Origin of the sequence: Luteimicrobium sp. DT211, assembly GCF_049844995.1 — a bacterium.
Classification (GTDB): Bacteria; Actinomycetota; Actinomycetes; order Actinomycetales; family Cellulomonadaceae; genus Luteimicrobium.
Genome location: NZ_JBNCMC010000004.1, coordinates 225,317 through 282,987, shown reverse-complemented (window position 1 = coordinate 282,987; position 57,671 = coordinate 225,317). Strand labels below are relative to the sequence as shown.

At 72.2% G+C, this 57,671-nt stretch carries 43 protein-coding genes (2 of these 43 running past the window's edge); 6 read left to right on the top strand and 37 right to left on the bottom strand.

What is annotated here, in order from left to right:
• Positions 1-156 carry the start of an ABC transporter permease gene (locus ACLQ14_RS12225; RefSeq protein WP_425813331.1) on the bottom strand. The gene continues 930 nt to the left of window position 1, outside the view, so 156 of the gene's 1,086 nt are visible here — the first part of the coding sequence; the start codon lies at positions 154-156; its stop codon lies off the left edge, out of view.
• Complete coding sequence (locus ACLQ14_RS12220; RefSeq protein ID WP_425813329.1) at positions 153-1,673, bottom strand: sugar ABC transporter ATP-binding protein; 1,521 nt, start codon at positions 1,671-1,673, stop codon at positions 153-155. Before ACLQ14_RS12220 ends, ACLQ14_RS12225 begins: the two co-directional genes overlap by 4 nt.
• Before the next feature lie 144 nt (positions 1,674-1,817).
• On the opposite strand from ACLQ14_RS12220, the gene ACLQ14_RS12215 reads away from it, so the two are divergent.
• Positions 1,818-2,849, top strand: coding sequence for a LacI family DNA-binding transcriptional regulator (locus ACLQ14_RS12215; RefSeq protein WP_425813327.1), 1,032 nt, complete (start codon positions 1,818-1,820; stop codon positions 2,847-2,849).
• A gap of 21 nt (positions 2,850-2,870) precedes the next feature.
• Here the strand turns inward: ACLQ14_RS12215 and ACLQ14_RS12210 are convergent, their stop codons facing one another.
• The 9 genes from ACLQ14_RS12210 to ACLQ14_RS12170 form a co-directional block, all read right to left on the bottom strand.
• A complete protein-coding gene (locus ACLQ14_RS12210; RefSeq protein ID WP_425813325.1) occupies positions 2,871-4,088 on the bottom strand; it encodes an MFS transporter in 1,218 nt (405 codons plus the stop codon).
• A gap of 71 nt (positions 4,089-4,159) precedes the next feature.
• Positions 4,160-5,356 carry an acetyl-CoA C-acyltransferase gene (locus ACLQ14_RS12205; protein ID WP_425813323.1) on the bottom strand — a complete coding sequence of 399 codons (1,197 nt, stop codon included), beginning with the start codon at positions 5,354-5,356 and terminating at the stop codon, positions 4,160-4,162.
• On the bottom strand, positions 5,353-6,000 hold the full coding sequence (locus ACLQ14_RS12200; protein ID WP_425813321.1) for a 3-oxoacid CoA-transferase subunit B: 648 nt from the start codon (positions 5,998-6,000) through the stop codon (positions 5,353-5,355). The genes ACLQ14_RS12205 and ACLQ14_RS12200 overlap by 4 nt, the downstream gene beginning before the upstream one ends.
• A gap of 11 nt (positions 6,001-6,011) precedes the next feature.
• Positions 6,012-6,734, bottom strand: a complete 723-nt coding sequence (locus ACLQ14_RS12195) for a CoA transferase subunit A (protein ID WP_425813319.1) — start codon at positions 6,732-6,734, stop codon at positions 6,012-6,014.
• Positions 6,731-7,747 carry a fumarylacetoacetate hydrolase family protein gene (locus tag ACLQ14_RS12190; RefSeq protein WP_425813317.1) on the bottom strand — a complete coding sequence of 339 codons (1,017 nt, stop codon included), beginning with the start codon at positions 7,745-7,747 and terminating at the stop codon, positions 6,731-6,733. The genes ACLQ14_RS12195 and ACLQ14_RS12190 overlap by 4 nt, the downstream gene beginning before the upstream one ends.
• Positions 7,744-8,883 (bottom strand): FAD-dependent monooxygenase, encoded by a 1,140-nt coding sequence (locus tag ACLQ14_RS12185; protein ID WP_425813316.1) that lies wholly within the window; start codon positions 8,881-8,883, stop codon positions 7,744-7,746. The genes ACLQ14_RS12190 and ACLQ14_RS12185 overlap by 4 nt, the downstream gene beginning before the upstream one ends.
• A gap of 46 nt (positions 8,884-8,929) precedes the next feature.
• The gene (locus tag ACLQ14_RS12180) at positions 8,930-9,916 is read right to left on the bottom strand and encodes a cyclase family protein (RefSeq protein WP_425813314.1); all 987 of its coding nucleotides are present in this window, start codon (positions 9,914-9,916) and stop codon (positions 8,930-8,932) included.
• A complete protein-coding gene (locus ACLQ14_RS12175) occupies positions 9,913-11,085 on the bottom strand; it encodes an alpha/beta hydrolase family protein (protein WP_425813312.1) in 1,173 nt (390 codons plus the stop codon). The genes ACLQ14_RS12180 and ACLQ14_RS12175 overlap by 4 nt, the downstream gene beginning before the upstream one ends.
• A gap of 5 nt (positions 11,086-11,090) precedes the next feature.
• Positions 11,091-12,116 carry a VOC family protein gene (locus ACLQ14_RS12170; RefSeq protein ID WP_425813310.1) on the bottom strand — a complete coding sequence of 342 codons (1,026 nt, stop codon included), beginning with the start codon at positions 12,114-12,116 and terminating at the stop codon, positions 11,091-11,093.
• Between the two features lie 317 nt (positions 12,117-12,433).
• On the opposite strand from ACLQ14_RS12170, the gene ACLQ14_RS12165 reads away from it, so the two are divergent.
• On the top strand, positions 12,434-13,399 hold the full coding sequence (locus ACLQ14_RS12165; protein ID WP_425813308.1) for a LysR family transcriptional regulator: 966 nt from the start codon (positions 12,434-12,436) through the stop codon (positions 13,397-13,399).
• A gap of 96 nt (positions 13,400-13,495) precedes the next feature.
• Here the strand turns inward: ACLQ14_RS12165 and ACLQ14_RS12160 are convergent, their stop codons facing one another.
• From ACLQ14_RS12160 to ACLQ14_RS12140, 5 genes are all read right to left on the bottom strand, one after another.
• The gene (locus tag ACLQ14_RS12160) at positions 13,496-15,781 is read right to left on the bottom strand and encodes a beta-glucosidase (protein WP_425813306.1); all 2,286 of its coding nucleotides are present in this window, start codon (positions 15,779-15,781) and stop codon (positions 13,496-13,498) included.
• Positions 15,782-16,011: 230 nt separating this feature from the next.
• A complete protein-coding gene (locus ACLQ14_RS12155) occupies positions 16,012-18,594 on the bottom strand; it encodes a family 78 glycoside hydrolase catalytic domain (protein ID WP_425813304.1) in 2,583 nt (860 codons plus the stop codon).
• 4 nt (positions 18,595-18,598) lie between these two features.
• A complete protein-coding gene (locus ACLQ14_RS12150) occupies positions 18,599-19,498 on the bottom strand; it encodes a carbohydrate ABC transporter permease (protein ID WP_425813302.1) in 900 nt (299 codons plus the stop codon).
• Between the two features lie 3 nt (positions 19,499-19,501).
• Positions 19,502-20,386: a carbohydrate ABC transporter permease gene (locus tag ACLQ14_RS12145; RefSeq protein ID WP_425813300.1), complete on the bottom strand. Its 885-nt coding sequence runs from the start codon at positions 20,384-20,386 to the stop codon at positions 19,502-19,504.
• A gap of 138 nt (positions 20,387-20,524) precedes the next feature.
• Entirely contained in the window at positions 20,525-21,844 is a 1,320-nt protein-coding gene (locus ACLQ14_RS12140; RefSeq protein ID WP_425813965.1) for an ABC transporter substrate-binding protein, read from the bottom strand.
• A gap of 270 nt (positions 21,845-22,114) precedes the next feature.
• On the opposite strand from ACLQ14_RS12140, the gene ACLQ14_RS12135 reads away from it, so the two are divergent.
• Complete coding sequence (locus tag ACLQ14_RS12135) at positions 22,115-23,173, top strand: LacI family DNA-binding transcriptional regulator (RefSeq protein ID WP_425813298.1); 1,059 nt, start codon at positions 22,115-22,117, stop codon at positions 23,171-23,173.
• A gap of 58 nt (positions 23,174-23,231) precedes the next feature.
• On the opposite strand, the gene ACLQ14_RS12130 is transcribed toward ACLQ14_RS12135, so the two are convergent.
• The 11 genes from ACLQ14_RS12130 to ACLQ14_RS12080 form a co-directional block, all read right to left on the bottom strand.
• Positions 23,232-27,191 (bottom strand): LamG-like jellyroll fold domain-containing protein, encoded by a 3,960-nt coding sequence (locus ACLQ14_RS12130; protein WP_425813296.1) that lies wholly within the window; start codon positions 27,189-27,191, stop codon positions 23,232-23,234.
• Positions 27,192-27,315: 124 nt separating this feature from the next.
• Entirely contained in the window at positions 27,316-29,046 is a 1,731-nt protein-coding gene (locus tag ACLQ14_RS12125) for an amylo-alpha-1,6-glucosidase (protein ID WP_425813294.1), read from the bottom strand.
• A gap of 52 nt (positions 29,047-29,098) precedes the next feature.
• Positions 29,099-29,917: a carbohydrate ABC transporter permease gene (locus tag ACLQ14_RS12120; RefSeq protein WP_425813292.1), complete on the bottom strand. Its 819-nt coding sequence runs from the start codon at positions 29,915-29,917 to the stop codon at positions 29,099-29,101.
• Between the two features lie 2 nt (positions 29,918-29,919).
• Positions 29,920-30,900, bottom strand: coding sequence for a carbohydrate ABC transporter permease (locus tag ACLQ14_RS12115; protein WP_425813290.1), 981 nt, complete (start codon positions 30,898-30,900; stop codon positions 29,920-29,922).
• Positions 30,901-31,029: 129 nt separating this feature from the next.
• A complete protein-coding gene (locus ACLQ14_RS12110) occupies positions 31,030-32,301 on the bottom strand; it encodes a sugar ABC transporter substrate-binding protein (protein ID WP_425813288.1) in 1,272 nt (423 codons plus the stop codon).
• A gap of 87 nt (positions 32,302-32,388) precedes the next feature.
• Positions 32,389-33,423 (bottom strand): LacI family DNA-binding transcriptional regulator, encoded by a 1,035-nt coding sequence (locus ACLQ14_RS12105; protein WP_425813286.1) that lies wholly within the window; start codon positions 33,421-33,423, stop codon positions 32,389-32,391.
• A 420-nt stretch (positions 33,424-33,843) separates the two neighbouring features.
• The gene (locus ACLQ14_RS12100; protein WP_425813284.1) at positions 33,844-35,919 is read right to left on the bottom strand and encodes a beta-galactosidase; all 2,076 of its coding nucleotides are present in this window, start codon (positions 35,917-35,919) and stop codon (positions 33,844-33,846) included.
• 91 nt (positions 35,920-36,010) lie between these two features.
• The gene (locus ACLQ14_RS12095) at positions 36,011-37,363 is read right to left on the bottom strand and encodes an ABC transporter substrate-binding protein (RefSeq protein WP_425813282.1); all 1,353 of its coding nucleotides are present in this window, start codon (positions 37,361-37,363) and stop codon (positions 36,011-36,013) included.
• Between the two features lie 82 nt (positions 37,364-37,445).
• Entirely contained in the window at positions 37,446-38,360 is a 915-nt protein-coding gene (locus ACLQ14_RS12090) for a carbohydrate ABC transporter permease (protein WP_425813280.1), read from the bottom strand.
• Between the two features lie 3 nt (positions 38,361-38,363).
• Positions 38,364-39,299, bottom strand: a complete 936-nt coding sequence (locus ACLQ14_RS12085; protein ID WP_425813278.1) for a carbohydrate ABC transporter permease — start codon at positions 39,297-39,299, stop codon at positions 38,364-38,366.
• 186 nt (positions 39,300-39,485) lie between these two features.
• A complete protein-coding gene (locus ACLQ14_RS12080; RefSeq protein ID WP_425813276.1) occupies positions 39,486-40,544 on the bottom strand; it encodes a LacI family DNA-binding transcriptional regulator in 1,059 nt (352 codons plus the stop codon).
• 122 nt (positions 40,545-40,666) lie between these two features.
• Between ACLQ14_RS12080 and ACLQ14_RS12075 the strand changes: the two genes are divergently transcribed.
• Positions 40,667-41,500 (top strand): DeoR/GlpR family DNA-binding transcription regulator, encoded by an 834-nt coding sequence (locus ACLQ14_RS12075; RefSeq protein WP_425813274.1) that lies wholly within the window; start codon positions 40,667-40,669, stop codon positions 41,498-41,500.
• Between the two features lie 113 nt (positions 41,501-41,613).
• Here the strand turns inward: ACLQ14_RS12075 and ACLQ14_RS12070 are convergent, their stop codons facing one another.
• The 10 genes from ACLQ14_RS12070 to ACLQ14_RS12025 all read right to left on the bottom strand — a co-directional run bounded on the left by ACLQ14_RS12070 (position 41,614) and on the right by ACLQ14_RS12025 (position 55,546).
• A complete protein-coding gene (locus tag ACLQ14_RS12070; protein WP_425813272.1) occupies positions 41,614-45,681 on the bottom strand; it encodes a carbohydrate-binding protein in 4,068 nt (1,355 codons plus the stop codon).
• Positions 45,682-45,787: 106 nt separating this feature from the next.
• On the bottom strand, positions 45,788-46,552 hold the full coding sequence (kduD, locus tag ACLQ14_RS12065) for a 2-dehydro-3-deoxy-D-gluconate 5-dehydrogenase KduD (protein ID WP_425813270.1): 765 nt from the start codon (positions 46,550-46,552) through the stop codon (positions 45,788-45,790).
• Between the two features lie 10 nt (positions 46,553-46,562).
• The gene (iolB, locus tag ACLQ14_RS12060) at positions 46,563-47,387 is read right to left on the bottom strand and encodes a 5-deoxy-glucuronate isomerase (RefSeq protein WP_425813268.1); all 825 of its coding nucleotides are present in this window, start codon (positions 47,385-47,387) and stop codon (positions 46,563-46,565) included.
• Between the two features lie 23 nt (positions 47,388-47,410).
• The gene (locus tag ACLQ14_RS12055; protein ID WP_425813266.1) at positions 47,411-48,319 is read right to left on the bottom strand and encodes a fumarylacetoacetate hydrolase family protein; all 909 of its coding nucleotides are present in this window, start codon (positions 48,317-48,319) and stop codon (positions 47,411-47,413) included.
• Between the two features lie 6 nt (positions 48,320-48,325).
• On the bottom strand, positions 48,326-49,522 hold the full coding sequence (locus tag ACLQ14_RS12050) for a glycoside hydrolase family 88 protein (RefSeq protein WP_425813264.1): 1,197 nt from the start codon (positions 49,520-49,522) through the stop codon (positions 48,326-48,328).
• Positions 49,523-49,569: 47 nt separating this feature from the next.
• Positions 49,570-50,265: a ferredoxin-NADPH reductase gene (locus ACLQ14_RS12045; RefSeq protein WP_425813262.1), complete on the bottom strand. Its 696-nt coding sequence runs from the start codon at positions 50,263-50,265 to the stop codon at positions 49,570-49,572.
• Between the two features lie 4 nt (positions 50,266-50,269).
• Positions 50,270-51,163: a carbohydrate ABC transporter permease gene (locus ACLQ14_RS12040; protein WP_425813261.1), complete on the bottom strand. Its 894-nt coding sequence runs from the start codon at positions 51,161-51,163 to the stop codon at positions 50,270-50,272.
• Positions 51,163-52,077, bottom strand: a complete 915-nt coding sequence (locus ACLQ14_RS12035; RefSeq protein WP_425813259.1) for a carbohydrate ABC transporter permease — start codon at positions 52,075-52,077, stop codon at positions 51,163-51,165. The genes ACLQ14_RS12040 and ACLQ14_RS12035 overlap by 1 nt, the downstream gene beginning before the upstream one ends.
• A gap of 87 nt (positions 52,078-52,164) precedes the next feature.
• Complete coding sequence (locus ACLQ14_RS12030) at positions 52,165-53,469, bottom strand: extracellular solute-binding protein (protein WP_425813257.1); 1,305 nt, start codon at positions 53,467-53,469, stop codon at positions 52,165-52,167.
• A gap of 46 nt (positions 53,470-53,515) precedes the next feature.
• Positions 53,516-55,546, bottom strand: a complete 2,031-nt coding sequence (locus ACLQ14_RS12025) for a DUF2264 domain-containing protein (RefSeq protein ID WP_425813255.1) — start codon at positions 55,544-55,546, stop codon at positions 53,516-53,518.
• Between the two features lie 151 nt (positions 55,547-55,697).
• On the opposite strand from ACLQ14_RS12025, the gene ACLQ14_RS12020 reads away from it, so the two are divergent.
• The gene (locus ACLQ14_RS12020; protein ID WP_425813253.1) at positions 55,698-57,641 is read left to right on the top strand and encodes a heparinase II/III domain-containing protein; all 1,944 of its coding nucleotides are present in this window, start codon (positions 55,698-55,700) and stop codon (positions 57,639-57,641) included.
• Positions 57,638-57,671, top strand: partial view of a substrate-binding domain-containing protein gene (locus tag ACLQ14_RS12015; RefSeq protein ID WP_425813251.1) — the 5' portion only. It continues 1,085 nt past the right edge of the window; 34 of the gene's 1,119 nt are visible here — the first part of the coding sequence; it begins with the start codon at positions 57,638-57,640; the stop codon falls past the right edge of the window. The genes ACLQ14_RS12020 and ACLQ14_RS12015 overlap by 4 nt, the downstream gene beginning before the upstream one ends.

The window sequence follows — 57,671 nt, the reverse complement described above, 5'->3', positions numbered from 1 at the left end:
GACGAGCACCGCGAGGATCGACACCTCGCGCGAGCGCAGCACCGTCTGGACCAGGCGCTCGCGGCGCGGCAGCGAGCTCGGCTCGACGAGCAGCGTGGTGGCCTCGTCGTGGGGCTCGGCGCCGGCCTCGGGCCGGGTCTGCGTCTGGGGCGTCATGCGGCGGCCTCGTCGTCCTGGCTGCGGGTCGCGGCGCGCATCACACGCTCGGGGGTCGCCTCCGCGCGGGAGAGCTCGGCGGTCAGCCGGCCCTCGCAGACGACGAGCACCCGGTCGGCCATCCCGAGGACCTCGGGCAGCTCGGACGAGATCATGAGGATCGCCATGCCCTGCCCCGCGAGCTCGGACAGGAGGCGGTGCACCTCGGCCTTGGTGCCGACGTCGATCCCGCGGGTCGGCTCGTCGATGACGAGGAGGTCGGGCTCGGTGGCGAGCCACTTCGCGAGCACGACCTTCTGCTGGTTGCCGCCGCTCATGGTGCTGGCGGGGAGGTCGAGCGCCGCCGTCTTGACCTCGAGCCGGGACGCCCACGGCACGACGGCGCGGTTCTCGCGGCCGCGCGTGAGCAGCCCGCCGCGGGTCAGGTGGGTCCGGATCACGGCCGCCACGTTCTCGGCGACCGAGCCCTCGGTCACGAGCCCCTGGTGACGGCGGTCCTCGGGGACGAACGCCATGCCCGCCCGGATCGCCGCGCGGGGGTCGGACGCCGGCACCGGCTTGCCTCCCATGGTGACCGAGCCGGCGTCGTACCGGTCGACGCCGAACACGGCGCGCGCGATCTCGCTGCGGCCCGCGCCGACCAGGCCGGCGAGCCCGACGATCTCGCCGCGGCAGACCGTGAACGAGACGTCGCGGAAGACGCCCGTCGAGCTGAGGCCCTCGACCTCGAGGACGACCTCGCCGACCTCGGTCTCCTGCTTGGGGAACAGGTCGGACACCTCGCGGCCGACCATGAGTCCGACCACCTCCGCGACGTCGGTCTCGCCCGTGGGTCGCGTAGCGATGTAGGCGCCGTCGCGCATCACGGTGATCGTGTCGCACAGCGAGAAGACCTCGTCGAAGCGGTGCGAGATGAAGACGAGCGCGCGGCCCTCGTCGCGCAGCCGGCGGGCGACCGCGAACAGCCGCTCGACCTCGACGCCGGACAGCGCCGCGGTCGGCTCGTCCATGACGAGCACCTTCGCGTCGAGCGAGATCGCCTTGGCGATCTCGATGATCTGCTGGTCGGCGATGGACAGACCGAGCGCGGGGCGCCGCGGGTCGATCCGCACGCCCAGGCCCCGGAACAGGCGCTCCGCCTCCGCGTACATGGCGGGCCTGTCGATGCGCCGTCCGCGCTTGAGCAGCTGGCGCCCCATGAAGATGTTCTCCGTGACCGACAGGTCCGGGAACAGCGTGGGCTCCTGGTAGATGACGGCGACGCCCGCGGCCTTGGACTCCGCGGTGGACCCGAAGTCCACGTCGGCGCCGTCCAGGCGGAAGGTGCCGCCGTCGCGCCGGTAGACGCCGGCCGCGATCTTGACGAGCGTGGACTTGCCGGCGCCGTTCTCGCCGACGAGGGCGTGGATCGACCCGCGCGAGACGGCGAGCGTGCCCGAGCGCAGTGCCGCGACCGCGCCGAACGACTTGCTCACGTCGCGGAGCTCGAGAATCGGAGCGTCCGGTTCCTGGGCCATGGCCTCGCCTCCCTTCTTCGTTGAAAGGTTTCAGACGAGATGCAATCTACGAAGCCGGTATCGCGGTGTCAAGGCTCTCGCCCGGCGCTTTCTGCACTACGCTGCCGTTTGAGCGTTTCAGTTTGGTAACGAAGGGACCTCGTCGTGGCCGAAACCCCGACCGCCACCGGGCGGCGCGCGTCCGTCAAGGACGTCGCCGCAGCCGCCGGCGTCTCGCTCGGCACGGTCTCGAACGTCCTCAACCGCCCCGACCGCGTGAGCGCCTCCACGCGCGAACGCGTCGAGCGCGCCATGGCGCAGCTCGGCTTCGTCCGCAACGAGTCCGCGCGCACCCTGCGCGCCGGCCACAGCAGCACGCTCGCCTACGTCATGCTCGACGCCGGCAACCCCTTCTTCACCGACGTCGCCCAGGGGATCGAGCAGGTCGCCGAGGACGCCGACCTCTCGCTGTTCCTCTGCACCAGCGACAACCGCCCCGCGCGCGAGGCCGCACACCTCCACCACCTCCAGCAGCACCAGGCGCAGGGCGTGCTCGTCACCCCCGTCGACCCCGACTCCCCCGCTCTCGACGAGGTCGTCGGCCGTGGGACCCCGCTCGTCCTGATCGACCGTGCTCGCGCCGGCGACGACCTGTGCTCGGTGTCCGTCGACGACGTGCTCGGCGGGCGGCTCGCCGTCGAGCACCTCGTCGACCTCGGGCACACGCGCGTCGCGTTCGCCGGGGGCCCGACGACGATCGGCCAGGTCCGGGACCGCCACGCCGGCGCCGTCGCCGCCTGGCACGACGCCGGTCTGCCCCCCGAGGACCTCACCCTGATCCCCTGCGCGGCGCTCACCATCGCGGAGGGGCGCGCCGTCGGCGAGCAGCTCGCCGGGGTGCCCCGCAAGCGGCGACCCACCGCGGTCTTCTGCGCCAACGACCTCATCGCGCTCGGCCTGCTCCAGCAGGCGATCGGCCGCGGTTGGAAGGTGCCCGACGACCTCGCGATCGTCGGCTACGACGACATCGTCTTCGCGGGAGCTGCCGCCGTGCCGCTCACGTCCGTGCGCCAGCCGCGCGAGGAGCTCGGCCGGGCGGCCGCGCGGCTCGTGCTCGACGAGTCCTCCCCCGAGCACCGGCACGAGCAGGTCGTGTTCACGCCGGCCCTCGTCGCGCGCGCGTCGACGATCGGCTGACCGCCGACGCGCGCGCCGACGTCAGCGGACGCCGACGGTTCCTCTCGCCCGCCGCCCGAGCAGCAGCGCGACCACGAGGGCGGCGGCGCCGATGAGGCCCACGGCTCCCGCCAGCCCGCCGACCGCGGACGCGAGTCCGGCCGCGACGAGCGGGGCGAGGAACTGACCGCCGAAGAAGGCCGCGTTCCACAGCCCGGACACGCGCCCGCGCTCCGCGAACGGCCGGCTCGCCACGACCCACACGACCATCGTCGGCAGCAGGAGGCCCGAGCCGGCGGACGCGATCACGGCACCGACGACGACGACCGACAGGCCCGGCGCGAGCCACACGACGAGCATCCCCACGGCCTGCAGGCCGAACGCGACCGGGAGCAGCCGCTCCGGGGTGTGGCGGGCCACGCGGCGGAACGTGAGTCCGCCCACCGCGGTGGCGAGCGAGGCGACGGCCGCGACGGCGCCGATGGTGGCGGTGTCCTTCGAGTCGACGCCGGTGTCGACCACGACGTAGCTGATCTCCACGATGAGCACGTAGAACGTCGTGCCGCCGAACAGCGTCACGAGCAGCGGAAGAGCCAGCCGTCGCCACCCCACCCGCGGGAGTGGCGTCCCGCCCGTCGTCCGGGGCGAGAGCCCGGGCTCCGAGTCGGGCTCCCACGGGGAGACGAGCACGGGGAGCGCGATCAGGAGCCCGACCGCGTAGACCCAGAACGGCGTGTGCCAGTCGTCACGACCGAGCGCGCCGCCGACCGCGATGAAGGCCGTGGCCGCGATGGTCGTCGTGACGGCCTGGAGGCCGAGGTACCGGTTCCGGCGCTGCTCGTCCGGGAAGTAGTCGACGAGCAGCGCGGTCGCGACGGTCATGATCGCGGCCTCGCACACGCCGACCAGGGCGCGGCTGACGAGGATCGCCGTCAGGTCGTCGAGGAAGGCGGGCGCGACGCCGACGACGCCGTACACGCAGAGCGCGAGGAGCAGCAGGCTCTTGCGGGCGAACCGGTCGGCGACCTGCCCGGCGAAGGGCGCGAACAGGGCGATCATGAGCGCCGGCACGGCGATGATCATCGGCACGAGCACGGACGCGCCGGGCGTCCCCTCGAAGTGGTCCGAGATCTGGGGCAGCACGGGCGTGATCAGGACCGATCCGAGCACCGGCATGGTGCTCGCGGCGAGCAGCGGGAGCGCCTGGGCGGCGCCGGCCCGGCGGGCGGTCCGAGGTCGTGCGGGGGCGACGTTCGTCATGCGATCTCCTTTGATCCGTGGCGGTGCTGGCGCCTCGTCGGTGAGGCGGGTCGGGTGCGCGGGTGCGCGGCTCAGGGCTCGAGCAGGAGCGCGGCGCCCTGGCCGCCTCCGCCGCAGAGCGTCACGGCGGCTCGCCCGCCGCGGCGCGCGAGCGTGTGGGCGGCGTGGACGACCAGGCGGGCGCCGGACGCGCCGAGCGGGTGCCCGAGCGCGATGCCGCCGCCGTCGGCGTTGATGCGCGGGTCGAGCGGGTCGAGCCCGAGGGCCGCGGCGGACGCGGCGACCACGACGGCGAACGCCTCGTTGATCTCGATCGACGTCAGGTCGCGAGCGGTCCAGCCCTGTCGCGCGAGGGCGGCCGCGAGGGCGTCGGCGGGCCGGAGATGCAGCGCGTTGTCGGGGCCGGCGACCTCGGCGTGGGCCCGCAGCGTCGCGAGCACGCGCCAGCCCCGCGCCGCGGCGTGCGCGCGCGTGCTGAGGACGACGGCGGCCGCGCCGTCGGACAGGGGCGACGCGTTGCCCGCGGTGACGGTCCCGTCAGGGTGGAACGCAGGCCGCAGGCGCGCGAGGGCGTCGGGTCTCGCGTCGGGCCTGACGCCCTCGTCCTCGGTGACGACGACGTCGCCGCCCCGCTGCGCCACCGTCACGGAGACGATCTCGGCGTCGAGCGTGCCGTCGGACTGCGCCCGCGCTGCCCGCACGTGCGAGGCGACAGCCACCGCGTCCTGGAGCTCGCGCGACACGCCCTCGTCGCGCGTGGTCCGCTCGGTGAGCTCGCCCATCGGGACGTCGTCGAACGCGTCGGTGAGCCCGTCGTGCGCGGCATGGTCGACGAGCGCGACGTCGCCGTAGGCGAACCCGGCCCGAGAGCCGGGCAGCAGGTGAGGGGCGCGGGACATCGACTCCGTCCCGCCCGCGACGACGACCCTCGCCTCGCCGAGCCGGATCGAGCGGGCCGCCGCCAGCACCGCCGTCAGGCCGGACAGGCACACGGTGTTGACGGTGGCGGCGGGGGTGCCCCACCCGATCCCGGCGGCAACGGCCGCCTGCCGCGCGGGGTTCTGACCGGTCCCCGCCTGCAGCACCTGGCCCAGCACGACGAGGTCCACGTCGTCGACGGCGCCCTGGCCCGCCCCCGCGAGAGCGCCGCGGACCGCCGAAGCACCGAGCTCCGCCGCCGGCACGGACGCGAGCCGCCCGCGGAGCCGCCCCTGCGGCGTGCGGGCCGCGCCCACGACGACGACGTCGTCGTGCCCGGGCGCCGTCACGCGCGCACCTCCTGGCCGAGCGCGACGGCGGCGCCCGTGCGGGCGCGCACGTCGTCGACGCTCACCCCGGGGGCGAGCTCGCGCAGCACGAGGCCCTGCGGCCCGACGTCGAGCACCGCGAGGTCCGTGATGACGCGGTCGACGACGGAGACCCCGGTGAGCGGGAGGGTGCACCGCTCCACGAGCTTGGGCCCCCCGTCGGGGGTGCTGTGCTCCATCACGACGACGACGCGCGGCGTCCCCGCGACGAGGTCCATCGCGCCGCCCATGCCCTTGACCATCTTCCCGGGCACCTGCCAGTTGGCGAGGTCGCCGCCGGCCGAGACCTCGAGCGCCCCGAGGATCGCGACCGCGATGTGGCCGCCTCGGATCATCGCGAACGAGAGCGCCGAGTCGAAGCAGCTCGCGCCGGGGAGCGCCGTCACGGTCTGCTTGCCGGCGTTGACGAGGTCGGCGTCCTCGTCGCCGTCGAGCGGGTACGGGCCGATCCCCAGCAGGCCGTTCTCGCTCTGCAGGGTCACGCGCACGCCGTCCGGCAGGTGGTTCGCCACGAGGGTCGGGATGCCGATCCCGAGGTTCACGTGGTCGCCGTCGTGCAGCTCGCGGGCGGCGACCGCGGCCATCTCGTCACGGGTCCAGGGCATGGGTGGTCCTCTCAGGCGTCGACGGCGACGGCCCGTGCGCGCACGGTCCGCTTCTCGATGGGACGGTCGCGGTCCGTGACGACGAGCGCGGTCACGAAGACCCCGGGCGTGACGACGTCGTCGGGGTCGAGATAGCCGTCCGCGCGCGGGTCGAGCAGGTGCTCGACCTCCGCGACCGTGACCGGCGCGGCCGTCGCGACGACCGGGTTGAAGTTGCGGGCGGTCAACCGGTACCGCAGGTTCCCGGCCGCATCCCCTGTGTGCGCGTGGACGAGCGCGAGGTCGGCCCGGATCGCCCGCTCGAGCAGGTAGGTCCGACCGTCGATCTCCGTCGTCGGCTTGCCGTCCGCCACGGGCGTCCCGACGCCCGTGGGCGTGTAGAACGCCGGGATGCCCGCGCCGCCGGCACGCAGCCGCTCGGCGAGCGTGCCCTGGGGGACGAGCTCGACGTCGAGCGTGCCGTCGAGGTACAGCGACGCGAAGCGCTTGTTCTCGCCGACGTACGACGCGAGGACGCGCGCGACCTGATCGTTCTCGAGCAGGACGCCGAGGCCGGCGCCGTCGACCCCCATGTTGTTCGACACGACCGTGAGGTCTCGGACCCCGCTGTCGCGGACCGCGTCGATCAGGGCGTACGGCACGCCGCACAGCCCGAACCCGCCGACGGCGATCGTCATGCCGTCCCGCAGGTGGCCCGCGAGCGCGTCCGCGGCCGACGGCGCCGTGCGGGTCACGAGGCCACCTCCTCCGGCCGACCCGCCTGCGGGGCGAGGCGGCCGGTGCGCCGGTCGCGGGCGCGGGGCACGAGTCCGTCGGCGCCCGGCGGGCGGGCGACGACCCGGTTCTCGACGGCGCCGATCCCCTCGACCTCGAGGCGGACCGTCTGCCCCGGCCGCAGGGGCGGCGGGGTCTCCTCGCCGCTGCGCCCCCAGAGCTCGGCGAGGCAGCCGCCGTTGCCGCAGGTGCCCGAGCCCAGGAGGTCCCCGGGCCGGACCCACGAGTCCCGGGACGCGTACGCGAGCATCTCCTCGAACGTCCACGACGCGTTCGAGAGCAGGTCGTGCCCCACCCGCCGGCCGTCGACGAACGCCTCGAGCTCGAGCGCCAGGAACCCGTCCGCGTCCCGGAACGGCTCGAGCTCGTCGGCCGTCACGACCCAGGGGCCGAGCGTGGTGGCGAAGTCCTTGCCCTTCGCCGGCCCGAGGCCGACCTTCATCTCGCGGCCCTGGACGTCCCGGGCGGACCAGTCGTTGAAGACCGTGTAGCCGAAGACGTGCGCGCCCGCATGCCTCGGGTCGACGTCGCGGCCCGGCGCGCCCACCACCGCGGCGACCTCGAGCTCGAAGTCGAGGAGCTCGGAGCCCGCGGGCGCGGCGACGTCGTCGTGGGCTCCGACGAGCGAGTGCGGGTTGGAGAAGTAGAAGGTGGGGGCCTCGTACCACTGGGGCGCGACGACCGACTCCCCCGAGACGCTGCGGGCGACGCCCTCGACGTGCTCCTCGAACGCGACGAAGTCGCGGACGGACGGGGGGACGAGGGGCGCGAGGAGGCGGACACGGCCGAGCGGGACCGGCTCCGAGGTGGTGGTCGCCCAGGCTGCGGCGTCGCGGGCGGCGTCGAGCCCCGCGGCGGCCAGGTCGACGAGCGTCGTGCCGGGCCGCAGCGCGTGCAGGCGGGCGTCCTCGCCGTCGCCGACCACGACGGCCGTCGCCGCGGCGCCCTCGTGGCGGAAGCGCGCGAACCTCATGCCGCCTCCGTCACCAGCGTCGAGACCCGGCGCATCAGCCCGGGGACGTCCGCCTCGGAGGGGGGCGTGCGCTCGAGGGTCCACCGGGCCAGCTGGACCGACGCCTCGACCACCACGGACGCACGGGGCAGGCGTCGCTCCGCGTACCCGGCGAGGAGCGCGTCGTCGAACGCGTCGGCCCCGACGACGAGCTCCGCCAGGACGGCCGCGTCCTCGAACCCCTGCGCGGCGCCCTGCGCGATCGTGGGCGGGCACGAGTGCGCCGCGTCGCCCACGAGCACGATCCGGCCGCGGTGCCACGGGCCCGGCACGACGTGCGACTCGAAGCGCGCGTAGTTGATGAACGTCTCGGGGGTCAGGCTGTCGCGGACCTCGTCCCAGGGTCCGTGGTAGCCGGCGGCCAGCTGTCGGAACACGTCGACCTGCTCCGCCTGCGTCAGGCCTGACCGGTCCTGGACGTCCTCGACGAGGTAGGCGTACATGCTGTCCTCTCCGGTCGGGCAGTAGCCCGCGATGTGGCAGCTCCCGCCGTAGGTGAGGTCGGTGCGCGTGACCTGCGCGGGCCGCGGCACGTGCACCCGCCAGATCCCCATGCCCGCGCTCTCCGGCTCGACCTCGATGCCGAGCCGTCGCCGGGTCCACGAGTGGATGCCGTCCGCGCCCACGACGAGGTCGTAGCGCCCGCTCGACCCGTCGGAGAACGTGACGTCGACGCCGGCATCGTCCTGGTCGACGTCGACGGGGAAGGTGCCGAAGCGGAGCTTGGCGCCGACCTCCGCCGCGCGCTCGAGCAGGAGGCGGGCGAGCACGGGGCGCGGCATCCCGAGGGTGGCCGGGAGGTCGGGGCCGCCCGTCCGCACGTCCGGGATCTCGGCCACGAGCGTGCCCGCCGGGTCGGGCAGCCGGATACCGACCGAGTCGAACGGGTAGCCGGACGCGAGGACGTCGTCCCACACGCCGAGCGCGCGCAGGACGCGCAGGGCGTTGCCCTGGAGGGTGATGCCGGAGCCGACGTCGGGGACGTCGGGCCGCGCCTCGACGAGGTGGACGGCGATCCCGGCCTCGGCCAGGAGGATCGCGGTGGCGCTCCCGGCGGCGCCCCCGCCCACGATGAGGGCGGAACGAACTGCAGGCATCGTTGCCTCGCTTCCAGTGGTGTCGAGCGGTCGGACTGGGGTGCTGCTACTTCAGGGCGATGGGGTTGATGGGCGAGCCGACCGCGCCGGTGATGGGCAGCGGCGGCGCGGTGAGGAGGAACTCGTAGGTGCCGTCGGCGGCGCAGTCGGCGCCCAGCTCCTCGAGCGCCCACATCTCGCCGAGGAACAGGCCGAGGTGCGGGATCACCACCTGGTGGAGCGGCTGGAAGGCGTCGTCGAACTCGTTCGGTCTGACCTCGAAGCCCCAGGTGTCGGTGGCGACGGCGGCGACGTCGTGCTCCCGGAGCCAGTCCACGGTCGTGAAGGAGAGCCCGGGTGCCGGCCCGCCGGCGTAGCTGCCCCACCCGTCGCGGCGGGTCCGGCCGTACTGCCCGGTCCGGACCACCAGGAAGTCGCCCGGCCCGACGGCGGAGGTCGGGCCCTGCGCGGCGACGGTCGCGTCGAGGTGCTCCGCGGTGATCGCGAACCCGTCGGGCAGCTCCCCGCCGGTGCCGGCCGGGTCGGTGCCGAGGTGGCGGCCGACGTCGAGCAGCACGCCGCGGCCCGTGAAGTCGCCGGCGACCGTCTCCATCCCGGTGACGCCGTCGCCGTCCGAGGTCACGACGGCGCTCGCCCGGCGGCCGTTCCACGCCCGGCCGTGGTCGAAGATGTGGCCGAGCCCGTCCCACTGGGTCGAGCACTGCAGCGGCATCGCCACGACGTCGTCGGCGCCGCCGATGCCGTGCGGCAGACCCTGGTCGGCGAACTCTGCGTCGACGCCCGTGTCGAGCATCGTGTGGACCGGGTTCGTGCGCCGTCGCCAGCCCTGCTGCGGGCCGTCCATGTCGAACGGCTGTGCCAGCGAGAACGCCGCCCCGCGCCGGACCAGCCCCGCCGCGCGCCGGCGGTGGTCGTCCGTGACGAGGTTGAGCGTGCCCTTGACGTCGTCGTCGCCCCAGCGGCCCCAGTTGGAGCAGCGGGCGGCCGCGGCGGCGACGGCGCCCGCGGGGTCGGTCCTGTCGAGCGCGCTCATCGGGTCCGCCCCCCCAGCCGCTCGGCGACCCAGTCGGCGATGACGTCCGTCGCGACCGCGCCGTTGTCGACGCTCGAGTGGGCTGTGCCGCCCGTGCGCTTCGTGAAGACGACGAGCTCGCGGTCCGGGGACGACGTGAGCTGGTCGTACGTGCGGTGCGCGTACTCCAGCGGGATCTGCCGGTCGTCCTCGCCGTGCGTAACCAGGAAAGGCACGGTGATGCGGTCGAGGATGCCGTCGAGGTGGACGCGGTCCGCGATCTCGAAGAACGCGTCCAGGTCGTCCGCCCCCCACACCCACTGCACGTGCTCCCAGTAGTGCGGGACCGGGCGCTCGCCCTCGCGCCGTCGTCGGGCGTGCTGCACGGCCCGCCAGTCGTGGTTCGCACCCCAGGCGACGCCCAGCGCGAACCGCGGCTCGAACGCGACGGCCCGCGGGGCGAAGTAGCCCCCGAGGGACACGCCCAGGATGCCGATGCGTGCGGCGTCGACGTCGGGCCGGGCGGCCAGGTGGTCGAGCACGACGGACGCCCACCGCTCCGACTCCGGGACGGCGTGCAGGCCGTGCAGGCGCAGCGCCTCCCCGGTCCCCGGCTGGTCGAGCGACAGCGTCGACACACCCCGGGCGGCCAGCTTCGCGCCGGGGCCCGTCCGGTAGAGCATCTCCTTGGTGCTGTCCAGGCCGTTGACCTGGACCAGGATCGGCGACGGCCCGTCGTGAACCGTGCCGTCCGGGTCGAGCGCGCGGGTCAGGATGCCCGACAGGTGCGTCCCCTCGTACGGGATCTCGACGCGCTCCGCGTTCTCCCGCGCCAGGGCGGTGCCCCGCGCGAACGTGTCGAGGAACTTCGCGTACAGCGCGGCCCGGTGGTCGTCCCCGGCGGCCTGCATGCGCTCGCCGGTGAGGAAGTAGGTGGCGGCCCGGCCGAGCTTCTCGCCCGCGGACAGGAGCCGGCCGGCCGCCTCGTCCTCGCCCGCGAGCTCGACGAGGACGTCGCCCTGCCGCTCCCACGACGCCATGAGCTCGCCGGTGCCGGCGTCCTCGCCGCGCGTCGCGGCGTCGAGCAGGGGGCGGCAGATCGCGTCGACCTCGCCGATGCGCGCGCCCATCTCGAGCGCGAGGTTGACCGACAGGTTCCAGACGTAGTTCCCGGGGAAGTACTGGAACATGCCGCTCAGCCCTGACCCTGCTGCGCGTACGGGTTGAGGAGCGCGTCCTCGGTGCCCGGGACCACGCCGTCCTCGGTCGCTGACGGTCTGCCCTCGTCCGGCGGGAACGACTCGGTCATGGACATCGGCATCGCCGAGTTCCGGTAGATGCTGTTCGAGCCCTGCGACGGCTTCCACGTGTTCGCCTGCCAGTCCGGCACGTAGTTGCGGTAGCCGTGGGTGTTGAGCTCGACGCGCATGCCCCCGGGCTCCCGGAAGTACAGGAACGACTGCTCGCCGATCCCGTGGATGCTCGGGCCGTACTCGATGGACGTGCCGTTCTCCATGAGGACGTCCGCGGCGACGAGGAGCTCCTGCACCGAGTCCGTCCAGAACGCGATGTGGTTGACGCGCCCGCCCCGGGACGACGAGTCGAGGACGACGCCGAGGTCGTGGGACTTCTCGTTCGTGGTGAGCACGCTGAACACCGTGACCTCGGCGTGGTCGAGCTCGGTGAAAGCCATGACCCGGAACCCGAGCACCTCGCTGTACCAGGCGGCGAAGCCGCGGACGTCGGACGCGGCGATGGTGACGTGGTCGAGGAAGCGCGGCGCGGCGGCGTGCGAGCTGCGCTTCTCGGGCCGGTCGGGGAACACCGACGCGAGCTCGGCGGGCGCCGAGTGCTGGGGCACGTCCCAGTAGAGCTCCATCGTGTGGCCGTACGGGCCCGTGAACTGGAACGACCGGCCGTGCCCCTGGCGCTTGTCGTGCCACGTGCCCTCGACACCCTTGGCCTGTACCCGGCCGGCCGCCTCCTCGAGCGCCTCCGCGCTGGCGGTGCGCCAGGCCATGTTCACGAGGGCCGGCTCGTCGCCGGGAGAGACGACGAGGCTGTACGGGTAGTAGTCGCCCCAGCACCGCAGGTAGGTGGTGCCGTCGTCGTCGCGGCTGATCGCGCGCAGGCCGAAGTTCGTCTCGAAGAAGGCGACGGACGCGTCGACGTCGGGGGTCGCGATCTCCAGGTGGGCCAGGTGGGCCAGGGTGTTCGTCATCGAACGTTCCTCTCGGGTCGGGCAACATGCGGTCCGACGACGTCCGGAAACCCCGAGGGGTGCGCGACGCCGCGCGGCCTGGCGACCACTCTGCAAGCCCGAGCGGTATCCGGGAAGACGAAGATACGGATAAGCGGTATCAGGCTTGTCGATACCCGTGGTCGGCGATCGACTTCACCCCGCCGTGCCCCGTGAGGCCCCCGTCCACGGCGATGTCCCGTCAGCGCGGCTCGGCCGGCGTCGCCGGCGCGTCGTTGCGCATCTCCACACCGGGACCCTCGGCGCTCGCCGCGAGGATGACACGGCATGATGTGCCTATGTCGCCCATCGATGGCGTGGATGCGACCGCGGCACGAGCAGGCCGCGCGCCCCGCTCCCCCAGCCTCGCCAACATCGACCTCAACCTGCTCGTGGCGCTGGACGCGCTGCTGCAGAACCGCAGCGTCACCAAGGCGGCGGCGCAGATGGGCCTGAGCCAGCCGGCCTTGTCCGCCTCCCTCGCGCGGTTGCGCCGCCACTTCGACGACCCGCTGCTCAGCCGGCGGGGGAACGAGTACGTCCTGACGCCGCTCGCCCTCCAGCTCCGCGACCGCACGCGCACGGTGCTGGCGGGCGTCGAGCGGGTGTTCGCGGCCGAGCCCGTCTTCGACCCGGCCACGTCGACGCGCGACGTGACGATCGTCGCCAGCGACTACAGCGTCGCCGTGCTCGGGGCGCCGCTCGCCGCCCTGCTCGCCGAGGAGGCACCCGGCATGCGGCTCCGGTTCGCCGCGAACACGCCCAGCATCGTCGACGACGCCGAGCACGCCCTCCTCGCCGCCGACCTCATCCTGCTGCCGCACGGCTTCCTGACGGACATGCCCCACGCCGACCTGCTCGAGGACCGGTGGGTCTGCATCGCGGCGGAGTCGAACACCGCGGTCGGCGAGCGGCTGACGGACGACCAGCTGCGCACGCTCCCCTGGGTCATGACGTTCCACAGCCCGACGGCGTCGACCCCGGCCGCCAGGCGGCTGCGGATGGCGGGGGTCGAGCCGCGCGTCGACGTCGTCACCGAGCACTTCCTCACCGTCCCCGCCCTCGTCGCCGGCACCGACCGCGTGGCCCTGCTCCAGGAAGGGCTCGTCCAGCGGCTCCCTGCCCCCTGGGGGGTCCGGACCGTGGGCCTCTCGGTGGACCTCGGAGCGCTCGTCGAGGCGATGTGGTGGCATCCCGTGAACACGCGCGACCCCGAGCACGAGTACCTGCGCGACGTCGTCCGGCGCGCCGCGGCCGCTCGCTAACCGGTTCCCGCGTGCGACGAGCGGAGGCACGCCGTCATCGTGGACGAAGGGCCCGACTCGCGATGCGAGCCGGGCCCTTCCTGTCGAGCGGTCGGACTACTGCACCGTGAACTTCCCGGTCAGCTCGATGTCGTCGACGGATGATCCGACGCCGACCTTGTACGTCCCCGGAGCGATCGTCCAGGAGTGCGACGCCGGTTCGTAGTACGACAGCGGCAGATCGGCGCTCTTCGGGTCGATGGTCACCGTGACCTTCTGCGACTTCCCGACCTTCGGGTTGGTCTGCGCGTACCCCGCGAGCCGGACCGGCTCGCCCGTCGAGCCCGGGAGGCTCAGGTAGACCTGGCTCGTCTCGGTCCCGCGGACCGGTCCGGCGTTCGTGACGAGGAACGAGACCTTGATCGGCTTGGTGCCGTTCGTGCTCTTCGTGACCGAGACCTTGTTGTACGCGAAGTCGGTGTACGACAGGCCGTAGCCGAACGGGAAGAGCGGCTCGATCTTCTTGGCGTCATACCACTTGTAGCCGACCAGAAGGCCTTCGCTGTAGCTCACCTGACGGATCGCGGAGCTTCCGGACGGGCGGGTCGTGGTGCCGTCGGCGAAGACGCCCGGGTACTGCGCGGGGGCGCTGGTCGGCGTGTCGGCAAGCGACTTCGGGAAGGTCATCGGCAGCCGGCCGGTGAAGTTCTCGTCGCCGTAGAGCAGCTTGGCGAGCGCGGTGCCCTGCTGCTCGCCCGGGTACCAGGCCTCCACGACGGCCTTGGCGCTGGCGAGCCAGGGCATGTCCGTCGCGCTGCCCGTCTCCAGGATCACCACGGTCTTCTTGTTGGCGGCCGCGACCGCCGAGATCAGCGCGTCCCCACCATTGTCGAGCGAGAGCGTCGTGCGGTCCGAACCCTCGCCCTGCTTCGAGTACCCGAAGACGATCGCCACATCGGCCTTCGCCGCGACGGCCGCGGCAGCGGCCGGGTCCGACCCGTTGGCGTAGGTGACCGTGGCGCCGACCTGAGCGGCACGCGCGGTGATCGCGTCGAGCGGTGCGACGGGGTTCGTGCACGCGTTGCCGCCGCCGAACGAGCCGCCCTGGTTGCAGACGGTCGCCGCGCTGACCCCGTTGGTCGGCGTGTTGGACGCCGTCGGGCCGACGATCGCGATCGTCTTCGTCTTCTTGGTGAGCGGCAGCACGTCACCCTTGTTCTTGAGCAGGACCGAACCCTGGGTGGCGATCTGCTCGGCGAGCGCCTTGTGCTCCGCGGTGGAGGTCGTCGTCGACGGCGTGGTGGGCAGCGGGTGGTCGAACAGGCCCGCGGCGATGTAGGCCTTCACGACGCGGAGGGCGGCCTCGTCGATCTGCGCGACGGTGACCTGACCGGCGTCGAGCGCCGCGCCGATGGTGGCGGGCGTGTAGAACTTGGGCCGGTTGAGCTCCTGGTCGAGGCCGTTCGCGAGCGACGGCGCGGTGCTGTGGACCGCCCCGAAGTCCGACACCACGAAGCCGTCGAACCCGGTGTCACCCTTGAGCAGGTTGTTGAGGATCGGGTTCTCGCACGCGTACGCGCCGTTGACCTGGTTGTACGAGCACATGATCCCGCCCGGCTGGGACTTCGAGAGCAGGATCTGGAACGGCAGGTTGTAGATCTCCCGCAGGGTCCGGCCGTCGATGTTCGACGAGCTGGTCTGCCGGTCGAGCTCCTGCTCGTTGGCGATGTAGTGCTTGACGACGGCCATGACGGGCTCGTCGGGGTTGCCGTTCTGGATGCCGTTGATGTCGGCGGCGGCGAGGTCGCCCGAGAGCAACGAGTCCTCGCCGAGGTACTCGGGGGTGCGGCCGGCGAGCGGCGTGCGTCCAGACGAAACTCCTGGGCCGAGGATGACGTTCTTTCCGGAGCGGAACGCCTCGTCGGCCTGCGCGGCGCCCTTGTCGTACGCGAGCGCCTGGTCCCAGCTCGCCGCGAGCCCGATCTGGTCGGGGAAGATCGTGACACCGGCCGAGCCGCGCACGTAGTCGGGCCCGTCGGTGTAGACCACCTGCGGCGTGCAGTCGACCTGCACCGGGTAGGTGACGCCGCTGAACGTCGTCTGCGTGGGGCTGTTGGCCGCCTGTTCGTCGAGCCAGCGGAGCTTCTGGTCGAGCGTGCTGGCCTTGAGCAGCAGGTTCGCGCGCTGCTCCGGCGTCTTGCGGGTGTCCATCCATGGACACCGCGCGAGCGTCGCGGCGGAGGCGCCGCTCGCCTTCGAGGTGGCGGTCGTCGCGGGCGAGGCCGACGCCGACAGGGCGAGCGGTACGCCGACGGACAGCGGCACCAGGACCGCGACCGCGGCCGACACCGCGACGGCCCGCCGCGAGCGGGGCCTTCTGAGGGGGACGTGCGAGATGGACATGCGTTTCTCCTCATCGAGAGACGGTGCGAAGCCGGTTCGGCCCCGCCGAGACGCTCCTGACGGACCCGGGGCCCATCGGATTGAAGCGTTTCAAATCGCACCCCAAGGCTAGGCGAGCGCAGCATGTCCGTCAACGGGCAATTGGCATCCTGTTTGCGCTTCCTATTCCCCACCTTGGGCATACCAAGGGGCCGACGGATGGCGGTCCGTCGGCTCCCCGGCTGCTTCCGTCAGGCGCGGATCACGCTCGCCACCTCGTGCGCGCCGCTCCCCAGCACCGACCGCTCTCCGCTGCCCAGATCGACCTCGACCGTCGCGCCGACCGGGACGTCGACACGGAGGCGAAGCTCCTGCCCGACGACGTCCCACCGGACCGCGACCCTGCCGGCGGGTCCGTCGAGCCACGCGCTCGCCCAGGTCAGCCCGCCACCGGGTCGAGGGCGGACCACGAACCGGTCGCCGTCGGGCGACACCTGGCGCAGGCCGGCGACGGTCGTGTGGAGCCACTCAGCCACGGCACCGAGGGCGTAGTGGTTGAACGACGTCATGTCGCCGGGGTTCACGGTGCCGTCCGGCAGCATCGAGTCCCACCGCTCCCAGATCGTCGTCGCGCCCTGCTCGACCATGTACAGCCAGGACGGGCACGCCGTCTGGGTGAGGAGCGCGTACGCCCGGTCGACGTGGCCCGTGGCCGTCAGCGCGTCGAGGATGACGGGCGTCCCGACGAACCCGGTCGTCACCACGTCGCCGCTGCGTCGGACGAGCTCGGCGAGCCGCTCCCCCGCCGCAACCCTCGACGGCTCGGGCAGCAGGTCGAACGCGATCGCGATCGCATAGGCCGTCGGCGCGTCGCTCGTCATGCGGCCCGACGGCGTGACGTACCGCGCCCGGAACGCCGCGGCGATCTCGTCCGCCAGGCCCGCGAACCGCGCCGCGTCCGCCGTCTCCCCGAGGACGTCCGCCGTCCGCGACAGCAGGCGCGCCGACCGCGCGAAGTACGCGGTCGCGACGAGGTAGCGGTCCGTCTGCGCGTCGGCGGGGTCCGTCGGCGGCGCCGTCGGGTCGAGCCAGTCGCCGAGCTGGAAGCCCTCGTCCCAGAGCCGGTCCGGGCCGGCGATCCGTTCGACGCACTCCACCCAGGCCCTGGCGCTCGGGTACTGCCGGCGCAGCACGCCGACGTCGCCGTACCGCTCGTACAAGGTCCACGGCACGATCACCGCGGCGTCCCCCCACGCCGCACCGGGCCGCGGGGGCGTCCACATCTCGTTGCCGTAGATCGTGGGCACGAACCACGGGACGGTCCCGTCGGGGAGCTGCTCGAGCGCGAGGTCCCGCAGCCACGACGACAGCAGGCCCGCGCAGTCGTAGAGGAAGGTCGCCGTCGGCGCGAACACCTGGATGTCGCCCGTCCAGCCCAGCCGCTCGTCGCGCTGCGGGCAGTCCGTGGGCAGGCCCACGAAGTTCCCACGCAGGCTCCAGACGACGTTGTCGTGCAGGCGCTGCACCCGCGGGTCCGAGCACGCGAAGCCGCCCGTCCGCCGCATGTCCGTGTGCAGGACGCGCGCGACGACGGCATCCGGGGCGAGCTCGCCCGGCCAGCCCTCGACCTCGACGTACCGGAAGCCGTGGACGGTGAACCGCGGCTCCCAGTGCTGCCGCCCCGTCCCGTCGAGCACGTACTCGTCCACCGACGTGGCGGCCCGCAGCGGCCTGACGTACAGCGCGTCGTCCTGCAAGACCTCCGCGTGCCGGACCACCACGCGGGTGCCCGCCGGGCCGTCGACGTCGATCCGGACGCGGCCGACGAGGTTCTGGCCGAAGTCGATCAGGTAGCTGCCCCGCGAGGTCGGGACGACGCTGACCGGCGCGAGCTCCTCGGTGCAGCGGACGGGCGGAGACTCGAGCGCGACGAGGGTCGCCGGGTCGCGGTCCACCTCGTCGACCGGTCCCCAGCCGGCGTCGTCGAACCCGGGTTCGGACCAGCCCCGCGGGTGCGCGCGCGCGTCGTGCCGCTCGCCCTCGTAGAGGCCCGAGGAGAGGATCCCGCCGACGCCGGCACGCCAGCCGGGTCCGGTCGCGACCACCTCGCGCCGTCCGTCGTCGTAGGTGATCTCGAGCTGCGCGAGCAGCGCCAGCCGGTCGCCGTAGATGTCGCGCGTGCCGCCGTCGAAGCCGATCCTGCCGCGGTACCACCCGTCACCGAGGAGGGCGCCGACGGCGTTCCGGCCGCGACGCAGCAGGGGCGCGACGTCGTAGGTCGCGTACTGCAGGCGGTGCGGGTACACCGTCCAGCCGGGGGCGAGGGCGTCGCCGCCGACGCGCGCCCCGTTGAGCTCGGCCTCGACCAACCCGTGCGCGGTCAGGTAGAGGCGAGCGGACCGCACCGTCCCGTCGACGTCGAACTCGTGCCGGAGCAGCGGCGGCCGGCGGAGCTCGGCGTCCTCCACGGGACCGGCGGGCGTGATGGCACGAGCGCGCCAGTCGCCGGGCTCGAGGAGGCCCGCCTCGACCGGCGTCCACGGCGACCAGGACGACGCGGCGCCGTCGTCGCCACGGACGCGGACGCGCACGTCGACGCGCTCGCGGGACGCGAGGGGCGCGACGGGCCAGGCGACCAGGCGCGACGCCGGCTCGACACGCCAGCCGGACGTCTGCACCCCCCGCTCTCGGCGCACCGCGACCTCGTAGGCGGTCTGGCGCCAGCCGGCGGGAGCGTCGTCGACGGCCCAGGAGAGCCGCGGCGCGGCCACGCCGACGCCGAGCGTGTCGGTGAGGTGCTCGACCGTCGGCACCTGGACGTGAGGGGTTCCCACGGCGTCAGCCCTTGACCGCACCGGACGACATGCCCTTCATGACCCTCTGGTTCAGGAACACGTAGAGCACGAGGACCAGGAGCATGTTGATGCAGATCGCGGCGAATGTCGGGCCGTAGTCGACGGTGCCGAACTGGCCGGTGAAGTTCAGCAGACCCACCTGGACGGTGCGCAGGCTGTCCTGCGTCGTGAACGTCAACGCGATCAGGAGGTCGTTCCAGAGGAAGAAGAACTGGACGAGGGCGATGGTGAAGACCGCCCCGCGCATCATCGGGAAGCCGACGGACCGGAACGACCGGACGGCGGACGCCCCGTCGAGCGTCGACGCCTCGAAGACCTCCCGTGGTATGGACCGGAAGTACGTCGCCATCATGAACACCGTCAGAGGCAGGCCGGTCGCCGTGTACGTGATGATGAGCGGCCACAGGCTGTTGGTCAGGTGCAGCTTGAAGTACACGGTGAACAGCGGGAGCAGGATCATCTGGCCGGGGATCATGATCCCCGCCAGGAAGAGGAGCAGCACGCCCGACCGGCCGCGGAACACCATGACCTCGAGCGCGAAGCCTGCCGCGGTCCCGAGGACGATGACGAGGAAGAGCGACGGCACGACGGCGAAGATCGAGTTCCGCAGGTACAGCGCGATGCTCGACCAGGCGTCCGAGTAGTTCGAGAAGTTGGTGAAGCTCTCCGGCAGCGCCCACGTGGGGTTGTTGAGGAACTCGTCCTGGGTCTTGAAGGACCCGAGCAGGATCCAGAGCAGCGGGTAGACCATGACGACGAGCAGGACCGTCACGAGGACGTAGATCGGGATGCGCCGGATGCGGCGCCGGGCCGTGGGGTTGCGCCGGGCTTCGCCGGCAGTTGCGGGGATCGTCGGGGACGGCGTGGTGGTCGGTGCGCTCATGGTTCAGCCCTGGGTCAGGTCGCGACGGTTCGCGCGGAAGATGAAGACGGTGACGATCAGGCAGAGGATCGTCAGCGAGAGGGCGATCGTGGAGCCGTAGCCGTAGTCGCCGTAGAAGAAGGACGTCCGGTACATCAGCAGCGTCAGGGGCGTCGTCGCGTCGCCCGGACCGCCGCCCGTCAGTGCGTAGATCGAGTCGAACACCTTGAGCGTCCCGTTGATCGAGAAGATCACCGACGAGACGAGCACCGGGAGCGAGAGCGGCAGCACGATGGAGCGCACCAGGCGCCACCCGTGCGCGCCGTCGAGCCGGGCCGACTCGAGAACTTCCTCCGGGACGTCGACGAGGCCGGCGTAGAGCAGGACCGCGTAGAACCCCATCGAGCGCCAGATGTCCATCAGCGCGATCACGACGAACGCGCTGCCCGGCGAGCTGAACCAGTCCACGCCGTGCATCCCGAGCGCCTCGAGCAGCGAGTTCACCGGCCCGGTCTGGGGGGCGAACTCGAAGAACTTCTGGAACAGGAGCGCGACGGCGACGGTCGGCAGGACGACCGGGAAGAACACGAGCGTCCGGATCAGCCCGGACGCCTTCTTCAGGTAGAAGACGTAGAGCAGCGAGAGCAGATAGCCCATCACGACCTGGCCGACGGTGATGATGACGGCGTACTTGAGCGTGAACAGCAGGGCGCTGTGCGCGTCGGGGTCGTGGAGGAGCGTGGAGAAGTTCTTCCCGCCCGCCCAGGTGAAGCCGGTGATCACGCTGCCGCTGAAGAACGTGTAGCCGAGCGACCACAGCATCGGCAGCAGCATGACCAGGCTGTACACGAGCAGCGCCGGGCCGAGGAGGATCGCGATCGCTCGCTTGTCGCCGAGGACACGGTTCATGAAAGGACTCACATCTCGTTCGTGGTGGCCCCCGAGGCACCTGCGCCCCGGGGACGAGCGCGCCCGCGAGCGCGCTGCACGTGCTTGCGGGCGCGCCGGCCGGGGCTCGTGGTTCACGGGCGCCGGCCGGCGCGGTCGTCAGGACCCGAGGTCCGCCTGGACCTGCTTCATGAAGTCCGCACCGGAGAGCTTCCCCGACGCGAGCAGCCCGCCGTCGTTCTGGCTCGTCGTGGTCGCCTTGGCGCTGAAGTACGCCTCGAACCAGAGGATGCTCGTCGAGACGCCCGAGATCTGGTCCTGCACGAGCTTGGTGAGGTCGGAGACCTTCGTGTCCGACGCCGTCTTGAAGCCGGTGATCTGGCCCGCGTCGCGCAGGGCGACGGTCCCGTAGTTCTGGACGATGCACTTGACCCAGTTCTGGGTGGCGGTGTCGTTCTCGAACCCCTTCGCCGAGACCGCGACGGCCGTGCCGACGTTGGTGGGCATCTGGTCGGCCGAGCCCTTGCCTCCGGTGACCGCGGGGAACTGCATGAAGCCGATGTTGTCGGCTCCGATCTTGTTCTCGTCCGCGTTGTTGAAGTCCGACACGGCCCACGACCCCATGTAGATGAAGGCGGCCTTGCCGGTCAGGAACGTGTTGAGCGCGGTCGCGTAGTCGATCGACGTCGGCGAGCTGCCGAAGTAGCCCTGCTTGCCGAGGTCGGAGACCGCGTCGGCCGCCTTGACGTACTCCGCGTCCGTGAGCTTCGCCGAGCCGTCCTTGACCGCCTTCATGGCGTCGGGGCCGAGGTCCCGGGCGATGTAGTCGCCGACCCAGCGGGTCACGCCCCAGCCGTCGCCGCCCTTGCCCGCCTGCGAGACCGGCTGGACGCCGGCGGCCTTGAGCTTCGCGAACGCCGCGACGAGCTCGTCCCAGCTGGTCGGGGCGGCGATCCCGTTGTCGGCCAGGAGCTTCTTGTTGTACCAGAGGCCCTCGATGTTGTACTCGGTCGGCAGCACGAGCTGCTTGCCGTCGTAGAGCTGCTCGATCGTGGACTTGGCCGCCGGCAGGATGTCGTCGGAGATTCCGAGCTTGTCGAGTGCCGCGCCGACGTCCTGGGCCGTGCCCTGCTGCGCAAGCTGCTCGGTCAGCGACGGTGCGTTCGCGCTGATGAACGCCTGCGGCAGCCCGCCCTGACCGGCGAGGAGCTGCAGCTGCTGGTCGAGCGTCGACTGCGCCTGCTTGGTGATCTTGAGCGGCTGTGCCTTGTTGTCGGCCTGGCACTCGTTCTTGCTCAGCGTCGTGAGCGTGTCGGGGATGGTGGTGTTCTCGTTGATGGCGAGGAAGCTGAAGCTCGACGCCGACTTGCCACCGCCGCCCGTCGAGTCGTTCGAGCTAGAGCCGCTGCACGCGGCCAGGGTGAGCGTCAGAGCGCTCAGGCCGATGACGCCCACGAGCGTCGACCGGCGCTTCAGCATCGGGTTCACAGTTCCTCCTTGAAGCGCGAAGCATGGGGTTGAAGCGTTTCAAACGTAGGGCCTCGGTGGGCGCCCGGTCAACCGGTCGATGCGAACCTGTGACCTTGTGCCGCAAGGATGCCGCGCGAGCCGGACGACGAACCCGCTAGATTTGCTTCGATTCAACCCGCCACGCCGCGCCGTCGGCGCGGCGCTGCGCGCCACGCCGGTCCCGCCCGGCTACCCTGTCCGACGAGCCGCCCCCGCGGCCCCATGCCCCGAGGAGCCGACGTGGTCTCTGACGCCGCCGCAACGCCGTCGTCCGCACGACAGCGCCCGAGCGTCGGCGACGTCGCTTCCCTCGCGGGCGTCTCCCAAGGGACGGTGTCCAACGTCCTCAACCATCCGGACAAGGTCGCGGCCGCGACCCGGGAGAAGGTCGAGCGGGCGATGTCGCTGCTGGGCTACGTCCCCAACACGGCGGCGCGCTCGCTCAAGACCGGCAGCACCCGGTCCATCGGGCTGATCGTCTCCGACCTGTCCAACTCGCTCTTCGTCGACGTGGCGCGCGGCGCCGAGAGCGGCGCCGAGCACGGCGGGCTCACCATGATGCTCGCCAACAGCGACGCCCGCGTGGAGCGCGAGTCGGCCTATCTGGACATGTTCGCGCAGGCCCGCGTGACGGGAATCCTCATGACGCTCAACGACGCGGCACACTTCGCCACCGTCGCGCGCCGCGCCCCCGCGGGCATCCCGCTCGTGCTCCTCAACTTCATCGCCCCTACGAGCCAGTTCTGCTCCGTCGACGTCGACAACACGCTCGGGGGCTACCTGGCCACGCAGCACCTGGTCGAGACCGGCCGCACGCGGCTCGCGTTCATCGGCGGCCCCGAGGAGCTCCAACCCGTGGCCGAGCGACGCAACGGGTTCCGGCGCGCCGTCGCCGAGAGTCCCGGCGTCACGTCCGAGATCGTGTCGCCCGACTGGATCAACCGGGCGGACGGGTTCGCGGTGGGCCTCGCGCTCGCCGACCGCATCGCGGCCGGCGAGATCGACGGGATCTTCGCCGCGTCCGACCTCCTCGCCGCCGGCATCGTCCAGGCGCTGGCCGGTCGGACCGACATCCGGGTCCCCGACGACGTCGGGATCGTGGGGTACGACAACAACCAGGCCGCGTGGGACAGCCCGATCCCCATCTCCACCATCGCCCAGCCCGGCGAGGAGGTCGGTCGCCTCGGGGCGATGCTCCTCCAGGAGGAAGCCGCTCCCGGCGCCGAACCGCACGAGCACTCGGCCGTCGTGCTGCCGCCGCGGCTGGTCGTCCGGCAGAGCTCGGTCCGCACGGGCTGAGAGCGAGCCGGGCCCGACGACCCTCAGGACGTCGGGCCCGGCTCTCAGCGCTCGCGAATCAGCCGAGCTTCCTCCACGGCCCGTTCGCGTCGCCCGGCTTCTGGTTCCGGGTCCACCACTTCGCGACGTACGTCGCGCCGTGGTAGGCGACGGTGTCGCCGGAGTCGAAGATCCTCGACGCCGTCCACACCGCCGTCCCGTCGACGGCGGTCACCACCTCCTGCCACGGCCCGTACGGGTCCCCCGGCTTCTGGTTCTGCGTCCACCACGACGCCGTCCACGTCGACCCGCCGAACGCCACCGTCGCGCCGGTCTGGTAGGCGGTCTTCGCGTCCCACGCCGCCGGGATCGCGGCGGCGTCCGCGAAGGGCGTGACCGTCAGGGCGTCGATGTTCGGCGCCCACGGCGACCGCAGGTCGATGTCCGGGTAGGTGTCGGAGATGTAGGTGGTCCCGTCGAAGTTCGGCAGCTCCTCCGAGCCGAACCTCAGGGTGTTGGCGCCCTTCGCGAGCGTCGCGTAGAACGTCAGCTCGTAGAAGTTGTCGTCGTGGAACGTGAACGGGAACCACACGCGCTGCGCGTCGCCGCCGTTCACGGACACGTCGGCGTGGCGCGCGAGCGGGTCCGGGTTGTAGTGGGACGCGACCGACTGCTCGCCGTTCGAGTACCGCACCGTGACCGCGTACGTGCCCGCCGCCTTCGCGGACACCGTGAACGTCGCGGCGTTGTCGTTCCCGGGTTCGCCGCCGATGCCGGTGAGCGCCTTGCCGCCCTGGGCGAGCGGGTACGACGCGACCTTCGCGCCCCCGCTGACGGTCGCGTCCTCACCCTGGACGGTCGTGCCGGCCAGGTGCCCGCCGGACGCGCCGACCCGGACCCGGTCCACGAGCAGGTTCCCGCCTGCGCCCGTGACCGTGACCTTGTTGATGCCGCCCGAGAGGAACACCGGCACCGTGACGGGCGAGCCGATGGTGCCGACCCGCTGCCCGTTGACCGTGAGGGTCGCGGTCCCCGAGCCGAGGGTGTCGACCGAGAGCGAGCGCTCGGCGTCGTCCTTCCCGTAGACCCAGAACGTCGCCGAGCCGTCAGTCCCGAGCGCCGCGGCGCCCGAGCCGGACACGCCCGTGCGGGTGTAGTCGGCGACCGCGCCGTCGAGCTCGGCGTTCTCCCCCTCGTACACCTGGGTGGCGGCCTTCGGGTCGGGCAGCGCGAGGTCGATCTTGTCGACGATCGCGTCGCCCTGGGTGACCTTCGACCCGTCGAGGCTGCGCGCGGCGAGCGTCAGCGTGTGCTTGCCGGCCGTGAGGTGCACGGTCGTGTCGGTGTGGTCCCAGACCACCCACTTGTAGCCGAGCGGCAGGTAGAGCTCCTGCTCGGCCTGCCCGTCGACCGTGAGGAACACGTTCGTCGGTCCCTGCTCCTTGACCGCGTCGTACGTGTTGAGCGAGTTCGCGAACACGCTGAGGTCGTAGGTCCCGTCCCGCGGCACGTCGACCGTGAAGGCGAGCTTCACGTCGGAGCCGGCACGGAGGCCGCCGACGTCGTACCCGCCCGAGGTGTAGAACCCGGACACGTTCGACGTCGTGCCCTCGGGCCCGTTCTTCGTGTAGCCGGTGCCGCTGTGCGCGGCGTCCTCGGCCTCGTAGGTGGCTCTCCAGAGGTCGGGCGCGGCCGTCGTCGTGTCGGCGTTCGCACCCGGCGTCACCGTGATGACGTACGCGGACTCGGCGTCGAGCACGGGCAGGTCACCCTCCCCGAACGCGAGCGCCAACGAGCCCGACGTGACGGGCACGTTCAGCTCCGCGACGTCGCGCGGGCCGGACGAGTCACCCACCTGCCCCGACCAGCCGATCTCCTTGACCGACACGTGGGCGGTCGGCCCGAACGTCGCGGCGTCGACGTGCTGGAAGTTCACCAGCGAGTTGCCCGACGCGCCGCCGATGATCGCCTTCGCCTGCTTGCGCGACGTGTCGAGGGTCGCGACGCCCTGGAGCGTGTAGCTCCGGTTCGGGTGGGGCGGCGTGAGCTGGACGGTCTTGCCGGTCATCTGGCCGTAGGCGTTGAACAGCCACCACTGCCCGTTGCCCCGGTTGGCCTGGACCGCCGAGTCGGAGACGTTGCCGTCGATGTTCCAGTACGCGACGTCGCCGTCGACCTTGGCGTCCTCGAGCGCGGAGACCCACTGGATCATCTGGCCGGGCACCGAGGTGTGGTAGTTGAACGCGTACTCGTCGATGTTGATCGGCAGGTGCTTGCCCTCGTATGCGGTTCCCTTGTAGAGGCTGTCCTCCCACGAGCGGAACTTCGCGACGTTCGTCCGGATGGACGCCGGGTCGCTCAGCTCGTGCCACGTGACGACGTCGGGCATGGTGCCCTGCGCGAGCGCGTGCTCGAGGAACCCCTGGACCTGCGTGTACAGGACGCTCGTGTTCGGGCCGGCGATCCGCGCGTCGGGCAGGCGGTCCTTGATGAGCGCGTACGCGTCGTCCCACGCCTTGAAGTAGTACTGCGGGTCGTTCAGCCACGAGATCTTGTTGTAGCTCCAGGTCCCGGTCCCGAACATGTTGCCCTCGGGCTCGTTGAACGGCACGAAGACGACGTGGCTGCGGTACTTCTCCGGCAGGCTCGCCACCTGCTCGACCTGCGTCCTCATCTTCGCCTCGAAGTCGGCGAGGCGGGCCTGCGGGGTGTCGCCAGGCCACTCGTACGGGAACCCGCGGTAGATGTCCGTCATGTAGATGTAGACGTCACCACCCGACGAGTCCACGAGCGGCTTGAGCACCTCGAGCGCGTCAGCACCCGGGTGCTGGGGGCCGTCCTGCGCCTTGGTGGCGACGGTCCGGAGCTTGATCCCGTCGATGACGTTGTTGGACGGGATGTCCTGCCCGTAGAGCCCGTACAGGGTCCCGACGGCGCCGCCCATGAAGTCGCCCGTCGTCTTCGCCAGGTCGATGTCGACCTGGTTGTCGGTCTTGACCTCCACGGTCGCCGTGACCTCCCCTACCGCCGTCGTGCCGTGGACCGTGAAGCTCCCCGCGTGAGCGTACGACCCCGGGTCCACGACGTCCCACGTCACCGCGACCGGCCGGTCGTAGCCGTCGCTGTACGTCGCGTTCACCGTCGCCGGGAGGGTCGGCGCGACGCCGGTCGCCGTCGTGACCTGGACACCGCCCGGCGCGACGCCGGTCAGGGTCGCGACGTCCTCGCCGAGCCCCGCGACCTGCTCGGCGGTGAGCGCGGTGTCGTAGACCCGGAAGTCGTCGAGCTGGCCGCCGAAGTACGTGGCGTACTGCTGGGTCCACTGCGTCCGGCCGATCAGACCGGAGTAGGTGCTCGACGCCGAGTAGAGCTTCCCGAGGTCGATCGGCGCCGACCGCGCGTCGGTCCTCACACCGTTGACGTACATGACGAGCTGGGAGCCGTCCTCGGTCAGCGTGAGGTGCATCCAGCGGTCCGACGGCAGCGCGTCGGCGGCGTTGATCTTGTACTCGGCGCCGTCGTTGGCCGCGGCGCTGTTCTTGCCGTTCTCCGACGGCGCCCAGAAGACGCCGTAGTTGTTGTTCGGGAGCTTGTCGCCGCCCAGGATGAAGGTCCACGGCGCGACCGAGGTGACGTTCTTGCCGTCCCACTTGACCCACGTCGAGACCGTGACGCCCTTCGCGCCCCGGTAGAGGCCGTTGGGGATCTTCACGTACGGCATCGTGGAGTCCGTCGTGCCCTGCGGGCCGCCGGGCAGCGTGAGCGTGCCCGCACCGTCGCGGGTCCCCGTCTTCAGCGCCGCCGCGTTCACGACCGTCCCGTCGTACGCGGCCCCGCCCGAGCCGGAGTTGTGCAACGTCGTGGTGCCGGGGCCGGCGTCGTCGAACGTGTAGTCGACGACCGGCGCCGGCAGACCCGCCGCCACGGCGGCAGGCTGTTCGGCGGCGTGCGCAGGCCAGGCGAGGACCGGCGCGAGGCCGACGACGGCGAGCGCCGCGCTCGCCCCCGCGGCGGTGAGTCTTCTCAAGGTGCGTTCCATCGTGGTGCTCCTTCGCATCCGTGGTTCCCTTGCCCCGCGGCCGTGGCCGCGGCCTCATCGGTGTGAGCGCTCACATCCGACGGCGTCCCTCGCCTCCCTCCTTCCGTGTCGTCCCGGCTCCGCCTCAGCCCCGCCGGACGTGGGCCGCGGCGAGCGTCAGGTACACCGCGGCGGTCCAGGTGTAGGCGCGGTCCCGCAGGCCCGCGCCGGTGCGGGCGTCGAAGTTCTCGGCGAAGCCGGAGCGCTCGCACAGCGCGCGGAACCGCGCGCTCACGGTGTCCGCAAGGTCGGTGAAACCCGAGACCCGCAGCCCGTCCTCGATCAGCGCGGTCGACGGCGCCCAGATCGGCCCGCGCCAGTAGCCGTCGTCCTCGAAGTGGGGCGAGGTCAGGGGCTCGGTCGCGGGTCCGTGCTCGGTGAGATGCGTGACGAGTCGCTCCGCGAGCGCCGTCCGCACGTCGGCGGGCAGCCGGTCCCCCAGCACGAGCGGCAGGACGTTGAGCAGGCTCGTCGCGGTGCTCCGCTCCCCCGACAGCGCGCCGACGGCCACGAGCTCGCTGCCGGTCCAGAGCTCGTCGAGCAGAGCCCCGAGCAGCGCGTCGCGCGCGGCCTTCCACTCCTCGGCAGGCCGCCCGAGCTCCTCGGACAGGTCCGCGAGCACCTCGAGCTGGAGCGCCAGGAAGCCGGCGAGGTCGGGCGACTCGATGACGCGGTCGCGGTCGAACGTCGTGGAGTTGTCCCAGCCGCTGTCGTTGCCGTGCTGGTAGTACGGCAGCGCGTGCCCGGGCCGACGACGCCGGTCGAGCCAGAACCGCGACCACCGGGCCAGGCGGTCGTGGACCTCGGCGAGCTCGTCGCGCGTCAGGTCGCGTCCGGCCGTCGCCCGCAGCCGGCGCAGGGCCCAGCCGTGGATCGGCGGCTTGACGTAGTTGTAGAGGACCTCGGAGTGGGTGATCGAGTCGGGCAGCGCGCCGGTGGCGTCCTGGTGGTCGAACGGCGCGAGGAACTGGTCCAGGGCCGCGTCGGGCAGGCCGGGCGCGAGCGCGAGCGCGTTGAAGCAGTGGTCCCAGCTCCACAGCTTGTCCATCCAGTGCTTCGACATGAGCACGGACTCGCGCGTCGTGAAGCCCTCGGGTGCGACCGTCGACGACCACAGCACGTACGCGGCGAGCGCCGCGGCTGGTGTCCGCTCGTCGCGCCACGGCGCCACGGCGTCGAGGTACGCGCCGAACGCGCTCGCCGACGCGGCGACCGCCGCGTCGAAGGACCGCGCCACCTCGTAGGCGGGCGCTCCGGACGTCGTCTCCTCGACCGTCGCCTCCCACGCGCCCCCGTCGGCCCCCAGCACGACGGCGCGCTCGGCGACCCCCAGCGCCTCCCCGCCGACGACGTCCACGGACCCCCGCACGGACGTCACCCGGTACCGGCGTCCGGTCTCGTAGGAGGTGAACACGACGGCGTCGTCGACCGGGTCGACGTACAGGTACGTGCCGGTGAACGGCGTGAGGCCGCCGGCGGCGTCGGCGAGCCGGAGCCCGAGGCCGGAGCCGCGCAGGCGGAGCGTCTCGAGGCCGTCGAACACGGCCTCCACGGTCCCGGCGACGTCCCCGTCGTCCGCCGACCAGGCGAAGACGCTCGGCCCCGCGCGCCATGCGGCGCCCACGACCGCGCCCTCTCGCACGGGCTCGAGCCGCAGCACCCCGTGCATCCCGTTGCGGTGTGAGACGAGGTGGACGGCGTCGGTCGTCGTGTGCAGCGCGGTGACGGGAGACAGGTCGAGCCAGGAGCCGCGCGTCGAGAACGGGATCTCACGCAGGTCGAAGGTCAGGGAGGCGGGCGCGCCGCGGTGGTCCATGGGGTCCTCGGTCGGGTAGAGGGTCGGGAGGGACGGATTCCGGCGCGAGCCGTCAGTCCTTGACGGCGCCCGCGGTGACGCCGGCGGCGACGTAGCGCTGCGCGACGAGCAGGAGCACCGCCGTCGGGATCGAGGCGAGGACGGCCGTGGCCATGAGCTCGCCCCACTGCTGGTTCTGCGAGCCGATGTAGTCGTACAGGCCCATCGTGATCGGGCGGAGCTTGCCGCCGTCACGGTTGAGCGTGGACGCGAACAGGAAGTCCGACCACGCCCACAGGAACGCGAACAGCCCGACGGTGACCGCGGAGTTGCGCGCGACCGGCATGACGACCGAGCGGAACGTGCGCCAGTACGAGGCGCCGTCGATCTGCGCGGCCTGGAGCAGCTCGCCCGGGATGCCCGTCATGAAGGCGGCGAACAGCATGACGCCGAACGGCACGGCGATCGTGGAGTCGGCGAGGATCAGCCCGGGCACGGTGTCGAGGATCCCGAGGTTGGTGTAGATGGTGTAGAAGCCGAGGGCCATCACGACGGCCGGGATCATCTGCGCGACGATCAGCAGGAAGCTGAGCACCCGGCGTCCGGGCAGCACGAGCCGCGACAGCGCGTACGCCGCGGGCGCCGAGATCGCGAGCGTCAGGGCGACGGTCCCGGCTCCCACGAGGATGCTCGTCCCGAGGTACGGCAGCTGGTCGTGGAGCACCACGTCGTAGTGCTCGAGCGTGAACGCCTTGGGGTACAGGTCCCCGTCGCGGATGGCCTCGCGCTTGGTGAGCGAGACGTTGATCATCCAGTACAGCGGGAAGAGCATGAGCGCGGTCAGGACGACCCCGAGCACGGTCTTCCACCAGGTGCGGTTGACGCGGTCCATGGTCAGTCCTCCTGGCGACGCTGGACGAGCAGGTACACGAAGCCCATGACCAGCGCGACGAGCAGCAGGATCGAGCCGACGGCGGAGGCCTGGGAGTACTTGATGACGGCAGACGTCCCCTTGCCGAAGGCCATCGAGTAGGCCCAGGTCGCGAGGGTCTGGGACGTGCCGGTGCCTTGGGTCATGATCCAGACGATGTCGACGACCTTGAGCGTGTAGACGAAGCCCAGCAGCAGCGTGATGGCGGTGACGGGGCGCAGCAGCGGGAAGGTGATCGACCAGAACTGTCGCCACGCGCCCGCGCCGTCGAGCGACGCCGCCTCGTACAGGTCGGTCGGGATGTTCTGCAGCCCCGAGTACAGGATCACGAGGTTGAACGGGATCCCGAGCCAGATGTTGGCGATCGTCACGGCCCACAGCGAGTGGTCGGCGTTGAGCCACCACACCGGGTCGACGCCGAACACGCCGAGGAACCGGTTGATGATGCCCGAGTCGGCGTCCATCATCCACTGCCACGTGGTCGCCGAGACGATGATCGGCAGCAGCCACGGCACGAGGAACAGCCCGCGCAGCAGCCCCGACAGCGGGAAGCCGCGGCGGAAGAACACCGCGAGCGCCAGCCCGAGCGCGTACTGGAACACGAGCGAGACGATCACGAACGTCGCCGTCTGCCGGACGATCGGCCAGAACTGCGGCGAGCCGATCACCTCGCGATAGATGTCGAGCCCGACGAACGGCGCCTGGCCCGTGACGAACGTGGCGCGCGTGAACCGGTGCAGGCTCATCGACACGTTCTCGTACAGCGGGTAGGCGTAGAACAGCGCCAGGTAGATCACGAGCGGGGCCACGAACGCGAGGGCGGCCCAGGTGCTGGGCCGGATCCTGCGGCGCGGGTGCGCGGGTGGCGCGTCGCCGAGCTCGGCGCGCTGCCCCTCGAGCGCGGGCTCGAGGGACGGCGCGGGTGCGGGGGTGTGGATGCCCACGGGTCTCACCATTCGTCGTCGTGCGGGTGGGAGCGGTCGTGCAGGGCTGATGGTGGTGGTGGGGCTGCGCCGTCGGGAGGTGTCGGTGCTGGGTCCTGCCCGACGGCGCGGCCTCGCCCGCCCGGGGCGTCAGCCCTGGGCGTCGGTCGTGGCCTGCTTGAAGGCGTCGGACACCGCGCCGGAGTCCCCGGCCGCGTTGAGCGAGGTCTGCAGCGCCGTCGAGAGCGCCGCCGACGTGACGGTGTACTGGGCGCCGAGGTCGCTCGTGCGGCCCTGGGCGCTCTCGATCGCGCTCGCCCACGGCGTCCAGATCTTGTCGGACGCGATCTGCGACTGGCGCAGGTCCTTGTTCGCGGCGAAGTAGCCGAGGGCGTCGGCGGTCTTGACCTGGTTGTCCTTGCCGACCAGGCACTCGATGACCTGCTTCGCGTTCGCGTAGTGCGCGGACGCGTTCTTCTTCTGCAGCGGCGCGAGCGCGAACTCGCCGCCGGTCGGGACGGGCGCCGCGTTACCGGCCTTGGCGGGGATCGGCACCATCACCGCGTGGAACTTCTGCTCGGACGCGGCCTTCGCGAACCACGAGCCGTTCTCCGCGAACGCGTACTTGCCCGTGAGGAAGAGGTCCCACGACGCCGACTGGTTGTCCGTCGCGGCCGACTTGGGCGCGTAGCCCTTGCCGATCCAGTCCGAGACGAGCTGGCCGGCCTCGGTCGCCTGGGCCGAGCCCGGCTCCTTGAGGTTCGCGCCGGCGCCCCAGAACCAGGGCAGGAACTGGAACACGCCCTCCTCGCCCGCGATCCCGGCGAACGTGATGCCCTTCGAACCGGCCTTGGTCACCTTCTCCAGCGCGGCGTTGAGGCCGTCCCAGGAGGTGAGGGTCGACGGGTCGACGCCCGCCTTGTCGAGGATGTCCTTGTTGTAGTACAGCCCCAACGTGTTGGCGCCGACCGGGACGCCGTACGTGACGTCGTCGACGGTGCCCGGCCCGGCCAGGTTCGCGTCGAAGCCCGACGTGTCGATGCCGACGTCGGACGCGGGCGCGAGGAGGCCCGAGCTCGCGGCCTCCGGGACGGCCGGGTTGTCGAGGAGGATCACGTCGGGCGCGTTGCCCTCCTTGACCGCCGTCGTCAGGTTGTTGAGCAGGTCGGCCGTGGGCGCCGTCGTGCGCTTGAGCGTCGTGCCGGTGGGTGCGCACGCCTGGACGTACTTCGCCCAGTCCGAGCTGTCGTCGTACTGGGGGTACGGGTCCCAGAAGCTGACCGTGGTGAGCTTCGCCGACGACGACGTGTCGTCGCCGGAGCCGGACGAGCCGCTGCTGCAGGCGGCGACGGAGCCGAGGAGCGCGGCCCCGGCGGCGACGCCGGCGACCTTCGCGAGGCGGGTGGAGCGGATGGTGTTCACAGGAGGTTCCTCTCTGAATCGTGCTGTGTCCATGTCGTGCTGGGATGCGGCGGCGAACCGATTCGACGGTCAGACCGGCGCGCGGCCTCAGGGGTTCGTCGAACGCGTCGCGTGGATCGGTCGGGTGCTCCCCCGGTCCCGGAGGACGGGTGCGACGAACCGGGCGACCGGCGGACCGGCGTCGGGTGCCCGGGTGATGCGACGGACGAGCTGCGCGACGCCGCTGCGCCCCAGCTCGTCGGCCGCGGACTCGACCGCGGTGAACGGGAGCGAGAACTCCTCGCCGAAGTCGCGCGAGTACAGCGAGACGACGCTGAGGTCGTCCGGGACGCGCAGCCCCCGGTCCCGCAGGATCCCGGGGAGAGCGGCGATGGTCGCGTCGTTGTGCACGACGAGGGCCGTCGCGTACGGGTGCGCGTCGAGGATCGCGTTGACGCTCTCCCCGATCGCGGGTGAGCGGGACTCGCCGTAGGAGGCGTGGATCTGCAGGCCGTACCGCGCCGCCCGTTCGATCGCCGCGTCCCGGAACCGCCACACGTACGACCCGCCGCGCTCGACGACATGGTGCGGCGGCGAGACCAGGACGATCTCGCGGTGGCCGCGCTCGTGCAGGTGGTCGACCAGCATGCGCGCGGCCTCGCCGAAGTCGAGGTCGATGACGTCCAGCTCACGCGTGTCGCGCGGGAGGCCGATGAGCACCCCGGGCTGGCGCACCTCGCGCAGCGACGGGATCCTGGGGTCCTCCGAGGTGACGTCGAGCAGGACGAAGCCGTCGACCATGTCGGAGTCGCCGATCCGATGGATGGCGCGCGGGCCGTCCGGGTCCGTGACCATGAGGATGTCGTAGCCCTCCGCCCGCGCCGCCTGGGAGACCGGCAGCACGTACTGGAGCATCGCGGGCGCGAACTCGTCGGCGTGGAACTGGAGCAGGAGCCCGAGCACCATCGTCTGCGACGTCTTCAGCGCGCGGGCCCCGGCGTTCGGGGTGAAGCCCAGCTCGGCGACCGCCCGCTCGACGCGCTCGCGCGTCTCGGCCGAGATCGTGCGCTTGCCGGAGAGCGCGTACGACACGGTGGAGCGGGAGACGCCCGCGTGACGGGCGACGTCGCCGATGGTCGTCATCGGGTCTCCGTTTCATCGTCGAACCGGTTCGAAAGCCCTGGGGCGATCCGAGCGGCTGTGGTCGGACTGATTGATGTGAGCGTTCACATCGGTGTCCTGATGGTAGTGGTCGTGCGTGCGGGTCTGTCAAGGCCCCCGCCGGGGTGACCTTCCGTCCGGGAGAGGGTGCCGCCGTCGTGGCCGGCCCCACCCACGCCGAACACGGGGTCCCCCGGCCTGAACAGTAGGGTGCGGACCCCGGCCCCCCGGGCGGGGGGCGGGGCAGCCGGGGGACGGCGGGTGCGGGGGGGCGCCCGGGACCCCGTCGTCGAGGGGCGCGGATCGCGTGCTCGCGAGGAGCACGGGCCGCTCGCTCACGTCGCGGCGGCGGGACGACGGGCCCCCTCCGTCCAACGCGCGCGGCGGAGGGGGCGCGTCGGGTCAGGAGGCGGTGGCCGGCTCGCGCAGGACGGCGACGCCGTGCGCGTCGAGCACGACCGCGCCGTCGTCGTCGCGCTCGCCCACCAGGAGCTCGCCGGTCGCAGGCAGGACGACACGGTGCTCGGTGCGGTTGACGAGGAACACGAACTGGGCGTCCCCGTCGGTCCGCACGACGCGCTCGACCGTGCCGCGCGCCGACGCCGGCAGCTCGCTCACGACGCCCGCACCCGCGAGGAGCTGCGGCAGGACCGTGGCCAGGCCCTCGTTCCCGAGCCGCGTCGACACGTACGCCGCCGACCCGGTGCCGACCGGTCGCCGGGTCACCGCCGGGCTCCCGGCGAGAGACCCCGACAGGTACGACGCGAGCACCTCGGTGGCCGGGTCGGTGAGCTGCACGGGCTCGGTCCACAGGCTCCCGACGGCGCCGGTCGAGAGGCGCACCGTCTGGCCGTCCAGCAGCGGAGCGAACTCCTCGACGCGGACGCCGAGCAGGTCGCGGAGCGCACCCGGGTAGCCCCCGAGGTAGATCCGGTCGTCGGCGTCGGCGATCCCCGAGAAGTACGTGGCGACGAGGTGCCCGCCGCCGTCGACGTACGAGCGCAGGCGCTCGGCCGTCTCCTCCGGCACGAGGTACAGCACGGGCGCGACGACCATCGCGTAGCCGGACAGGTCGGCGTCCACGGGGACGACGTCCGCCCGGACGCCCGCGTCGAGCAGCGCGCCGTACCAGTCGAGCGCCTCCTGGCGGTAGCGCAGCAGGGATGTGGGGTGGGAGTCGAGCTCGCTCGCCCACCAGGAGTCCCAGTCGAACAGGATCGCGACGGGCGCCTGCGCGCGCTCTGACCCGACGACGGGAGCGAGCGCCTCGAGCGTCCGCCCCAGCCGGACGACGCCGCGGAACAGCTCGGAGTCGGCGCCGGCGTGCGGGACCATCCCGGAGTGGTACTTCTCGGCGCCGGACGCCGAGGCACGCCACTGGAAGAAGCACACCGAGTCGGCGCCGTGCGCGACGTGCGTCAGCGCGTCGTGGAGCAGCATCGCCGTGCTCTTCGGCAGGTTGACGTCCTGCCAGTTGACGGCGCTGGTCGCGTGCTCCATCAGGTACCACGGCTTGCCGCCGGCGATCCCGGACGTGAGGTTGGCGGAGAACGACAGCTCGTCGTCGGCGCGCTCGACGGCCTGCCGGTAGTGGTCGTTGGACACGAAGTCGAGGTCTGCGGCCCAGCCGACGTAGTCCATGCCGCGGGTCTCGCCCATGACCATGAAGTTGGTGGTGACGGGCACGTCGGGCGTGAGCCGGCGCAGCACCGCGGCCTCCGCGCGCAGGTGGTCGCGCAGCGCGTCGGACGAGAACCGCTTGAAGTCGAGCTGCTGCGTCGGGTTGGGGTAGCTGGCGGCCAGGCGCGGCGGGAGCACCTGGTCGAACGAGCCGTAGCGCTGCGACCAGAAGCTCGTGCCCCAGGCGTCGTTGAGCGCGTCGGCCGTCTTGTAGCGGTCCCGCAGCCAGCCGCGGAACGCGTCCGCGGCGTCGGACGAGTAGTCGTAGACGTTGTGGCACCCGAGCTCGTTCGACACGTGCCACGCCGCGAGCGCCGGGTGGTCGCCGTACCGCTCCGCCATCGCCTCGACCAGGCGCAGCGCGTGCTCACGGAACACCGGCGAGGTGGGGCGCCAGTGCTGGCGCGCGCCGGGCCAGAGCGTCTCGCCGCGCTCGTTCACCGGGAGGATCTCGGGGTGCGCCGTCGTCAGCCACGGCGGGGGCGAGGCCGTCGCCGTGGCGAGGTCGACGGCGATCCCGTGGGCGTGCATGAGGTCCATGACCTCGTCGAGCCACGCGAAGTCCCACGTGTCGGCGTCCGGCTGGAGCTTGGCCCAGCTGAAGACCGCGAGCGTCACGATGGTGACGCCGGCCTCGCGCATGAGCCGCGCGTCCTCCGCCCACACCTCCCGGGGCCACTGCTCCGGGTTGTAGTCGGCGCCGTAGCCGACGGGCGGGGCGAGGGAGCCCGAGGCTGCGCCGTCGCTGCCGGCCGGGTTCGGCCAGCGGAGCCAGCGGTGCTGGACGGGCGGTGTCATGAGTCTGTCCTCCGGGTGTGGCTCGGGGCGGCGTCGCGGCCGACGCCGGGCCCGCGGCCGACGAACGTCGTCGCCGGCCGCGGGGCGGGTGCTACTTGTTGACCGTGAAGCCCTGGTCCTGGCCGTACTTGACCGACGCGTCCTGCCAGGCCTTGAGGCCGTCGGAGAGCGTCGTGGCGCCGGTGTACGCCTTGCCGACCGTGTCGTTGAAGATCGAGTTCGCGTAGACCTGGAAGGGCAGGTAGCTCCAGCCCTCCACGACGTTCTCGGCGGACTGCGCGAGCACCTCGTTGATCTTCTGGCCGCCGAAGTAGGCGGGGGCCGCGCTCAGGAAGTCCTGCGACTTCAGCGTCGCGGTGGTCGCCGGGAAGGCGCCGCCGTCGACGCGGATCTGCACGCCCTCGTCGACCGTGGCGAACTTGGTGAAGGCGTACGCGAGCGCCTTGTTGCTGCTGGCGTCGGTCACGGCGAGCGAGGAGCCGCCGTTCTCGGAGCTGGCGTTCTCCCCGGCCGTCCACTGCGGCAGCGGCGCCACGCGCCAGTCGCCCTTGGCTGCGGCCACGCCGGACTCGAGGTTCGCCGGCATCCAGGCGCCGATGGCGAGCGTCGCGATCGTGCCGTCGCCGAGCCCCTTGTACCACTCGTCGCTCCACGAGCTGACGGGCGCGACGAGCTTGCCGTCGAGGAGCTTCTGCCAGGTGGAGGTGAACTTCTGGGTGCCGGCGTCGTTCGCGAAGTCGATCTTCACGTTCGTGCCGTCGACGGTGTAGGGCTTGCCGCCGGCCTGCCAGATCATGCTCGTCGTGAAGCCGGCGTCGCCGGTGTCGTTCGTGATGTACGCCTTGGGGTTGGCGGCGTGGAGCTTCTGCGCGTCGGCGACGTACTCGTCCCAGGTCGTCGGGACCTTGAGGCCGTACTTATCGAAGACCTTCTTGTTGTAGAACAGCGCCATGGGCCCGGAGTCCATCGGCAGGCCGTCGATCGCGTCGCCGCTGTGCACGGATCCCCACGGGCCGGGCGTGAAGGTGCCGTCGAGCGACCCGGCGCCGAACTGGCTCAGGTCGGCCACCGACTTGCCGAGCGCGAACTGCGGGAGCGCGTAGTACTCGATCTGCGCGACGTCGGGCACGCCCTTGCCGGCCTTGATCGCGTTCTGCAGCGCGGTGTACTGGTCGTTGCCGGTGCCGGCGTTGACGAGGTTCACCTTGACGTTCGGGTACTTCTTCTCGAACGCGGGGACGACTTCCTTGAGCGTGGGCTCCCACGCCCACACGGTGATGGAGCCGCCCTTGGCGAGCGCGTCCTCGACCGCGGAGGTGTTCGCGGGCTTCGGCGTGCTGCCGGAGTCGTCGGACGAGCTGCTGCACGCGGCCAGCGCGAGCGACAGGACTCCGACGATCGCGCCACCGGCGAGGAGCCGGCTGCGTCGGGTGATGCGGGACATGGGGATTCCTCTCACTTCTTCGTGGTCGAGACCGGACGGGCGTCGTCGGGCTCGGGATGCGCGGGAGCGCGGTGGGTGAGGCTCACTCCTTGACGCCGCCGGCCGACAGGCCGGACTGCCAGAAGCGCTGGAGCAGCAGGAACGCCGCGATGAGCGGCACGATCGTCAGGAGCGAGCCGGTGATCACGAGGTTGAAGATCGCCTCGCCGCCGGCTGTCGCCGCCTGCGCGTTCCACTGGTTGAGCCCGAGGACCAGGGGGTACCAGTGCGAGTCCTTGAGCATGATCAGCGGCAGGAAGTAGTTGTTCCAGGTCGCGACCATCGTGAACAGGAGGACCGTCACGACCCCCGGGGCCAGCAGGGGGGCGCTCACCCTGAAGAACGTGCGTACCTCGCCGGCGCCGTCCATCCGGGCGGCCTCGAGCAGCTCGGTGGGGATCGCGTCGTTCGCGAAGACCCACATGAGGTACAGCCCGAACGGGGAGATCAGCGACGGCAGGATCACCGCCCACGGGGTGTTGGTGAGTCCCAGCTTGCTGAAGAGCAGGAAGGTCGGGACCGCCAGAGCCGTGCCCGGAACCGCCACGGCGCCGATGACGACGGCGAAGACCGCGCGCTTGCCCGGGAAGCTGAACTTCGCAAGCGCATAGCCGCCCAGGGTGGCGAGGAGCGTCGCACCGCCAGCGCCCACGACGACGTACAGCACGGTGTTGAGCAGCCACCGGAGGAAGATGCCGTGGTCGTAGGTCAGGGTGTCGTGGATGTTGCTCCACAGCGCGAAGTCGTCCGAGAACCAGAGCCCGAACGAGTCGAACAGCCCGGCCTGCGTCTTCGTCGAGTTGATCAGCAGCCACGCCAGCGGCACCAACGCGTAGAGCAGCACGATGCACGTGAGGACGGTCAGCAGGACGGAACGGCGCGGCTTGTCGACGCCGTGCCGACGACGGCGGGCGCTCGCGGGGCGCGTGACGCGCGGGGAGAGGGTGGTGGCGGCCATGGGTCAGTTCCCCCGTCGCATGCCACGCAGCTGAACGGCGTAGGCGATGATCATGGTGATGACGCCCATGACGATCGCGATCGTCGCCGAGTAGTTGTACTGCTGGCCGGAGAACGACAGCGAGTACGCGTACAGGTTGGGCGTGAAGTAGGTCGAGATCGAGTTGGGCGCGAGCGACTTGAGGATGCTCGGCTCGTTGAAGAGCTGGAAGCTGCCGATGATCGAGAAGATCGTCGCGATGACGAGCGAGCCGCGGATCGCCGGGATCTTGATGTGCCGGACGATGCGCCACTGGCTGGCGCCGTCGATCTCGGCGGCCTCGTAGAGCGACGTCGGCACGACGCGCAGCGCGGCGTAGAAGATCAGCATGTTGTAGCCGACGAACTCCCACGTGACGATGTTGCCGATGGACGCGAGGATCCAGCTCGGGGCGAGCGGGTCGGGCAGGTGCCAGCCGAACGCGTCGTTGATGTTCCCCACGAGCCCGAACCGCGACCCGTACATGAAGCCCCACAGGAGGCTCGCGACGACGGCGGGCACCGCGTACGGCATGAAGATCGCGATGCGGAAGAAGTTCTTGCCGTAGAGGCGGCCGCTGTCGATCGCGAGGGCGACCAGCAGGGCGATGCCGAGCATGATCGGCACCTGCACGACGAGGAACAGCGCCACCCGCCCGAAGCCGGACCAGAACTGCGGGTCCTTCAGCGCCTGGGTGTAGTTGTCCAGCCCCACGAACGCGTTGCCACCGATCAGCCGGTTGCGGAACAGGCTGAGGTAGATCGAGTAGACGAGCGGGGCGAGGAACACCAGCGCGAACACGATGGCGAAGGGCCCGAGGAACCCCCATCCCGTCCAGCGATGACGGGCGGACGGCGCACGACGCCGTCGGGCGGGGGCGACGGCCGCAGGCGGTGCTACCGCGGGTGTCGCTTGAGACATCGTCGTCAACCTCTTCCTCGAGCGCTCCGCATGGTGACGTCACCATTCATGTCAGCGGAGCACAGATGTTTGCGTAAACATGAACAGAACCGATCATGCAGTCACATGGGCTCGGGCGTCAAGCCAGCCCGATCACGGTTCGGTGACGATGCTCACCGGCCGCGAGCCAGCCGACGCCGCCCGGGTTCAGGGCGCGGCGGCACGCCCCGGCGGCGCGGTGCTCGCTCGCACCACCAGCTCGGTCGGCACGACCGCCCGGTGGTCGGTCAGGACCTCGCCGTCGAGCTGGCGCGCCAGCAGCGCCACCAGCTCCTCCCCGATCCGGTGGAAGTCCTGGCGCACGGTCGTCAGCGGCGGCCAGAAGTACTCCGCGAGCGGGATCCCGTCGAAGCCGACCACGCTGACGTCGTCGGGCACGCGGAGCCCGTGCTCGTACAGCGCCCGCATCAGCCCCGCGGCCATCTCGTCGTTGGCAGCGAAGACCGCCGTGACGTCCCGGTCGCGAGCCACCCGAACCCCGAGCTCGTAGCCCGAGCGCGAGCTCCAGTCGCCGCGGAGCGGCACCGGGACCTCGCGGCCCGCCGCCTGGAGGACCTCGCTCCAGACCTGGACGCGGATCTCCGCCGGCGCCGACTCCGCCGGCCCCGCCAGGTGGTGCACCGTGCGGTGCCCGAGGCTGAGCAGGTGCTCGACGGCCGCCTGCGTGCCCCCGCGCTGGTCGGCACCGACCGCCGGGTGGTGCCCGACGAACCGCGAGTCCGAGACCGCGACGGGGAGTCGTCGGGGCAGCACGAGCGTGGCGGGGGTGGCCGTCTCGGCGCGGATGATGACGAGGCCGTCGATCGACTGGTGGTCGAGCCGCTTGACCGCGTCGTCGACGTCGGTCGGCGACGGCGACCGGACGTCCACGAGGCTCGTGGTGTAGCCCTTCTGGCGGGCCGCCTCCACGACCGCCTCGACCGTCCGCGACTCCCCCGTGCGCGCGAGCTGGTGGGCGATGATGCCGATCGCGCCGAAGCTGCCGTAGCGCAGAGCGCGTGCCGCGTGGTTGGGCGAGTAGCCGAGCTTCTCCATCGCCTCGAGGACGCGGCTGCGGGTGTCCGGCCGGACGTTGTCAGCACCGGTCGACACGCGGGAGACTGTCTGCGCGGACACGCCGGCCTCGCGGGCGACGTCACCGATCGACGGGCCGAGGCGGGCCCTCCCCCGTGCGCGGACGGCGCGCACCTCGTCCTCGGTCGACATGGCCCGAGCATAGCCGTGGGGCCGGTCACATCCTGTCCATCGCTGTCAGGTTGGGCAGCAAGTTTGGCGACGTTAACATCGCCGCAGGCGACCCGCCGGCACGACGATCACGGAGAGGCACCATGCATCCCTACGCCCGACGCCGGTCGATCGTGCAGCACGTCCAGGACCGTGGCCTCGTCTCGCTGCACGACCTCTCGGCGCTCGTCGGCGCGTCGGAGGCGACGATCCGGCGCGACCTGCGCGACCTCGATCGGCAGGGCCTGGTCCGCCGGCAGCGCGGTGGCGCCTCGCGCCCGGACCCCGCCCGACGGACGTCGCCCGGTCCGACGCTCGCCGCGCTCGTGGTCGACGGCCCCGCGCGGACCGTGTCGGCCGTCGCACGACTCGCAGCGGGGCTCGTCGAGCCCGGCGACGCCGTCGCGATCGGCGCCGGGACCGGCGACCGGCAGCTCGCTTCCGCGCTCGCCCAGGTGCCCGGGCTGACCGTCGTCACGAACTCGCTGGTCGTCGCGGTCGAGCTCGCACCGACCGACGCCGACGTGATCGTCACCGGCGGCTCGGCCGAGGGCGGCGACGGTCTGGCCCTCGTCGGGACCGCCGCCGAGGCGTCCCTCCAGGGAATCCGCGTGCGGTACGCCTTCGTGCCGGCCGACGGGCTCACGGCGGCACACGGGCTCACGTCCCGCAGCCTCCCGGTCGCGTCCGTCAACCGCGCGCTCGCCCTCGCCGCGCAGCACACCGTCGCGCTCGCCGTGGGTGCCGCCGTCGGCCGGGACTCCGTCGTCGAGGCGGTGCCCAGCCGGTCGATCGGCCACGTCGTGACGGACGCCCACCCCGACGACGGCGCGCTCGCCGGCCTCGCGGCCGGTGGCGCGGTCGTGCACGCCGTGGAGGACGACACCGCGGCAGCGCTCGACGAGGAGCCGGCTCTGCCGGTGCGACGCGCCGGCTGACGTCCTTCAGCGGCCCGGGGGCGGCGCTGCGACCCGACGGCGCGGACGCCCGCCGCGCGGCTCGACTCGCGAGCCGCAGGACGGGCGTCCGCCGGTCACGTCGGGGACCTCCGTCAGCAGGTGCCCGCCCTGCTCCACGGACCGGAGTCGTTCGCCCCCGGTTCCTGGTCGCGGGTCCACCACTGCGCCTTCCACAGCGCGCCGTCGTGGACGACCGTCTCGCCGCCCGTGTAGACCCACGAGTCGGTCCACTCCCGCGCCGTCACGTCCTGGCAGGTGGCCGGCGCGCCGACCTCGGCCCACGCCCCGTACGACGACGCGCCGGGCACCTCAGCCTGCGTCCACCACTGCGCCACGAACGTGCGGCCACCCGAGGTCACCCGGTCGCCGGACGTGTACGCGACCGCCGCGTCCCACGCCGCCGGCTGCGCGACGGCGCCGACCCACGACAGCATCGGGGACTGCGCGTTGGTCGCGGTGAGCGTGAGGGTCACCGGGCCGTCCTCGGCGTGCACGACGTCGTAGGACAGCACCCGGCCCGGGCTCGACGAGTCGAGCGTCACCGTGCCCACCTGGTGGGCCGCGCCGTCGTAGGTGAGCGACACCGCCTCGGTGCGGCTGCTGGTCGGCCACCACGAGTACGTCCCCGCGGCGATCGTGTAGCGGCCCGCGGGCAGGTCGAGCGTGTAGCCGACCTTCGCACCCACCTGATTGGCCGTGTACAGCCCGGTGGTCGTCGTCTTGTCGTAGGGCCCGGCGACGACGCCCTTGACGTAGGGCTCGGCGGCTCCCTTCGCGTTCGTCGCGAAGTGCCCCCAGGTCGCGTCGCCCGCGAGGCCCTGGTCGGGTGCGTCGTTGACCAGGCCGTCCCCGACGAGCCCCCTGACCGCCGTGTAAGCCGGCGAGTCGGAGCCCAGCACGGGCTTCGTGCCCGAGACGTCGGCGAACGCGACCGCACCGCGAGGCACGACCTCGACCCGCGCCGTCGTCCGCGCGCTCCCGTAGTGCCCCGGCACGCTGACCGTGGCCCAGTCCGTGGCGAACGACAGCCCGCCGAGGTCCCAGGTCACCGGAACGTCCCGTGACGTCCCGTCGACCAGCGTCGCGGCGACCGTCGCCGCCAGCCCGGTGGGCGCCTCGCCGGTCCAGGTCGCGGCGCTCACCGGGGCGAGCGACGCGATCTGCCCGAGCAGCGGGTCCGACGCGTCCACGAGCCGCTGGGCCAGCTGCGTCGCGCCGTCGGCGTCGAGCCGATACGCGGCCGGGTCGACGACTGCCTTCTTCGCCGTGAAGATCGCATGCTGCAGCAGGCTCCACGTGGCGTCGGTGAAGTCGCCGGTCCGCTTGACCTTCTCCGTCGCCTGGAGCGCGGCGGCGAGCGCCGTGGTCGACGCCGTGCCCGACGCGGGCGCGCTCGCCACGCCGACCGCGTCGAGCACGAGCTTGCCCGACGCGAGCGACACGGTGACGGTGTGCTTGCCCCACGGCAGGCCGCGCAGCGCGTACAGAGCCTGGAAGTCCGTCGCCGTCTGCGTCTTCGCGCCGAGGGCCACCGGCGTGCCGTCGACGCTCACGTCGAGGGTCGCGGTGCCGTCGTTCGCGCCCAGCAGGTCGAGACCCGACCCGGTGAACGTGTAGCTCACGCTCGAGCCCTTGGTCGACGTCGTCGAGGTCGAGCGCTGGTACTGGTACATGCTCCCGCCGTTGGCGTGGGCCCAGGTCCCGGCGTAGACGAGCTTCGCCTGCGGCGTGCTCGAGAGGTCGGTCAGCTCCTCGTCGTCGAGGTACTCCCCGTAGTACGGGATCTCGTCCTGCACCCGCTGCACGGTCAGGTTGTCGAACTCCGTGTGGTCGAAGCTGCTGGCCAGGTCGACCCAGCCGGACCGGTACGGGTCGTCGTCGGTGAAGGTCGCAACCTTCGTCCCGTCGACGGACGCCGTGATCGTGGCGCCCGCGGCGCGGATCGTGAGGTGGTGCCAGGCGGTCGCGTCCCAGCCGGACGCCGCGGTGCCCTTCGCGACCGCCGTGCCCATGCGCAGGAGCTGCCACGAGCCGTCGGCCGCGACCTTGAGCGCGTACGCCGTCCCGTTGATGCTCGCGGACCCGCTCCCGCCGCTCGAGCGCGCGCCGATCGCGGCGTAGCGCCCGTCCGCGGAGCCGAGGAACTTCACGTCGACCCCGGCCTCGTAGTTCGTCCACCGCCGGTCGCCGACCGCGGTAACCGGGTCGCCGCCGTTCCAGGCGCCCCCGACGCCGGTCGCCGTGCGGTCGATCTGCTGGCGCAGCACCCACCCGTCGTGGGCCGTCTTCACGGCCTCGAACCCGCCGTTGCGGTCCCACGTGTAGAGCGGGATGGTGCCCGTCTCGCCCCCGCGCGAGTCGACGAAGCTCTCGGTCTTCCCGCTCAGTCCGCCGCCCTCCGCGATCACCGGGACGGTCTTGTCGCTGTAGTCGAAGTCGTCCTTCCACAGCGTGCCCGACGACGGGTCGACGTCCAGGACGGTCCGCTCGCCCTCCACAGGGAGCGGCGTGTTCCAGGCGTTGTCGGCGTCCGAGGCCACGTCGAGCGACGTGACCGTCGCGATCGAGTACGGCTTGACCGTCACCGTGTAGGTGCCGTCGGCGTCGGCCTGCACGTCGCCCACGTGCCTCTTGTAGTTCGCGTCGAACGCCTCGCCGTCGTCGGCGGCGCGCGTCTCCCAGACCGCCAGTTTCTGGTCGGCACCGAACGTGAAGTGCTCGGGCGTGACCCGGTACGTCTGGACATACTCGGAGTCGTTGACGACGACGGTGGAGAAGTCGGACCGGTCCGGCGCCGCGAGCGTCAGGTAGTCGGGCTGGCCGTTGCGCCCGTTGACGGGGTTGGTCCCGGTCGCCGTCGTCCGGCTCGCCTGCGGCACGGCGCGCCAGATGCCGGCCGTGTTGTCGGCGTTCTCCCAGCCCGTCACCGCGAAGTCGGCGAACTGGCCGAGGACCGCGAGCCCCGCGTCGTAGTGCATCCACCCCGACCACGGGTCGCGCGCGCTCACCAGCTCCTTGAAGGAGTACTGGCCACCCTCGTAGAACGAGCCGATGGCCGGCTGGTAGACGAACGCGGTCCGGTTGGAGTTCACGAAACCCTTGACGACCGTGTTCGCCATCTCGAGCGGGCCGTTGACCCCGCCGATCCCCGTGCCCGCGACGCTGGGGTCCTTGGTGTTGTTGTTCGGCCGGAACGACGAGTTGGAGAACGTGGCCTGGGCCTCGGAGTTCCAGACCTCCTTGTCGAAGACCTGGGCGAGCTTCTTGAAGTCGCCCGCCGCGTCGTCGTCGGTGTTGTAGTGGTACGAGGCGACGTCGACCGCGTCCCGCAGGGAGCTGTCCGCGACCATGTCGTCGCCGAACGACCCGAGCCCGGCCTCGTCGGAGATCACCGTCTTGATCTGGTGGAACAGCGCCGCCTCGCCCGGCCGGAAGCCGGCCAGCGACGCGTCGTCGCTCACGTACCCCGTCGCGTCGGTCTTCACGCGCTGGGAGAAGTCCTTGCTCCAGGCCAGGTCCGCCGTGGACTCGTTCACCCCCGGGTTCACGTAGTCGACCATGTAGCCGTACGTCCGGTACGCGGCGAGGATCGTGTTCTTGTACCAGGTGTAGATCTTGTCGTTCGTGCTCGCCCAGGCCGGGGCCTCCCAGCGCAGGATGCTCACCTTGAGGTCCGGGTTCAGCTTCTTCGCGTCGGCTGCGAGCTGGAAGCCGGGCTCCCGGGCAACGTTCGCGGGCTCGTCCGCGGTGCGCATCGTCGCGGGCTCGGGCCCCGTCGACGTGTTGCGGTCGTCGCCCATCTCGATCTTGACCTGGTTCATCAGCGGGTGGCTCCCGCCGAACAGGACCTGGAGGAGCTGCGCGTACTCCTTCGGGTGCTGCGCCTTGTAGTCCATGAGCACGGCGCTCGAGCTGTTGCCGCTCAGCGCGCCGAAGCCCTTGAACGTGAGGCCGTTGACGTTGTCCGCGGCGATGTCGTCCGCGTCGACGGTCACGTCGACGGGGTCCTGCTGCGCGGCGGCGGCCACGGCCACGCCCGAGGCGTGGGCGGCGGCGACGGGCAGTCCGACGGCGCCGACGGCGGCGAGCCCGAGGACCGCCGCGAGCGCGGCGCCCCGGGTCCCGCCCACCCGGGCGCCGTGATGACGAGTGACGAGCACGAGTTCTCCCTTGATCACGCGACGGCGGCACCGCCGTCCGCTCGTTCGTGGGCCGCTGCCCACGACGCGTGTCCCCCTGCGTCCTGCGTCCCCGGCCGGGGACCTCTCAGCGCGCGAGCCACCCCCCGTCGACAGCGAGGACCGTCCCGTGGACGTACCGCGCGGCGTCGGACGCGAGGAACACGACCGCGCCGGCGACGTCGTCGGGCGTGCCCCAGCGCCCCGCAGGGATGCGCTCGACGATCGCGCGCTCGCGGTCCGGGTCGGCCCGCAGCGGCGCGGTGTTGTCGGTCGCGACGTAGCCGGGAGCGACGGCGTTGACGTTGACGCCGCGCCCCGCCCACTCGTTGGCGAGAGCCTGGGTGAGACCCGCGACGGCGTGCTTGCTCGCCGTGTAGGCGGGGACGTTGACGCCGCCCTGGAACGACAGCATCGACGCGACGTTGACGATCCGGCCCCGCCCCGCGGTGAGCATGACCCGCCCGGCCGACTGCGAGAGCTGGAACAGCGCGTCCAGGTTGACCTGCAGGACGGCACGCCAGTCGTCGGGCGTCACGTCGACCGCGGGTGCGCGCCGGATGATGCCGGCGTTGTTGACGAGCACGTCGAGCGAGCCCAGCTCGGCGACGACCCGCGCCACGACGGCGTCGAGGTCCTCCGGCGCCACTGCACCGAGGTCGCAGCGCACGTCGAGCGCGCGGCGGCCCAGCGCGGTGATGCGCGCGAGTGTCTCGGTGGGCTCGGAGACGCCCAGCACCGCGACGTCGGCGCCGGCCTCCGCGAGCGCGACCGCGTACGCCTGGCCGAGCCCGCGCGAGCCGCCGGTCACGAGCGCCACGGTCCCGGCGAGGGAGAACTGGTCGAGGATCACGGCGCGCCCCTCAGTGCCCGAGGTCGCGCAGCATCGGCACGGTGCGTCCGACCCACGCGAGCGCGGGGTCCTCGATCGACGCCTGGGTGCGCTGCGTGCCGGCGAGGAACCACAGGAAGTACGTCGTGGTGCCGGGGCCGCTGACGCCGGTGTGGTAGCCCTTCGGCATCATGTGCATGCCGTGGTTGCGGACCGTGAAGTTCTCCTCATAGCCCTCGTCCGTGTACAGCCGGCTGATCCCGAACCCGTCGCCCGGGTTGACGCGGAAGTAGTACATCTCCTCGTGCGCCGCCTCCGTGGGCAGGTTGTCGTAGGAGTGGCGGTGGGGCGGGAACGTGCTCCAGTTGCCCGACGGCGTGAACGTCTCCCCCACGATGAGCCGGCGGGCCGGGAGCTCGGGCTGGGCGACCTCGGTGAGGATCTGGTGGTAGTTCCGGCCGAAGTTCGCGGCGCCCCAGCGGCCCGTCGCGACCTGGTCGGGCGCGATCACGTAGGGGTCCACGGCGAGGTCGGACGGCGCGCTCGGGAGCGCGACCTCGAGCGGGGTCAGGGCCGTCACCGTGAAGGCCGCGCCCGCGGGGACGTAGACCGAGTGCGGCTTGCCGGAGAAGACGTTCGCGCGACCGCCGACGTCCTCGAACGTCCGGCCGGCCACCTCGAACGTCCCGCGGCCACCCAGGATCACCGCGAGGATCTCGCGATCGCCCGACGACCCGGTGTAGGTCTGGCCGGCGTCGAGCTTGAGGAACGTGAAGTCGAGCAGCTCGCACGGGTTGAACGGGAGCTCGTTGCGGCCGTTCTCGGCCGGGATGTAGCAGTGGTTGCGATAGTCCATCGTGTCTTCTCCTCTTTCCTGCTTCACGCGGATGGGGGTCGGGCGTCGTCGCCGACGAACGTGGTGCCGAGCGTGCCGAGCCCGCCGATCGTGATGTCGACGCGGTCGCCGGGTGCCAGCCACCGCCGCGCGACCTCCGCCTCAGGGAGCTTCTGGGGCGTGCCCGTCGCGATCACGTCGCCGGGCTCGAGCGTCATGACCTCGCTCACGTAGGCGACCAGCGCGGCGACCGGGTGGATCATCCGGGCGGTGCTGCTCCGCGCGGTGACCTCGCCGTTCACCGCGACCTCGAGGTCGAGCGCCTGCGGATCGGGGACCTCGTCCGCCGTGACGAGCGCGGGCCCGAACGGCGCGAACCCGTCGAACGACTTGCCGAGCGCCCACTGGCTGCCCCGGTGCTGCCAGTCGCGGGCGCTGACGTCGTCGAGCATGCTGTAGCCCGCGACGTGCTCGAGCGCGCGCTCGGGGCTCACGCGCCGCGCGCGGGTCCCGATCACGACCGCGAGCTCGCCCTCGTAGTCGATCTGGTCGCTCTCGCGCGGCAGGACGACCGGGACGTCCGGACCGACCACGGTGTTCGCCGTCTTGACGAACACGTCGGGCCGGGCCGGCGGCGCGGCGCCGGAGCCCCGGGTCCCGTCGTGCCCGAGGTAGTTGTAGCCGATGCCGAGCACCTTGCCGGGCCGCGGGACGGGCGCGTCGAGGACGACCTCCCCGCGCGGGACGAGCGCGCGCGGGTCGGGCTCGGCGGCGGCCGCGCGTGCCCGGTCGAGCGCGGCCGGGCCGCCCTCGAGGATCCCCACCACGTCGGACGGGAGCGCGGCGTCGGCGAGCGCCAGGTCGAGGACCAGGGCGCCGTCGTCGACGAGGACCCCGGCCCGGCCGGGGCGGGTGGAGGGCTCGGAGGCCCGGCGGAACGTCACGATTCTCACGGCGGCCTACCAGTACGGGGTCCACTCGGGGCGCGCGGCGCGCACCAGGGCCTCGAGGTAGAAGTAGTCGCCCCAGAGCGTGCCCTCGTCGACGCCCACGCCCTTGGGCCGGTCGTAGACGCCGTGCAGGAGGAGCGCGTCGCTCGCTCCGTCGGCCGGCGCGTAGCCCTCGACGAGGGCCGCCAGGATGCGCCGCGCGGCGGCGCGGAGCTCCGTCGCGCGCGCGGCCGCCTCCTCGCCGCCGTCCTCGAGGTGGCCGGCGAGCTCGTCGAGCCCGCAGGCCGCGATCGCCGCGGCCGAGCTGTCGCGCGGCTCGCCGCTGTCCACCCCGAACATCAGGTCCCAGACCGGCACGCCGTCGGCCGGCAGGTGCGCGAGGAAGTAGCGGGCGCAACGCTCGGCGGCGTCGAGGAGCGTGCGGTCGCGCAGGTAGCGGTAGTTGAGCGAGAAGCCGAGGATCCCCCACGCCTGGCCCCGCGCCCAGCAGGAGCCGTCGGCCTGGCCCTGTTCCGTCCCCCCGCGCAGGGCGTCGCCCGTCTCGGGGTCCCAGTAGAAGGTGTGGAAGGTCGAGTCGTCCTCCCGGAGGATGTGGTCGCGGAGCTGGCGGACGTGCCGCGCGGCCGCGTCGGCGAAGCGCGGGTCCCGGCCCGCCTGCGACGCCCAGAACAGCAGCGGCGTGTTCATGAGGCTGTCGATGATGGTCCGGCCGCGCTGGGCCGGGTCGTCGAGGTCGCCCCACGCCTGGAGGATGCCGGCCGGCTCGAGGAACCGGACCATGAGGTGGCCCGCCGCCGCGAGTGCGGCGTCGCGCGCGCGCTCGTCCGCCAGGAGCCTGGCCGGCGCAACGCACGAGAGCGTGTAGAGGAAGCCCAGGTCGTGCGTCTCGAGGTCGAGGCCCCGCCCGACGCGGTCGACGAACGACTCGACGTGGGCCTCGCCGTAGGTGCGGAACGTGGTGTCGCCCGTGACCTCGTACGAGAGCCACTGGGTGCCGGGCACGAAGCACGTGGTCCAGCCGACGTTGCTTCCCTCGGGCAGGCCGTCGGGCGCCGGGCGCAGCAGGTACCGGCCCCCCGTCGTCGTGTCGTCGGGAAAGCGCACCCCGAGCTTCTCGGCCAGACGGCCGACGGCTCGCGTGGCGTCGCCGATCGCGGCGTCGAGCGCGTCGGGGTCGAGCGCGGCCTCGGTGGTGGGTGCAGTCACGGGGGTGTTCCCTTCAGGAGCGGGGTACGCCTCGGAGGCGGACGAGTTCATGCGGTCGGGCTCGGCGCCCCGACGGCGCCGGCCGGGTCGAGCGCGGGACGCAGGGCGTACCGCGTGTTGGCCCAGACGACGTACAGGAGCGGGGCGAGCGCAAGGCCGAGCCCGAGTGCGGGCCTGGCCGCGACGACCGCGGCGAGCAGGCCGAGCAGGAAGAGCGAGAGGACGGTCAGGTACCAGCGGCGGACGGCGGCGTAGCCGGCCGCCCGGAGCACGTCGCGGACGCGGGCCCGCGGCGCCGAGCCCAGCGCCACGAGCGCGGTCAGGGTGACGCAGACCGCGACCAGGACCAGCGTCACGAGGACGGGGATCGCGAACGCCCCGACGCGGTTGCCCCACGCGGCGGCGACGTCGACCCCGGCCACGACGCCCAGCCCGGCGCCGAGCGCACCGACCGCCGCGGCCCGCGGCAGCACCGCGCGCCACGCGCGCCAGAACGTCCGGACGACCGGGGTGCTCGTGTCGGCGGAGAACGCCTCGAACACGGCGGCTGCGGCCGCCAGCGCGGGCGCGCACAGCGGCGCGGTCGCGACGAGAGCCGGCCACGACCGGGACGGGTCGGTGGTGAGCAGCCCCAGCACGAGGGGCAGGCACGAGACGACGAGCATGACGTTGGTCGCGAGCGCCGCGTAGACGGTGCTCATGATGAGCCCGAGCATGTCGTGCAGCGAGTTCTTGAAGTTCATCGCGTCAGCCCTTCAGACCCGTGGTCGCGATGCCCTCGACGAAGTACCGCTGGCCGAGCATGAAGATGATCGCGATGGGCAGCACCGAGACCACGGAGCCCGCCATGATCCACGCGTAGTCGGCGTTGTACTGGCTGATGAACGACTTGAGGCCGATCTGGATCGTCCACAGGTCCGGGCTGCGCAGGTAGATCAGCGGGCCGAGGTAGTCGTTCCACGTGTTGACGAACGTGAGCAGCGTGAGGCTGGCGATCGCCGGGACGGACAGCGGGAGCATGATGCGCCGGTAGATGCCGTACTCGGACAGCCCGTCGATGCGGGCCGCCTCGCTCAGCTCCTCGGGCACCGTCTCGAAGAACTGCTTCATGAGGAACACCCCGAAGGCCCCGAAGGCCTGAAGCGCGATGATCGACCACAGCGTGTTGTTGAGGTGGATCTTCGACATCAGGATGAACTGCGGGATCATGTACGACTGCCACGGCACGGCGATCGTCGCGATGTACCCCAGGAACAGAGCGTCGCGCCCGGGGAACCGTATCCGGGCGAACCCGTAGGCGGCGAAGCTCCCGGTGAGCACCTGCAGGAACGTGACGGAGACGGAGAGCACCAGGGTGTTCTTCAGCCACGTCAGCATGTCGCCCTTGGACCAGATGTCGACGTAGTTCGACCACACGATCGACTTGGGGAACCACTGGATCGGGATCGTGAACACGTCGCTGTTGTGCTTCAGCGACGACATGACCATCCAGTAGAACGGCAGCAGCAGCGCCGCCGCGGCGACGACCATGACGCCGTAGCCGACGATCTTGCCGGTTCGTCCCAGCGGGCGACGTCCGCGCCGCCGGGGCGGCGACACCAGCGTGGGCTCGAGCGTGCGGGCCTCGGCGAGGGTGGCCATCAGCGCTCCCTCCTCTTGTTGACGAGGAACTGCACGACCGTGACCAGGACGCACAGCAGGAACAGGACGATCGCGACCGTGGAGGCGTAGCCGAACTGGTTCTCCTCGAAGCCCTTCTTGTAGATGTACTGCGAGAGCACGAGGGTCGACTGCCCGGGGCCGCCGTTCGTCATCACGAGGATCAGGTCGAAGACCTTGAGGCTGCCGATGGTCAGCATCACGGTGACGAAGAACATCGTGGGGCGCAGCGACGGGATGGTGACGTTCCAGAACCGCTGCCACGCGTTGGCGCCGTCCATCCGCGCCGCCTCGTAGAGCTGCTGCGGGATGGTCTGGAGGCCGGCGAGGAGGAGGAGCATGTAGTAGCCCATCTCCCGCCAGACGCCGACCAGGATCACGGCGGGCATCGACCACGTCGCGGACGACGTCCACCCGGGCGGGTTGTCGACGCCGACGAAGCGCAGGATCTCGTTGATCGGCCCGTACTTGGGGCTGAAGAGCGCGTTCCACACGACGGCGATCGCGACGATCGACGTGATGTAGGGGAAGAACGCGGCCGTCCGGAAGAACGTGACGCCGCGGAGCTTCCGGTTGAGCAGCAGCGCCAGGCACAGCGAGACGCAGAGCGTGATCGGGATGTGCAGCGCGGAGTAGTAGAGCGTGTTGCGGAACGCCGTCCAGAAGCTGGTGTCGTGGATCAGCCGGCGGACGTTCGTCAGCCCGGTCCAGCTCGCCGTCCCGAAGACGTTCCAGTCGGTGAACGCGAGGTAGAACAGCGCGCCCACGGGGATGAGCGTGAGGAAGGCGAACCCCAGGAAGTTCGGCAGGATGAAGCTCCACCCGATCAGGGTGTTGCGGAGCCTCAGCCTGCTGCCGGGGCGGCGTCGCGCCGCGGTGAGCGTCGTCGTGGCCATGGTGGGTGCTCCTGTCGATGGGACCGGTGGTGGGCCCGGCGGGGGCGGGGGTTCCCGCCCCCGCCGGGCGCCGTCGTCACCGACGGCTCACGGGGCCTCGTTCTTGGCCCGCGCCTCGGCGTCCGAGATCGCCTTGTCGACGGCGGTGCTCTTGGACATCACGGCCGTGTGCAGGTCGTTGAGGATGTTCTGGAGCGTGGCCGTCTTGGCGGACACCGGGTTCTCCGGCTTGGTGTCGTGGGTCGAGAACGCGAACTTCGACAGGGCATCCGTCGGCATGCCCTTGAGCTGGAAGAACGTGTCCGCGACAGCCGACGTGTTGGCGGGCGTGATGCCGATGGAGGCCAGCGACTTCGCGCCGTCGACACCCGCGGCGTACGCGAGGAACTCCTTGGCGGCGGCGACCTTCTTCTTGTCGATCTTCGGGTTGATCCCGAGCCCGGTCGGGTCGCCGAAGGTGACCGGGGTCTTGTCGGTGCCGGTCGTGCTCGCGTCGGCCTGCGGCGCGGGCGCGATACCCCAGTCGAAGGTGTCGGCGTCGCCGGTGCCCTGCTGGGACAGCAGGGTCGCGATGTACCAGGTGCCCATCGGCATCATCGCGGCCTGCTGCTTGCCGAACTCCGCCTGGTAGGTGAGCGAGTTGCTCGTCGCGTCGCCCAGGCTGACCTGGGCGCCCGCGTCCTGGAGCCCGAGCGCACGCTCGTAGTAGGGCTTGAGGTAGCCGAAGTCGTTGTTCAGCAGGTCGGCGCCCTGGGTCTGTGCCAGCGCGAAGCCCTGGACCGTCGACTGCCACGTGTGCTGGTACGTGCCGAGGGCCTTGGAGTCCTTGGCCGACAGGTTCTGCGTGAGCTTCTTCGCGGCCGCGTCGTAGTCGTCCCACGTCCACGAGCCGTCGGGGGCGGCGACGCCCGCCTTCTTGAACAGGTCCTTGTTGTAGAAGAGGACCCAGGAGTCCTGGCGGTAGGGGATCGCGTACGTCTTGCCGTCCACCGCGTAGTCCGAGAGCCCGCCCGTCGCGTCCTTGTCCAGCTTCGCGGCGACGTCGGACACGTCGAGGAGCTGGCCGCCGCCCTGGTACGTGGCGTAGTTCTTGAGGTTCTTCTGGACGTAGACGTCGGGCGCCTTGCCTGCCGAGAGGTCCGCCGTCATCTGCGTGTCGTAGTTGGTGGCGTCGTACTCCTTGAGCTCGACCGTCACGTTCGGGTCGACCTTGTGGAAGCCGTCGGCGAGCGTCTTGAACTCGGGCGTCGTCGAGAGGCTCCAGCCTGCGAGCGTGAGGGTGACCGGGCCGTCGGGCGTCTCGTCGCCGCCGGAGCCACCGCCGCCGCAGCCGGCGAGGGTCAGGGAGGCCACCACGGCGGTGCCGAGGAGAGCCAGGGCAGAACGCTTCATCACGTGCTCCTTTGATGCGTCGTGGTCCGTCGTTGGACCGTTCGGGTCACCGAGGACCGGGGGTCGTCTCGGAAGGGGTGGTGCTGTCGGAGGGGTGGTGCGGGACGGACGCCGCCTCGGGAACGGACGTCGTGGTCGCGGCGCCGTCGGGCCAGGTGACGACGACGTCGCCCGCCGGCGTGAGCCGAGCGGTCAGGGGTGCGCCGGCGGCGGCTCCGGCCGCGTGGGGGCCGCCGAGCTCGAGCAGCACGGCGTGCCACGCGCCGCCGACGACGGCGAGCCGGACCCACGGGACGAGCGCCGTCGGGCCGAGCGGGGTGGCGTCGTCACGCAGGTCGACGCCGGTCGCGACGGGGTCCGGGGCCGGCGCGAGCGCCCCCACGGGCACCACGGCGACGGAGGACCCGAGCCCGCCGGCCGCCGCGCGGGCCGAGCCCGCGTCGTGCGCCGACTCCCCCGGTCCGTCGCCGCTCACCGCCCACCCGCCGACGCGCAGCGAGACGGCCGCCTCGGCCGGGTGGTCGACGCGGACGAGCCGGAGCTCCCACGGACCCCGCACGAGCGAGACCGTCGTGAGCACGCCGGCCGCGGTCGCCTCGCCGCCGCGCCCGCTGCCGTGGTCCGGCTCGTCGTCGGCGGTCTGCACCCAGTGGGCGTTCGCGACGGAGGCCGCGACCCCGACGTCGCCGTCGGCACGGGTCGCGAGGACGCGCATCCCCGAGCGGTGCGACGCTCGCCCCCGCGGGTCGACGAGCGCGACCGACTGGTCGAGCGGGTCGCGCCACGCCGCGTCGTCGAGCAGCGGCGACGTCGCCGTCGAGTACCCGAGCCGCGCGTACAGGGGGCTGTCGGCGACGTCGGCGTCCGCGACCGCGTGGTCGGTGCCGTGGTTGACCACCCGCACGACGCCGTCGGCGCGCGTGCCGGAGACGATCCAGCCGGGCGCCCGCACGGCCCGCAGCACGTCGCCGCGCTCGACGGGCAGCGGCTCGTCGGGCGCCGTCCAGACGGGGTGGTCGGCGGGGAGCGCGATGCCGAGCAGGCCCTTGGCGGCCCAGTACGGCGACCCGGGCCCGGAGTACGACTGGGCGAGCGGCCGCCACTCGTGGTGCCAGCCGAGCGTGAGGAGGCCCCGCTCGTCGGGCGCCCCGTGCTCCGCGAAGTGCCCCACGACGCGGGTGGCGGCGCGACGCAGCAGCCCCGGCCCGAGCGAGGGGACCTCGGCGATCGAGCCGACCCAGAACGGCGCAGCGGCGGCGAAACGGTAGATCAGCGAGCGCCCCTGGAGGAGCGGCGACCCGTCGCCCCCGACGAGCGCGACCGCGTCCTGGAGGTAGCGGTCGAGGAGCGCGACGTCGTGGGCGCGACGGGGCGCCGCGAGGTCCTCGGCGCCCCGCATGCGCGCCCACAGCGCGGGGTACAGGTGGAGCGCCCAGCCGGTGTAGTGGTCGAACGCGCGCTCCTGCCCGTCGGCGAGCCAGCCGTCCGCCCGGACGAACGAGTCGTGTGTCGCGAGGTCCTCGGCCATGTCGTCGGCGGACCACGGACCGCCGACGGACCGGAGGAACGTCTCGACGACGAGGCGGAACCACACCCAGTTGATCCGCGGGTACGTGTCGTCGCCGACGGCGGCCGCGAGATACGCCACGACGCGCTCCTGCACGGTGGTGGGCAGACGGTCCCACAGCCAGGGCCGCGTGAGGTCGAGCACGAGGGCGATCGACGCGGCCTCCACCTTGGCCTGGCCGTGCTCGTCGAGGCGGACCCATCGCTCCTCGGAGGCCGGGTCGGTCCCCGCCGCGAGGCCCGCCGCGTAGCGCTCGAGGAGCTCGTCGACGCCCTCACCCCGCGCGCCGGCGATCCGGAACCCGGCGAGGAGGAACGTCCGCGCGAAGCCCTCGAAACCGTCGACGCGACGGCCGTAGCCGCCCTCGGCGCCCGGGAGCGTGATGAGCGCGCCGCCCGGCGAGGCGAAGGGCCGGACGGCGACGAGCATGCGGTCCGCGAGCGCCACGAGCGCGTCGCGGGACGGCTCCCGGGCGGGTGTCTCGCGGTGGTGCGCAGCGCTGCGGTCCATACCGAATTCCTCGTCGAGCTCGTGCGGTGGCGCCGGGATGGCGACGTGAACACGGGCGAGTCTGGCGCTCACTACCGAAGCATGTCAACCCACTTCACTCTGTTACGATCACGAACGATCACACAGGAACATCGATGTTCGAGGGGGCCAGGTGTCGGCACACACCACATCACCGGGGCGCGCGGCCACGGCCGGAGGGTCGTTCGCGGGGCCCCTGGCGACGCGGTGGGGAACCGACCGCGCGCGCCTCCGCGAGGCGCTGCGCGACCCCGCTCGGGCGCTCGCCGTGCCGCCCGCCACCGACCGCACCGCGTGGACCGAGCGCGCCCTGGACGCCGTGACCCTCGACCGGGTCGAAGCGCTCGGCGCCGCGACCGCCGGCACGCCGTGGCCGCAGCCGCTCGCCCGCGACTACGCGCGCTACCACCGCGACGGCGACCGCGTCACGTACGAGGCTGCCGTCTTCGCGCGTGCGGAGCGGCTCACCGTCGCGACCGTGCTCGCGGCCCGCACCCTCGACGACGCGTGGCTCGACGAGGTCGCCGACGGCGTGGTCCTCCTCTGCGAGCAGAGCACCTGGTGCTGGCCGGCCCACGACGACACCCGCGCCCGGCACGGGTCCGTCCTGCCGACGGTCACGGACCCCTACCTCGACCTCGGCGCGGGCGAGGTCGTCGGGCAGCTCGCCTGGATCGACCACCTGCTCGGCGAGGCCCTCGACGCGCGCGTCCCTGGCCTGCGCGCGAGGATCCGGCACGAGAGCCGGGTCCGCGTGCTCGACCCGTTCGTCGGGCGCCGGGACTGGCACTGGCTCGGGCTCGACGGCGACGTCCACAACTGGAACCCATGGATCCACGGCAACGTCCTGGTCGCGGCGCTCCGGCTCGTCGACGACCCCGACGAGCGGGCGACGATCGTCGGCCTCGTCGTCGAGGGGCTCGACCGCTACGTCGCCTCGCTGCCCGACGACGGCGCGATCGACGAGGGCTTCCACTACTGGTGGAACGGCGCCTGCCGGGCGCTCGAGGCGCTCGAGGCGCTCGCGCACGCGACCGACGGCGCCCTGGACGCGCGCGACCTCCCCTGCCTGCGCGAGACCGTCGCGTTCCCGCACCGAATGCACCTCGGCGGCGACTGGTTCGTCAACCACGCGGACGGCCCCGCACGGATCAGCGACGAGCTGCCCTGGCGCGAGCTCCACCGCGCCGCGGCGCGCGTGAGCGACGGCGACGCCCGCGCGCTCGCCGCGTCCCGCCGCCGGTCGGGCGCTCCTGTCACGGCGCCCGCGCACGGGCTCGGCCGCGTCCTCCGGGCCCTCACTGACCCGGCGTGGCGCGACGCCGCGGCCTCGGAGCCGCCGCTCCCCCGCGACGTGTGGCTCGGCTCGACCCAGGTCCTCGTGGCCCGCCGGCGCGCCGGCAGCGCGGCCGGCCTGACGCTCGTCGCCAAGGGCGGGCACAACGGCGAGCACCACAACCACGACGACGTCGGCTCGTTCGTCGTCGCCGTCGACGGCGTCCCCGCCGTCGTGGACGCGGGCCGTCCGACGTACACGGCCCAGACCTTCGGGCCCGACCGCTACCTGATCCGTGCCATGCAGAGCTCGTGGCACAACGTGCCCGAGGTGCGGGGCACCCCGCAGGCGACGGGTGCGGAGCACGCGGCCCGCGACGTGGTCGCCACGCTCGACGACGCCGCCGCGCTCGCGCTCGACCTCGCGGACTGCTACCCGGGCGCCGGCCTGCGGACCTGGCGGCGGACGGCTCGCCTCGACCGGTCGGTCGGCCGCGTGACCGTCAACGACACGTGGGAGCTCGAGCCGCGGGACGCCGAGGCCCCCACGGAGCTGCACCTGCTGTGCGCCGGCGACGTCACGACGACGCCCGGCACGGCGACCGTCCGGCCGGGGCCCGGTGGCGCTACGGTCGTCCTCAGATGGCCACCTGACCTGGCGGTACGCGTCGACGAGTGGACGCTCGACGACCCCTGGCTGAGCGAGTCGTGGGGCGACCGGCTGACCCGGCTCGCCATCGACGTGTCCCACGTGCGCAGCACCGACGTGACCATCGTGATCGAGGAGGCCACCCAGCCATGACCGACTCCCGCGCCCCGCTGCCCGTGACCC

Coding starts and splice junctions, on each gene's coding strand:
- ACLQ14_RS12035 (WP_425813259.1), bottom strand. CDS start 52,077: ATGGCCACGACGACGCTCACCGCGGCGCGACGCCGCCCCGGCAGCAGG.
- ACLQ14_RS12125 (WP_425813294.1), bottom strand. CDS start 29,046: ATGGACCACCGCGGCGCGCCCGCCTCCCTGACCTTCGACCTGCGTGAG.
- ACLQ14_RS12085 (WP_425813278.1), bottom strand. CDS start 39,299: ATGTCTCAAGCGACACCCGCGGTAGCACCGCCTGCGGCCGTCGCCCCC.
- ACLQ14_RS12140 (WP_425813965.1), bottom strand. CDS start 21,844: ATGCTGAAGCGCCGGTCGACGCTCGTGGGCGTCATCGGCCTGAGCGCT.
- ACLQ14_RS12175 (WP_425813312.1), bottom strand. CDS start 11,085: ATGTTCCAGTACTTCCCCGGGAACTACGTCTGGAACCTGTCGGTCAAC.
- ACLQ14_RS12200 (WP_425813321.1), bottom strand. CDS start 6,000: ATGCCCTGGACCCGTGACGAGATGGCCGCGGTCGCCGCCCGCGAGCTG.
- ACLQ14_RS12030 (WP_425813257.1), bottom strand. CDS start 53,469: ATGAAGCGTTCTGCCCTGGCTCTCCTCGGCACCGCCGTGGTGGCCTCC.
- ACLQ14_RS12210 (WP_425813325.1), bottom strand. CDS start 4,088: ATGACGAACGTCGCCCCCGCACGACCTCGGACCGCCCGCCGGGCCGGC.
- ACLQ14_RS12190 (WP_425813317.1), bottom strand. CDS start 7,747: ATGAGGTTCGCGCGCTTCCGCCACGAGGGCGCCGCGGCGACGGCCGTC.
- ACLQ14_RS12120 (WP_425813292.1), bottom strand. CDS start 29,917: ATGGACCGCGTCAACCGCACCTGGTGGAAGACCGTGCTCGGGGTCGTC.
- ACLQ14_RS12045 (WP_425813262.1), bottom strand. CDS start 50,265: ATGAACTTCAAGAACTCGCTGCACGACATGCTCGGGCTCATCATGAGC.
- ACLQ14_RS12150 (WP_425813302.1), bottom strand. CDS start 19,498: ATGAGCGCACCGACCACCACGCCGTCCCCGACGATCCCCGCAACTGCC.
- ACLQ14_RS12075 (WP_425813274.1), top strand. CDS start 40,667: ATGCATCCCTACGCCCGACGCCGGTCGATCGTGCAGCACGTCCAGGAC.
- ACLQ14_RS12080 (WP_425813276.1), bottom strand. CDS start 40,544: ATGTCGACCGAGGACGAGGTGCGCGCCGTCCGCGCACGGGGGAGGGCC.
- ACLQ14_RS12025 (WP_425813255.1), bottom strand. CDS start 55,546: ATGGACCGCAGCGCTGCGCACCACCGCGAGACACCCGCCCGGGAGCCG.
- ACLQ14_RS12185 (WP_425813316.1), bottom strand. CDS start 8,883: ATGCCTGCAGTTCGTTCCGCCCTCATCGTGGGCGGGGGCGCCGCCGGG.
- ACLQ14_RS12170 (WP_425813310.1), bottom strand. CDS start 12,116: ATGACGAACACCCTGGCCCACCTGGCCCACCTGGAGATCGCGACCCCC.
- iolB (WP_425813268.1), bottom strand. CDS start 47,387: ATGGACTATCGCAACCACTGCTACATCCCGGCCGAGAACGGCCGCAAC.
- ACLQ14_RS12180 (WP_425813314.1), bottom strand. CDS start 9,916: ATGAGCGCGCTCGACAGGACCGACCCCGCGGGCGCCGTCGCCGCCGCG.
- ACLQ14_RS12100 (WP_425813284.1), bottom strand. CDS start 35,919: ATGACACCGCCCGTCCAGCACCGCTGGCTCCGCTGGCCGAACCCGGCC.
- ACLQ14_RS12090 (WP_425813280.1), bottom strand. CDS start 38,360: ATGGCCGCCACCACCCTCTCCCCGCGCGTCACGCGCCCCGCGAGCGCC.
- ACLQ14_RS12105 (WP_425813286.1), bottom strand. CDS start 33,423: ATGACGACCATCGGCGACGTCGCCCGTCACGCGGGCGTCTCCCGCTCC.
- ACLQ14_RS12165 (WP_425813308.1), top strand. CDS start 12,434: ATGTCGCCCATCGATGGCGTGGATGCGACCGCGGCACGAGCAGGCCGC.
- ACLQ14_RS12095 (WP_425813282.1), bottom strand. CDS start 37,363: ATGTCCCGCATCACCCGACGCAGCCGGCTCCTCGCCGGTGGCGCGATC.
- ACLQ14_RS12145 (WP_425813300.1), bottom strand. CDS start 20,386: ATGAACCGTGTCCTCGGCGACAAGCGAGCGATCGCGATCCTCCTCGGC.
- ACLQ14_RS12160 (WP_425813306.1), bottom strand. CDS start 15,781: ATGTCCATCTCGCACGTCCCCCTCAGAAGGCCCCGCTCGCGGCGGGCC.
- ACLQ14_RS12040 (WP_425813261.1), bottom strand. CDS start 51,163: ATGGCCACCCTCGCCGAGGCCCGCACGCTCGAGCCCACGCTGGTGTCG.
- ACLQ14_RS12220 (WP_425813329.1), bottom strand. CDS start 1,673: ATGGCCCAGGAACCGGACGCTCCGATTCTCGAGCTCCGCGACGTGAGC.
- ACLQ14_RS12130 (WP_425813296.1), bottom strand. CDS start 27,191: ATGGAACGCACCTTGAGAAGACTCACCGCCGCGGGGGCGAGCGCGGCG.